Here is a 40886-nt window from a genome sequence, read left to right as displayed (position 1 = left end):
GTTTAGGCTGCTCTCCGCTTATTGGTGCTGTTGATAGAAAGGAGATGATGCAAAATGGCTGAAATTCACGTACCGCAGGAAGTCATTGACGCACTGGCAACCGAAGAAGCAAAGGCCCTTATGGAAGGCTTGCAAGACCCAGAGCTTCGGGCTAATCCGGCTTTCCTCGCTAAAGTGCGTCAGTTCTTAAAAGACAACAATTTCCTCACGACACCAGAGACCAAGGGTGTCAAGGAAATCAAGCGTGATGTCTCCCATATTCCCACCTTCATGGAGTTAGTCGATGAAGCGTAAGGAATGGAGCCAGAGCGACATCAAGAACGCCTACGAGAACTTCTGGGCGTTCGTCTATATTGTCTGGCATGAGATTGGTCTTCCGGCCCCTACGCCGGTACAGCTGGACATCGCAAATTATTTGCAGCACCCCCCGACAGACCGCATCATCATTGAGGGCTTCCGTGGGGTGGCAAAGTCCTTCCTGACTTGTGCTTTTGTTGTCTGGACACTTTGGAAGCAACGACAGGATAAGGTCTTGATTGTCTCCGCTTCCGGCGATCGTGCCGACGCAAATGCTCGCTTCATCAAGCGTATTATCCAGACCATAGATTTCCTGGCTGAAATGAAAGCCAGTAAGAATCAGTTAGACACCCAGAACATCTTCGACGTTGGGGGAGCCGTGCCGGATATTTCCCCCAGCGTGAAGTCTATTGGTATCACCGGCCAGATTACGGGGACTCGTGCTGACTTACTGATTGCTGACGACGTGGAGATACCCAAGAACTCCGCAACGCAGGCACAACGGGATAAGCTATCCGAAGCCGTTAAAGAGTTTGATGCTATCTTAAAGCCCGGTGGCCAGATTATTTATCTAGGAACGCCGCAGACAGAAAGCTCCCTGTACAACACCTTGCAGGATAGAGGGTACAAGGCTCGTGTCTGGCCTGTTCGTTACCCCCCATTAGAGGAATGCGAAGACCATTACCAAGACACCCTAGCTCCCTTCATCTATGACAAGCTCAAGGCGAATCCTGCGCTTGCCGGACAGCCGACAGACCCCCAGCGGTTTGACGAGCTGGAAATCACGAAGCGAGAGTTGTCATACGGTAAGGCAGGCTTTGCCCTGCAATTCATGCTCAATACTCGCTTGTCTGATGCTGAGAAATATCCGCTCAAAGTGGCTGACTTGATCGTTACACCCCTTGACCTGTATGAAACCAGCGTCAAATGGGCGTGGGCGAATGGCCGTGACCAGCTCATCAAAGACATCCCTTGTACGGCCCTGACTGGTGACTTCTTCTATGCGGAGTTGTCTCGGAGTGCAGAGACGCTGCCGTATGACTACACTATCATGGCGATTGACCCGTCAGGCCGAGGGAAGGATGAGACCTCCTATGCCGTACTAAAGTATCTGAATGGCTACTTGTTCCTGATGGATGTCGGGGGATTCAAGGAAGGGTACAGCGATATTGTTCTGACCCAGCTTGCCAACCGTGCAAAGTTCTGGAATGTCGATTTGATTGTCCCCGAAGACAACTATGGTGACGGCATGTTCACGAAGCTCATGACTCCTGTGTTTACGAAAATACATCCCTGCGGCATTGAGCCGGTCAAGAACAGGGGACAGAAGGAGCTGCGTATCATTGACACGTTAGAGCCGGTTATGATGCGGCATAAGCTGATTGTCAATCGCCCTGTCATCGAAGCAGACTATAAGGTATTCCAACAGGACTACAACTACTCGCTGATTTACCAGATGACACGGCTATGCCGGGATAAGGGGGCCTTGGCCCATGATGACCGGCTGGAAGCGGTAGCCATCGGTGTCGCTCATTTCTTGGAGAACATGGATATAAACGAGTCTGAGAAGATTACGGAAATCTCCGAGGAAGAACTGGACAGATGGATGAATGTGAGTGTAATTGATAAATATGCAAAAGATGATACTAGATATGCAAGATTGGAGAGCCTGAAAAGGTAGGAGAAATTTAATTGTCACATGAATATGACAAATTCTAATTGTCACATGATATGAAGAAAGCCGAGTAAAACTATATAAGAGTATATAAGGAAGGCTAAGACGGTTGTATACATATATAATTATTCCTTGACTGTCCCCGAAGGGGAGTACAAGGATAGTTATAATATGATAGCCTTTCCTTGACATACCCTTACGGTCTTACTCCTGATTACTTCTCCTTACTTATTACTCCTGATTCTTCTTCTCTCCCAATATAAAACAAATAACCAGTAACCAAAGAGAACCAGTAACTACTGACTGATGACTGATTGTTAGTAGCTGCTGGTTCTTTTCTTATTACTGGTTCCTTATTACTACTGATTATTTTAATTAACGAAAGGAATGACTACTCATGGCAAGAAGACCAAAACGTAATCCCTATTCTCCTGTTTCTTTAGACCCTAAGACCTTCCTCGACACCTCTAGTAACCGATGGTCTGACCGTATCATGTTTTCCCCCAGAGAAGTGTCCGAGCTGACTGGAATACCTCTCACGGGTGTCTATGAATTGTGCCGTGACGGACACCTGCAAGCCTTCCAGATTGGCAAGCGGTGGCGCATTCATCGTGATGGTCTGTACAAGTACCTCAAGCATCAGCTTGACACGGCCATTATACTATAAGCACTAATAAGCACCTAAAACCGTAAAAACGGCGTATTTTAGAAGTATCAAGGAAATGAACCGGATCTATAAAGTAATATGGAGTAAAGTAAAGCATCAGTACGTCGTCGTGTCCGAGCTGGCTCATCGGGATGGAAAACGGAGCAGCGCGGCGAGCAAGAGTATGCGCAGCCGGATTGCGGCGCTAGCGGTTTGCGGAGCGATAGCTGTATTCGGAGTATTGCCAATACAACAAGTTTTTGCTGCAGCAGACTCCACGAATCCGAGTCAATATATAGCAATTAAAGTTCCAAGTGATAAAAAACAGTATGACAGTATGGTTGTTAGAGAGAAAAATGATAAATATTATTATTTATACGGCAATAGTGGGTTTAACGCTCCTGCATATGTTAAGCAAAAGTTAACATATATGGAAAATGGTAAAGAGGTGACAGCAGAATTTTTCGTGCGTGATGGATATACTGTTGAGGCGAAGTATGGTGAACGCCATGACAATACCAGTAATAATTTACAAATAAGCGCATATAAAAACTCGGATGCTCCCTTTAATGCAGATGATGGGTTATTAACGTCTACTCAAATATTAGGTACTTCCAGTGAGTATAAAACTTTAGTGGGGCAAAGCCTAATAGATACTAGTGCAGGTAAATTCGGTGGGGCAGTTAATTCTCCAAGCGCAGGGGTAACAAGTGGGGCTGAGTTTTTTACAAAAGATAAGAAATTGTCCTATTCGCAGAATTTTAAAACAGTAGAATGGAACGACGCTAAAAATTTGTATCAATATAAAGGTAGAGACGTTGCTCTGCAAAATGTGTATGTAATTGACGGTAAAGCCGGTGTATTTGTTGTTGAGAATGATGAAGTTTATACAGGCACAGTTTTTGGCAAAAACAATGAATTATTAACAACAGCTACAGACAAGAATGGTACTTACTATAGTACATGGTCGGCAGAAATAGAAGATCTCAATACGCCACTCACATTGACAAAAGCTAATTTTGACCAAGCTATGAAAAATGTGGGAGATAGTATAAAATTAGCTGCCGGTAACGACATTGAAAAAGTAGTATCTACTGCCGCTCAAAATGGCAATGGCGGTTCCATTGATTTATTGAGACAAGGTAAATATGATACGGAATCAGGAACATATTCCAAAGACAAACCAAAAGTAAAGGGTACACTTTCAATTATTAGTACCGGCGGTACAGACGGAGAGGATGTAGCCGTTCAATTCCAAGCTAATGGTAGTCAACCGTTTACCGTAAACGCTGGCTCAAAAGTCGAAGCCAATAAAAAGGAGGTTACCTCTCCTACGACTTCCCTTGAAACATTAACTATCAACGGCAATACTTATAATATCCCTGCTGGGAAGACGTATTCGGCGAGCGATGGCATTGCGATTTCAGATAAAAACGCTATTTCCGTGAATGCCGGAAGCGGCCTCGAATTTGCGAAAACTGCAGATGTAGACGGCACTAAGAAATTACAGGTAAAAGCAGGACAAGGCATTGTCGTAGACGATAGTGGCGTATCGGTTGACATCGTACAAAACGGCAACTTGTATTTCACGGATGATGGTAAGTTGAACAGCAAGGATTACCGTCTAATCCAAGGAACGGATGTCATCGGTGGTACGGAAGAACAGCCGGTATATGGCTATAAAGTCAATGAAGACGGTACGGTAGAACTGGCTGTTCAAGATGGGACGGACGCAAATAGCAAGTATGCCGTAACCATTGCCGATGTAGCTAGCAAGAGTGCACTGGATGACATGGGCAAGACGCTGGAAGGCGCAGTCATGTACGACAAGGATGGCGAATCGTACAACTATGGTTCTATTACCCTTGGAAAAAAAGATAACAAGTACGTCTATGATTTGGAAACGCAAACGGCGAGTGGCGGCGTAACACTGACGAACGTAGCGTATGCTGTAACGAACAGGGCAGATAAAGAACACTATATTGGCAGTGCGGCAGTTAACGTTGATTTGCTGAATGATACGGTAAGCACTATTAAACAAAGCGTGGCCGACAGCGATATGCACTTGGTCAACGGTAAAGACGTCATTGGTGGGACGGAAGAACAGCCAGAACTTGGTTACAAAGTTACAGATAATAAGGTTAATTTGAAAGTAGAAGGAAAAAATGAGTCTGGAGAAACTGTAAGTGAAACCGTAACCATCGCTAATATGGCCGAAGCGTCGGATCTTGGCGACGTTGGCAGGTTTGAAAATACTGATTTGAAGAATACAGATGGTACGCCTACGACTGTTGTAGATGCCGTTCTCAATATGAATGATAAAGTCGGAGACGCCAATTTCGAAGGAGCGACACATATCAAAGATACTACAACTAACCTCACGGGTGCAGTGAGGGATTTGGATGCGGCAATTACCGAGGCAACTCAGGCAGCGACAGATGCAGGGAAGAACCATACGACGGTTACAAATGGCAATGGCATTGTCGTTACCGATAATGGTGTAAAAGACGACGAGGGGAATATTGCTAAGCATGAATATGAAGTGTCATTGGCAGATGACTTTAAATTAGGCGGTAAAGATGGACAGGCTGGCAGTATTGAATTTAAGGGCAGTGAAGGCACGCTCTCCGCAAGCGGCAATATCGGCGCAGGTTCTTTCAGCACAACTGGCGGCATCACCATGGGTAAGAATGAAGCAGGAACCAATGTTGTCTCTGGTCTTGGCAATCTTACTTGGGATGCGACGAACGACTACAGCCAGTCTGACATTGCGGCAACAGAAGCGCAGCTCCAGAAAGCTACGGAAGCAGCTGTCCAATACGATTACAATGAAGATGGTACTACGGTTAATAAGGGAAGTATTTCTCTCGGCTACAAAGATGCTGAAGGCAACCAGCAGTACACGCAGATTCACAATGTAGCAGATGGCAAAGCACCTAATGATGCTGTTAATGTTCGACAGCTCAGTGCCGTAAACGATTTGGCAGTGAATAACTACCAGAACATTCAAGTATTGAACGGCTCGATTAACAAGCTGGATAACCGCATCGACCGCGTTGGCGCTGGTGCAGCGGCTTTAGCGGCCTTGCATCCCCTTGATTTCGACCCGGATGCGAAGTGGGACTTTGCCGCAGGCTACGGCAATTACCGCGGCGCGAACGCTGTGGCAGTCGGCGCGTACTATCGTCCCAATGAAGACGTCATGTTCAGCGTTGGCGGTTCCATGGGCGGCGGTGAAAACATGGTCAACGCCGGCGTATCCTTGAAGATCGGCGCAGGCTCCAGTAATGTTACGACGTCCCGCGTCGCTATGGCTAAGGAAATCAAGTCCATGCGCGATATCGTAGCCAAGCAGGACGCCCAGATCCAGAAATTGACGGCCATGGTCAACGCATTAGTCGGCGTACAGACCGAAACGGATTCGTCTATGTTCCCGGACGTGCCGGAAAACCACTGGGCTTATGAAGCTGTGGAAGCCATGGCAAAGAGCGGCCTCGTCAAGGGCTATCCTGACGGCGAATTCAAGGGCGACCGCACGATGACCCGCTATGAATTTGCCCAGATCGTCTACAACGCCATTCAGGCCGGCGCAGAAGTAGACGCTCGTCTGGTAGAAGAATTTAAGCCGGAATTACAGTTCTTCCACATCGCGACGGTGGCGAAGGACAAAGACGGCAACCCGACGATTGAACGGGTACGGGCTAACTAATTTCATACAGAGGGGAACTTTGCGTATAGCTGCCGTGCAGCTGACGCAAGGAAGAAAAACGAGTCGGGGGAAACCTCGGCTCGTTTTTTACTATCATTTTATTCATTTAAAGGAGGAACTTCCCATGAATCAAACCGTGTGCCAATGGATAGAACGCGCTCAGAAAGGCGAGGAAGAGGCGGTATTGCTGATATTGCAGCAGTTCCGGCCCTTGATTTGCAAATATGCCCGGCGGCACCGATATTGCTACGATTCGCTGGACGAGGCCGTGTCGGTGGCCCAGCTGGCAATTTTGGAATGCGTCCATGCCTTCGACGTAACTTGCGGCGACGAAGCTCACAAGGCCTTTCGTAGGGCTGTAGACCGGGTGTTTAAAAGAGAAAGCCGGCGGTTTAAGGCATATATGGAATCGGTAGAGACGGCCCTTCATATAGACGAGAGCGCCGAAGCCTTAGGCTTGACGGGCGGCGACGAGCAGGACCCGCACCGGCAGGCCGTGTTGTCCGAAGTACGGGAGCTGGTGCGCAAATGCCTGAACAGCCTGACGGAAGAAGAACAACGATTTCTCCGCCTGCGCTGCCAGCAAGACCTGACCTATCACGACGTAGCCAAACGCTGCGGACTGTCCCTGTCGCAGGCTCATAAGCTGACAAAAGCGGCTATGGTCAAGTTTCATGAGGGCATATACGGCTGCGATGTGGAATAGGGTGGTGCATGTGTTAATTTTTTATTTCAGATGTTGCACTTAGATTGTACATTCATTTACGAAAAAATCGCTCACATCGTGAGCGATTTCGTCAAACCTACATCTTGATATTTTCGATTGCATCATCCATAGGGGATTACCTCTCAATACATCTGCAACGTAATTTATGAGCTCCGCTGTAGGTCATAATCACTTTAAGCTGCCGGATGATCGTTCACGACGGCAATTGATGATTATTTCTTTTGTATTCTTTTTTCAATCCAATCTTTTAATTCATCGCTAGACATGCGATTATCAGCGACAGCGATAATCATTTCTTCAAGTTCAAGCTGGGTATACTCTAATTCTATCTCATTGATGTACAGAAAGACCAACATACTGTGAACCGCAGAACGTTTGTTGCCGTCGCGGAAAGGATGATTTTTCGCCAGACCATAACAAAGACGGGCTGCTTTATCTAGAAGAGAGGGATATAATTCCTGACCGCCGAATGTTTGAAACGGCGTGCTGACAGCAGATTCTAATAGTCCCATGTCATGAATGCCTTTATCCATGACAAAGTTTTTTTCCATTTGTTTATGAAAAGCCAATACATCGTCTAGAATGATTGCGATTGTATCTTTTTCAGTACTCATTTGTTTTCCAAATCCTTATATGCTTGGTAATTCCGCTGCATCATCAGTTCAGATGCCTTGCGGATTTTTTCTTTAATTTCCTGGCTGGTCTGGCTAGTAAGTATTTTCTTTTCTTGTTTAGTTTGTTGTACATTCATCATAATGCTCCTCGTTTTACTGTACTTTCACTGATTTCGAATAGTTTATTAAATTCAGAACGCTCCATTGAAACCTTCTTTTAGCATATTATAATGTCATATTACAATAAATTTGTACATAATGGAAGAGAATAATGAAGAAGATAACTTGCATATCATGGGTAATTAGCGGTTGACGTCGTGGTATCTTATAGATAAGAAACCTTGTGTATTATGCAAGAAAAAGAAGCGAGAATTTGGAAAAATGATGGTTGAAAGAGGAATATTCAAGAACAAAATGCTGACGCTGATGGCTGGTTCCATAGATTTTGTCATGGCGTTCCCCTAAGGGTATGGTATAATATCAAGTAATATAGGCCTAGTTGCGATAATGGTATGTGTATGGCGAAGGAACGGGGAGATGAGAGACATGAAAGCCTTATCGCTGCATCCGTATTATGCGACACTGATTGCTGCAGGCGAAAAGCATATTGAATATCGGTCATGGAGTACACCTTACAGAGGGCTGCTGTTAATTTGTGCTTCGCAATATAATGACGGGCCTCAATTTCCCAGAGGGTATGCCTTATGCATTGTCAATTTAGTACATATTACGGGCGGAAATCGAAAGTATGCGTGGCATTTTGATCCAGAGGTCGTGCCGATCGCTCCGTTTCCTGTAAAGGGAAAAATCCATTTATTTGACGTACCGGATGAGAAAATCACCGTGTTGTATGAAACGGGGACAGACCATTTTATTGATTTTGATACGGCCTATTCTCTTTGGATAGATGAGGGGATATGCCGCGATGTGGAATAAAAGCTGGAAGGATAGTTTATATGAAACTGACAGTGGAACAACGGGATAGATACGCCCGCAATATGGCTTTGGCCGGTATCGGCGAAGAAGGACAACGGAAATTATGGGAAAGCAAGGTATTGCTCATCGGCGCCGGCGGGCTGGGGTCGCCTATTGCCTTGTATTTGGCGGCGGCCGGTGTGGGGACGTTGGGGATTGTCGACGGCGACGTCGTCGATGTGTCTAATTTGCAGCGGCAGATTCTCCATTCAGAACAGGCTGTCGGCACGGAGAAAGCCTTGTCAGCGCAGCGGCGGCTGCAGGAGCTGAACGGCGGCGTGACAGTCGTGCCGTACTGCGAAGAGGCGACGCGGAGCAATATTGCCGACATTATCAACGATAAGGATTACGATTTCATCATCGACGGGACGGATAATTTCTCGGCTAAGTTCCTCATCAACGACGCCTGCGTCCTGCTGCAGAAGCCCTTTTCCCACGCCGGCGTCGTGGCGTATCACGGGCAGGTCCTAACCTACGTGCCGGGCCAGGGGCCGTGCTATCGCTGCATCTTCGAGGAAGAGCCGGCTCCCGGCGACGTGCCGACGGCGAAGGACGTCGGTATATTGGGCGCTGCGGCCGGCACGATCGGGACGATACAGGCGACGGAAGCGATTAAGTATATTACCGGCGTCGGCGAATTGCTGACGGGGACGCTCCTGACCTACGACGCCCTGACCATGACCTTCCGCAAGGTGCCTTTTCCGCAGAATCCAGACTGCGCCGTCTGTGGGGATCATCCGACGATTACGGCGCTGTAGCGGCTGATGTTGCGAAGAAAATTTCCTTTTCACAGGAGTGATAGGCGAAGACATGGAATTTCTGCCGTTGGCAGCCGTTGGGAAGGGAAGACGCAAGGGCTGCGCTGTTCTGGATTCTATTCTTGCGTCATCAGGTCAAATGTGCTATTCTATTAGGCAATGATTAGAGTACGCATCAAGGGAGATCGTGGCGATGAAAAAAATCGTATCTTGGCTTGCCGGCCTGGCGCTGACCGGGGCCGTCCTGGTAGCAGGCATAGGGTTGTTTTGGTTTTTCGGCTCGACAAATTATTTGCTGACCGGCGTTCCTGTTTTGAATTATCATCAGGTAAACGACAAATTTCAAACGGTGCTGACGATGACGCCGGCAGATTTTGAAGAACAGATGAAGTACCTTCACGACCACGATTATCATGCGATTACGCAGGACCAGTTTGCCGCCTATATGCGCGGCGAGGGCAGCCTGCCCGACCGTCCGGTCATGATTACCTTTGACGACGGGTATGTCGACAACTATGAGCATGCCTATCCTATCATGAAGAAATACGGCCTTACGGGGACGGTTTTTCTCATCGTCGATTTGATGGAGACGCCGGGATATCTGACGTGGGCCCAGGTACAGGAAATGGGGCGGAACGGCATGGAATTCGGCTCCCATACGATGAGTCACAAGCCCTTGACCAGCTTTGACCGCCAGGGCGTGCGGACGGAGCTGCGGGAATCCAAGGCGGCCATAGAATCCCATTTGCAGAAGCCCTGCAAGTATATCGCCTTTCCCGAAGGGGAGTTTGACGACATGGTCATGGAAGAGACGCGGGCGGCCGGGTATGAGTACGGCTTTACTGTAGAAACGGGGCGGGATTTTCCCTGGGACGACCACTTCGATTTGGCCCGGGTTCCCTTTTTTGAAGGGCCCGACAGCTTCGGCCATTTCTATTTCCGCCTGAATTTCAGTACATTGAGCTCGTGGCTGTGGCGCCTGCATAAAGGGCTGGAAGCCAGGGAAGCGACGAGGTCCTTGGCGGTCTTTGTTCCCGAGCCGTAGCAAAGGAGAGACGGGAAGACGATGACGGAAAAAGAGAAGATGCTCCGCCGGATGCTGTATGACGCCAATTATGACGAAGAACTGCTGGCAGAACGGATGAGGGCAAAGGACTTATGCTATACCTTTAACCAGCTGCGTCCGTCGGAAGCGGCGGAGCAGAAACGCATCCTGCGGTCCTTATTGGGAAAGACTGGGGCTTCCTTTTCGATATTGCCGCCCTTTTGGTGCGACTACGGGTATAATATCGAAATCGGCGACCATTTTTTTGCCAACCACAACTGCGTGATCCTGGACGCCAATAAGGTCGTATTCGGCGATAATGTCTTTATCGCGCCGAACTGCGGCTTTTATACGGCCGGCCATCCCATCGACGCAGGGCTGCGGAATCAAGGGCTGGAATACGCCTATCCCATTACGGTAGGACACGACGTGTGGATCGGGGCAGGCGTGCAGGTCATGCCTGGCGTGACGATCGGCAGCAACGTCGTCATCGGCGGCGGCAGCGTCGTCGTTCACGATATTCCCGACAATGTCGTCGCTGTCGGCAATCCCTGCCGGCCTGTTCGTCCGATTACCGCGGCCGACGCCGCCTTGTACGGCGCTGGAGGCATCTGACAAATATATACGGAAATATAAAAACACCTGATATCGGTCTGTTAGGCCATGTCAGGTGTTTTTGCCTGTTGCTGGAGGAATCTTTTTATAAATTTTAGAAATATTTAAAGAATGTAGAGTATAATATAAAATGAAAACGTATCGATACATGGGGAGGGATGATTTTGCTGAAGATACGGGATATTTCGCTGCGGAAACGGATGATGCTGACGAATTTCCTCATGGTATTCATTCCCGTCGTGTGGCTGACGATTTTAGGGGGAGTTATCTTTGCCGGGCTGCAGTTTACCGGCACGGTGCGGCAGAGCGAGCTGGCCCTGCTGTGGCCGGAAAAGGGATCGTCCATGTCGATTTCCTATGCCGTGAGCTCCCTGCGCATGAAGGTAGAGAGCGAAGAGTCGCTGAAGCTGGAAGACGTGTTTGAAGAATGCCTGATTTTGGAAAAGCACGGCATACAGACCGTCATCGTCGCCGACGGCCGCCTGCTGTATATCACTGACGGGGCTGATGAAGACGATATACGGTATTTGGTCCAGAAGCAGTGCGGAAACGCCGCCTCGGCCATGTCGTGGAATAACGAGGACTTTGCCTTTATTTATTCTTCGCCCCGCCGCGACACGGTCATATGGGCGGCCGGACAGATGCCCTTCGTCACGTCGTACGATGCCGACGACGCCTTGGAGGATGTGCTGGAAATTGTATTGTTTGCAGTCCTCATCCTCTCCATCATCGTCATCATCTGGCTGGGACTGTACCTGTCGCGCCTCCTGTCGCGGCAGATTATCGAGCCGCTGGCAGAACTGCGGAGGGCAGCGGCGGAAATTCAAAAAGGGAACCTCGAATATCCCCTCGTCGTGCCGGCGCAGGATGAATTGGGCCAGGCGTGCCGCGATTTTGACGACATGCGCAAGGAGCTGCGGAAGGTGCGGGAAGAGCGGCAAAAGTATGAGCAGAACCGCAAGGAACTTATCGCCGGTATTTCGCATGATTTGGCGACGCCTCTTACGCTGCTGAAGGGCTATGCCAGCGGTATTCGCGAGGGCATTGCCCGGACGCCGGAAAAGCAGCGCCAGTATATTGATAAAATTTATGACACGGCCTGCGCCATGGAGCGGCTCGTAGACAGCCTGTTCCTGTTTTCCAAGCTGGACCTGGGACGGATTCCCTTTTCGCTGGAAGTCGTGCCGATATACCGGTATTTTGAAGACGTCATCGGCGAGACGGCTATGACGCTGGCCGAACAGGGCGTGACGCTGACGCTCCGGGGACATCAGAGCACGGCGGCCGTGGCCATAGACAGGAACCAATTCCGGCGGGTCGTGGAAAACCTGCTGACGAACTGCGTAAAATATAAGACGACGCCCCAGGCCGACGTAGACATCGTCATTGCCGAGGAAGGTGAGTACGTCGTCGTTTCCTTTGTCGACCACGGCGTCGGCGTGCCTGCTGAAAGCTTGCCGAAATTGTTCGACAGCTTTTACCGCACCGACGCGGCCCGTACGGACGTAAAGAAGGGCAGCGGCCTGGGACTAGCGATTGCCAAGCAGATTATCGAATCGCTGCACGGCTCGATTTGGGCAGAGGAAACGAAAGGCGGCGGCCTGACGATTTCCATGCGCCTGCCCATTGCAAAGGAGGAGTAACATGAAGCGCATTTTGATCATTGAAGACAATAAGGAAATTACGGAGTTAGAGCGGGATTACTTGGAAGCGAACGATTTTGAAGTCGATATAGCCGAAGACGGCGTAACCGGCCTAGAAAAAGCGTTGGCCGATGAATATAATTTAATTTTATTGGATATCATGCTGCCGCGCATGGACGGCTTTCAGGTCTGCCGGGAAATACGGGCGCAGAAGGACGTGCCCATTCTCCTGGTGTCGGCCAAACGGGAAGATATCGACAAGATCCGGGGCCTGGGGCTGGGAGCTGACGACTATATCAGCAAGCCTTTCAGCCCCAGCGAACTGGTAGCCCGGGTCAAGGCCCATATCAGCCGCTATGAACGGCTGACGAGCCGCGCCGGCGCCGCGCCGAAGGACGAAGACGTCCTCAAGGTCGGCGAGCTGGAAATCCATTTAAAAAAGCACCGCGTCTTTTCCCAGGGCAAGGAAGCCTTTTTGACCAACAGGGAATTCGAGCTGCTGGCCTTTTTAGCTAAGCATCCGGGCATCGTGTTCAGCCGCGAGCGGATTTTTGACCGGGTTTGGGGGCTGGATGCGGCCGGCGATACGGCGACGGTCATGGTTCATATCAACCGCATCCGTGAAAAGATAGAGCCTGATCCGACGCAGCCCATCTACATTGAAACCGTATGGGGCGCAGGCTACCGCTTTGCCGAAGGATAAGAGCTACTGCACGGGCTTTTTGACATACGACGTGCTGCCTGTTTCTTCAATGAGGCCGTACAGCTGCAGCTTCAGCAACAGGGGACTCAGTTGGGACGGCGGCAGCTTCGTTTTGACGACCAGCTCGTCCTGGGACATGGGCTGGTCGCAGGACAGGGCTTCCAATACAGCTTCTTCCAACAGCGTGAGGGCAAATGGCAGGGCGCTTTGTTCCCCTTCTTCTGCGTACCAGCCATACTCGGACAGGATGTCTTCAATACCCGTCAGGGCGATGGCTCCCTTGCGCAGGAGGGCGTTCGTCCCCTTGCTCATTTCTGAATAAATGCTGCCGGGGACGGCGAAGACGTCCCGCCCTTCTTCGAGGGCAAAATCAGCCGTAATGAGGGAGCCGCTGCGCAAGGCCGCCTCGGTCACGACGACGCAGCGGCACAGGCCGGCGATGATGCGGTTGCGGGCCGGGAAATTCATCGCCAAAGGGCGGACTCCGAAGGCGTATTCGCTGACGACGGAGCCGCCTTTTTCTATGATATCCGCAAATAAGGCCTTGTTCTCCGGCGGATAGGCCATGTCCAGGCCGTTGGCGACGACGGCGCAGGTAATCCCTTTGCCGGCTAAGGCCCCTAGATGGGCTTTGGTATCAATGCCGCGAGCCCCGCCGCTGACAACGGCGATGCCGCTGCGGGCCATTTGTTCCGCCAGGGTCTGGGCGGCGTTCCTGCCGTACGGCGTGGCCTTGCGGGCGCCGACGATGGCGGCGGCTTTGGGAAACTGCGGCAGCGCTCCCTGATAGTACAGTATAGGCGGCGGATTATACGTTTCGCGGAGAAGCTGGGGATAGTCGTCTTCCCACAAGGCGATGAGCTTCGTATGATATCGGGACAGCAGGCGGAGCTGCTCGTCCCAGTCGTAGCGGGACCGAGCTTCCGTCAGCGCCGTACCGACGGTTTCCGGTATGCCCGCGTCTTGCCAGTCGGCGGCCGAAGCGTCCCAGGCGGCTGCGGCAGAGCCGAACCGGCCGATCAGGGCTCCGATGCGGCGGGAGCCCAGCCCGGGCAGGGAGGCGAGGGCTGCCGTATAGAGCCGTTCCTTTTCTATGTCCTGTATTGTCATGGCGTCACACCCTTTGTAATGTATTGCGGTAGCTCACTGCTTCGGCAACGTGTTCACTTCGTATGTGTTCGTCCCCGTTTAAGTCGGCAATCGTCCGGGCTGCTTTGACGATGCGGTCGCAGCTGCGGGCGCTCAGCTTCATCGTGTCGAACACGGTCTGCAGCAGGTCCTGGGCGCTGCTTGATAGACGGCACGTTTCTTTGATTTCCCGATGGCCCATGTGGGCGTTGCAGGACAGGCCGTACGGTTGGAGCCGCCGTTCCTGCCTTTCTCGGGCGGCCAGGACGCGGCTGCGGATCGCTTCGGACGACTCCTGAGGTATCGTAGTAATCAATTCCTGGTATTTGGGGCGGTCTACGGCGACGTGCAGGTCGATGCGGTCCAGGAGAGGGCCCGATATTTTGCGGACGTATCGGCGGATTTCGCCGGTCGTGCAGGTACAGGAATTCGACTCGGAGCTGCCGAAAAAGCCGCAGGGACAGGGATTCATGGCGGCGATGAGGATGAAGCGGGCCGGATAGGACAGGGAGGCATTGACCCGGGAAATGTGGACGACGAAATCCTCCAAGGGCTGACGCAGCACTTCCAATACGGAACGGGGAAACTCGGGCAGCTCGTCGAGAAACAGGACGCCGTTGTGGCTTAGGGTCACTTCGCCGGGCTTGGGAATCGTGCCGCCGCCGATGAGTCCTGCCGTGGAAATCGTGTGGTGAGGACTGCGGAAGGGCCGCTGTGCCAGCATTTTCGACTGCTGAAACAGGCCAGCTACGCTGTATATCTTCGTCACCTCCAGCGATTCGCGCAGGCTCATGGGCGGCAGAATCGTAGGAATCCTCTTGGCCAGCATGGTCTTGCCGGAACCGGGCGGGCCGATGAGCAGGACGTTGTGGCCGCCGGCCGCGGCGATTTCCAGGGCCCGCTTGGCCGTAAACTGTCCTTGGACCTCTGAAAAATCGACGCGGTAATCCGGCCGGTCTGTAAACACGTCTCCGGCCACGGCCGGAGAGAGGCGGACAAGGCCCAGCAAATGGGAAATAATGTCCGACAAGGACTCGACGGCATAGACCGTCATGGCGCGGCACAGCAGCGCTTCGGCGGCGTTTTTCTTGCTGACGAAGCAGGTGTGAAAGCCTTCTTCAGCGCCCTGCAGCACCATGGACAGGATGCCTGCGACGGGGCGGATCGTCCCGTCTAAGGCCAATTCGCCGATGAACAGGGTTTGGCGGCACAGCTCGGCCGGAATTTGGCCGCTCGACACCATGATGCCGGCGGCGATGGCCGCGTCGAGGCCGGCGCTGTCTTTTTTCAAATCGGCCGGCGCTAAATTAACCGTAATGCGCCGCATGGGAAATTCATAGCCGCTGTTCTTGATAGCCGAGCGGACCCGCTCCTTCGATTCTTTGACGGACGTCGCCGCCAGTCCTACGATTTCAAAAGCCGGAAGGCCGTTGGAAATGTCCGTCTCGACCGTTATGATATTGCCGTGAAGCCCGAATACGGTGGCTCCGTACGTACGTGAAAACATGGGCGTCTCCTATGCCTGGCTCAAAAAGGCGTGGCGTATATGATGAAGGTGAAATCCCTGTGGCGAAGGGACGACTTCGACGACGTCGAAGCGGCAGGGCATGTGCCAGCACTGACGCCGCGTCATATAGGACAGGGCGACAAGGGACAGCTTTCGCTGCTTGCGGTTTTCTACGGCTTCGGCCGGCCTGCCGCACTGCTGCGACCGGCGCGTTTTTACTTCGACGAAGACGAGGGTGTCGCCGTCTTGGGCGATAATGTCTATTTCTCCCAGGCGGTTGCGGTAATTTTGGTTGAGGACCGTATAGCCCAGCGTATGGCGGAGGTATTTGGCGGCGGCTTCTTCGCCGGCCTTTCCCAACGAGGCGTCTGACATGATATCCACTCCTTTGACGAGGTATCTATCGGCAGTATACGAAAGGAACATTAGAACAAATGGAGAATTACATGAAAATTAGATGAAAAAAACGCAAAAATCAAGTTAGTTCATTAAATTTTCATTAAAATTCAGGCCGATGGATGAGGCCGCTTTGCTGTAAAAAAAGGGGAAAGCAAAGATTAACACTATTTTTTTGCTTTCTTAAGCGATTGTTTAGATTTATTGTCTATACTGTATATGTAATCAGCAATGCATATAATTCGGTATACTACGATAGATATATGAGGAGGAACATGACATGGAACAAAAGGGATATACGAACTGGCTGAAACGGATATTTACGCCGCGCCGTCTGAAACTCGGCGCAGTTTTAGTAGTGGTCTGCGTAATAGTCGCAGGCGGCGGCGCGTGGTATTACCACCAGCAGAAGGCGGAACGGAAGGCCCAGATCCAGCAGGCCCAGACGCGCATGGTAGAATATCAGGCGGCGCAGCGCAACGTGCAGCTCATCGGCGTCGAGGACATCAAGGCGATCGCCGCCCAGGCTGTTGGCAAGGATGTAGGGGATTTGCGGTTCCGGGAAATTTCTCTGGAAAATAAATGGGACGACGGCAACTATCGGAACGCGCGCCGCGACCGCCAGCCGCGCGACGTAAGACCGGCTGCAGCAGCTCCTGCCCAAGGAAACGGACAGGGACAGGCTGCGCAGACGACGCCGGGACAGCACGACGGCTGGACGCGGCAGGAAGAATTTTTCCTGCCTATCTATGAAATCGAGTGCAACGGCGACGACTTAGGATATGAATTGGAAATCAACGCCATTACGGGCGAAGTCTTGGAAAGCGAAGTTGAATCCTATTCTATTTTTGACGAATTGTAATAAAAACAAAAAAATCTATCGCTGCGGCGTCATGTCCGCGGCGATAGATTTTTTTGCGATATGATGTTTAAAAGAACCGGCCGATGAAGGGCATCTTTGCGGCATCCTCTCTTGTTACGCCTCCGGTCAGGGCCATGAGGCCGATGTAAATTGCCGAGCCTAGCAGGCAGGTCAGGAACAGGCTGAGGAACAGGCCGATGTGCAGATAGAGGAAATCGTAGACGAAATACATGATGACGCCCATAATCGCGGCAGAAACGACGTTTTTCACGATGATATTGGCGTGAATGATATAGCCCGTATGGCGGTAGATGAAAAAAAGGTTCAGGGCGGCGGCGACGCCGATGTCGGCTACAGTCGCATAGGAGGCGCCGGTAATGCCGAAGGCCGGAATGGCGACTAAGAACCAGTTGCAGGCCACCTTGGCCACGCAGGCTACGGCCATGTTGATGACCGGAATCTTAGGCTTCTTTAAGCCCTGCAGGATGGCCGTGGTGATTTGGTGCAGGCCGAGGAAGCAAATGGCGATGGCAACGGCTCTCGTCGCATCCGTCGCAGCCGGCGCGTTGTAAATAAAGGTGACGACGGGCTCGGCCATGACGTAAAGCATGACGCTGAAGGGAATCGTCACGAGAAAGGAGATGCGCATGGCGCTGGCCGTGCGCTCGTATATTTCGTCGAAATTTTTCAGCGTAAAGCTGTGGCTGATGGCCGGCACGAGGCTCATGGCCATGGCCGCCGTCAAAATTGTCGCCAAGTTGATGAGGGGCACGGACATGCCCGTCAGATAGCCGAACAATTCCGTCGCCTGGGCCGTAGCGTATCCTGCGACTTCCAGACGGCGGGGAACGATGAGCAAATCCAGGTTCGACACGACGGGAAGCATGATGCTCGATAAGGAGATGGGCACGGCCAGGACGACGAGGCGCTTTAAAATATGCCGGATGTCTTCCTTCGGATATACAGGGCCGTCCGAGGGCAGGGAGCGCTTCAGCTTATAATAGTAATAAATTAAGACGAGCCAGGCTGCCAGACCGCCTGCGCCCGCGCCCAAGCTGGCGCCGCCTGCGGCGTAGTCGAGGCCGTAAGGCAGGAGCAGGGCCGCAAAGCCGAGCATGACGACGACGCGGACCAGCTGCTCTACGATTTGGGATAGGGCTGTCGGAGTCATTTGCTGCCAGCCCTGCAAATACCCGCGGTATCCGGCAATGACCGTCGTGAAGAAGATAGCCGGCGCTAAGGCGATGAGCGAATAATAGGCACGGCTTTCACGGATGATCTGTTCGTCGATGAGGAACTCCGCGCCGAAGAACATGAGGATGCTGAGAAATAAAGCCGTCGTGCACAGCATGGACAAGGACACGCGGAAGATGCGCTGTGCCCCGAGATAGTCCTGCTTCGCTACCTTTTCCGCCGTAATGATGGAAATGGCGATAGGGAGGCCGGCGCTGGATACGTCCAGTGCCAGCAGATAAATAGGGAAGGCCATTTGGTAAATGCCAATGCCTTCGCCGCCGAGAATACGGGATAAGATAATCCAGTTGATGCTGCCGATGGCTTTGACGACAAAGCCGGAAAGCGTCAGAATCAAGGTCCCCGATACGAACTTATTAGCCATGATAACCCTCTTGTTTCATAATTTTTACATGATATAACAAACAACTAATTTTATCATATTTAGCCTGTTGTTGCTAGAGATACAGGCTTATCCATGTAAAATTTCCGGCGATTGTCTGTTCGCTTCTAGCCACGGCAGTGCTTTTATGATATAGTAGCGTAGACAGTGAATGCAGTATAACATACACTGCCTAATGTGCTGCTATAATCAAAGCAGCATGAGCATTTTTACGATACAGAGGTGAGCATATGCGCATAGTAGTTGTAGGCGCCGGCAAGCTGGGATACAGCATTGCCGAGCTGTTGTCAAACGAGCAGTTCGACGTCGTCGTCGTAGACCACGATGAGGAGCGGCTGGAAGTCGTCAAAAATACCTTAGACGTCCTGACTGTCCATGCCAACGGCGCCAGCCCGATTACGATGAACAATCCCGACATACAAGGCTCGGACGTCCTCGTCGCGGCGACGGCTATCGACGAAGTCAATATGGTAGCTTGTATTCTGGCGAAGAAGCACGGCATTGCCTATACAGCGGCCCGTATCCGGGATATGCAGTTTTTATCGGAAGCAAAAGATTATTTAAAAGAAAACTTTGATATCGATTTGATGCTGAATCCGGAGCTGATTACAGCTCAGGAAATCAACCGCATCATCATGACGCCGGCGGCGCTGAACGTAGAGGATTTTGCCAACGGCAAGGTGCGCTTGTTTGAAACCAAAGTGCGGCGCCGTTCTCCCTTGGTCAATATTCCCTTCAAGGATCTGGAAATTCCGCCGTCTATACTGGTCGGCATGATTTTCCGGGACCACCGCATGATTATCCCTCACGGCGATGACCAGCTTCTGCCTCATGACAACGCGTATTTTATCGGCGACCCCAAGGCGATCGAGAAATTCAGCGTGAATTTTGTGCAGAGCGACACGAAGCGGGTAGAGCGGGCCATCATCATCGGCGCTGGCCGGACAGGACGCTTTCTCGCTCCTATGCTGGACAAGCAGGGCGTGCAGGTCAAGCTTTTCGATAAAAACAGGGAGCGGTGCCTGCTGGCCGCTGAGAAAATGGACAACGGTATTGCTATCTGCGGCGACGGCACGGATTTAAACCTGCTGGAACAGGAAGGGATTGCCGAAGCAGACGTCGTCGTATGCATTACAGATGACGACCGCCTGAACCTCATGCTGGCCCTGATTGCCAAGCATTTCGGCGCAAAAAAGACAATTGTCCGCGTATCGCGGGCTGAATATACGGATTTGATGGAAAAGGTCGGCGTCGACATCGTATTGTCTACGCGCCTTTTGTCGGCCAGCGAAGTATTGGCTTTTGTCCGCCGCGGCGGCGTCGTGTCTGTTTCCCTCTTGGAGGGGGCTAAAGCCGAAGCTGTCGAAGTCATCGTTCAGGACGGCGCTCCTGTAGCCGGCAAACGCCTTATGGACGTCCGGCTGCCCAGGGAATGCCTGGTATGTGCTTACGTGCGCGGAGAAGACGCCTTTATTCCAAACGGCCAATCGGCGCTGATGGCCGGCGACCGGGTTATTTTGTTCATACAAACGACACATTCGAAGGAAGTTATGAAATATTTCAAAGGCAGGGATTGAGATGCACATGTATTTGTTTTTCTTCCTCTTGGGAAGGATGGCAATCCTGAACGGCCTGGCCTTTTTCATTCCTCTGCTGTGTTCCTTTTCCTGGGGAGAGCCGGCCTACTTGTATTTCGGTCCTTCCCTGGCGATTACGCTGGCCTTAGGCGGGCTGATGATGGGAATCGGACGCTGCCACAGCAAGCAGCTGGGCGTTGCTGGAGGCGCTTGGTACATGGTTCTCGTATGGATCATGCTGGGAGCTGTCGGTATGCTGCCGTATTTGTTTTCCGGTACTCTGTCCGTAGCCGATGCGTTTTTTGAAAGCATTTCGGCATATACGACTGTCGGCTTGTCCTGTGTTGCCGGGCTGGCCGGCAATGTACCTCGTTCTCTGGTCTTGTGGCACGGTCTGATGGAATGGCTGGGAGGCTTAAACTTTATCCTGCTGATGGTGACGATTATTCCGCAGGTCAGCGGCTGCTTCGGCCTGACCTTGTCGGTACATCAGAGCATCAGCTTCAGCCCCATGCTGGGGCGTATGGATATTGCGGCCCGCCAGGTAGGGAAGATATACGCGGCCATTACGGTCCTGTCTGTCCTAGCCTATTTACTGGCCGGTCTGTCTTTGTTCGACGCCTGCACAAGCGCTTTTCGCAGCATATCGACGAGCGGCGACGCGCCATTTTCCTTCATGTCCGGCGGCAATCCTGCCCTGGAATGGGCCTGCGCCTTTTCCATGCTGTTGGCCTGCGGCAATTTCCTGCTGTATTGGAAAAGCTTTGAACGGCGGGATTTGAAATCGGCTTTTCGGGACACAGAGCTCCGCGTCTTTCTGGGCATCTTGCTGGGGACGGCGCTGCTCGTGTCCTTTCACTTGTGGAAGATGGGCGTGTACGACGGGGCAGACAGCCTGCGACTGGGATTTTTCCACGTCCTTTCCTTTTATAGTACGAGCGGTTTTATTACGGCCGACGTTTCGGCCTGGCCTGATTTTGATAAATTTATCTTATTGCTCATCGTCTTCGTCGGCGGCTGTATCGGCTCGGCGACGGGCGGCCTGCGGGTCATGCGGTTTATCGTGCTGTTTAAGATTGCGGCGCAGGAAATGCGCCATCTCCTTCATCCGCGTATGGTTATCAGTTTAAAAGTCAGCGGCGTTCCCGTCGATATGAAGATTATCAGCCGGGTTCTCAGCTATTTTTTCTTATTCATGGCTGTATTTTTCGTATCGACAATTATCATTTCCTTGTCGGGCATGACGCCCCTGCAGTCCATGGGGGTAGCGGCGGGCTGCCTGACCAGTGCCGGCGCGACGGCCCACTTATTCGGCATCGTCGAATTTTCTGCGGAACCGGCATGGCTGAAAGCTTACTGCGCCTTTTTGATGATTTTAGGAAGATTAGAAATCTTTTCATTCCTCATCGTGCTGCAGACGGCGGCCCAGGCCTTTAAGCGCCGTTGGTAGGAGGCATCGCGTCAAATGGATTTGAAAATAGTATGGTATGTATTAGGCCGGCTGTCCTGGGCCTACGGCTGCGGCATGGTCCTTCCCCTGGCCGTGTCCCTGTGGTATAGTGAAAACAGCGTATTCGCCTTTGCCGTTGCCATCGGCGTGTGCCTGGCCTTGGGCAAGGGCCTGACACTGTACGGAAAGGCTCCTGCCGGGGAGGTTACGAACCGCGAGGGCATTGCGATTACGGCCTTAGGATGGATTATGGTCATGTTTTTGGGCATGGTGCCCTATGCTGCCGGCGGCTATTTGTCTGTGCTGGACGGCGTATTCGAGTGCATTTCCGGCTTGTCCGGCACGGGGGCCACGGTCATTCCCGATCTGGAAATCATGCCGCAGGGCATTTTGCTGTGGCGGTCCCTGACCCATTGGTTCGGCGGCCTCGGCATCATCGTCATTTTTATTGCCTTATTTCCTCAATTGGGGCGAGGTACAGTCCACATGTTCAATGCGGAAAGCACGGGACCGACATCGGACCGGAATGTGCCGCGTGTAAAGGAAATGGCCAAAGCTCTGTTTTGTGTATACGTCGTGATTACGACAGCCGCTATGCTGGCCTGTATGGCCTGCGGCATGTCGTTCCTCATAGCGCTGAACCATGCCTGCTCGACGATTGCGACGGGCGGCTTTTCCCCGTATAACACCAGCGTGGCCTATTTCGACAGCCCGCTGATCGAAGGGGTGCTGGCCTTTTTCATGATGATTTCCAGCGCCAACTTCGGCATGTATGTGGCTGCGTGGAAGCGGGGACCCAAGGTCATCCTGCACGATACGGAATTTCGCACCTATGTCGGCCTCGTCGCCGCGGCGACGGTGCTGATGGCGGCCAATTTGGCGTCGGCTCAGGGCTGGGCGTGGAGCGAAGCGTTCCGCCAGTCCTTTTTCCAGGCTGCGTCCTTGTCGTCGTCGACGGGATTTATTTCCAATGACTTTGATAAATGGCCGGCCTTTTCCCAGTTTATATTGGTATTTCTCATCTTTGTCGGCGGCTGCGCCGGCTCGACGGCCGGCGGGCTGAAGGTGACGCGCCTCATGCTGCTGGCCAAGACGATCGTCCTGCGCATACGGCAGAAGATGCACCCGCACCTCGTCCTGCATGTCCGCTCCAACGGGGAGGACTTTTCCGAAGACGTACTGTACGGCGTAGCCCGGTTTTTCTTCGTATATGTCATGCTGGACATATTGTGGACCGTGCTGCTGGTCTTCGACGGCATTCCCATTTTTGACGCCCTGGGCGTAGCTATCACGACGATGGGCAGCTGCGGGCCGAGCTTCGGCCTGTTTGGAGCGACGTGCACCTATGCGGATATGCCCTCGTTCAGCAAGGCCGTCGTGTGCCTGTCCATGCTCATGGGAAGGCTGGAAATTTTTCCCGTCCTGGCCCTGTTGATGCCGTCGTTTTGGAAGCGCCGCGTCTGGTAGGTTTGCCGCCGTGCGGCCAGCAGAGAATTTCAACGAAAGGATGCCTATGGATTTACATGTCGTATGCCGGTTTTTAGGAAAAATTTCATTTATCCAGGGACTGACTATGCTCATCCCGCTGGGCATCGCTTTCTGGTGCGGCGAAGAGAGCGCCGTGCCCTTTATCCTGACGATCGGCGCGGCTGTGGCCGTGTCCTTTCTGTGCCAGCGCCGGGGACACGTCCGGACGAAGGCCCTGACGATACGCGAAGGCATTGCCATTACCGGCCTGGGCTGGCTGCTGGCGACGGGCCTGGGCATGCTGCCCTATGTATTGGGCGGGTACTTGGGAATCCTCGACGGGCTCTTTGAAAGTATTTCCGGGTTTACCGGCACGGGGGCGACGGTCATTGAAGACCTGGAGGTGCTGCCGAACAGCATCCTCTTTTGGCGCAGCATGACCCATTGGCTCGGCGGGCTGGGCATCGTCGTCATCTTTATCGCCCTGCTGCCTGAAGCGGGACAGTCGACTATGTCCATGTACAACGCCGAGGTGGCCGGGCCGACGCGGGAGCGCGTGCTGCCCCGCCTTCACGATATGACGAATGTCTTATTCCGCATGTATTCCGGCTTTACCCTCATCGCCCTGGTTATTTTCCTCCTGTGCGGCATGGATTTTATCAATGCCCTGAACCACGCCTTGTCGACTATTTCGGCCGGCGGGTTTTCAACCTTTAATGCCAGCGTGGCCCATTTCGACGATTCTGTTGTAGAAGGGTGGATTACCTTTTTCATGATATTGGCCGGCGGAAACTTCGGCCTGTACTATCAGGTGTATCAAAAGGGGCCCGGTGTCTTGCGGCGCAATACGGAATTTAAGGCCTATTTGCTTATCTTAGGCGTCGTGACGCTCCTCATCATGATGAATTTGGCCTATGCCTTCGGCGGCGAGTGGATGACGGCCTTCCGCTACGCCTCATTCCAGGTCGCGTCCATTGCGACGACGGGCTTCGTATCGGCAGATTATGATACGTGGCCGGCCTTTTCCAAGCTGCTGCTGCTCTTTCTCATGATCTGCGGCGGCTGCGCCGGTTCGACGGCGGCGGGCCTCAAGGTGTCCCGCGTGGTCATCTTGGTCAAGGCTCTGTGGATTACGGCCTTTCAAAAGGTTCATCCCAACATGGTACGCCGCGTAGAAATCAACGGCCATTACGTCGGCGACGATACGGTCGTCCGCGTGAGCCACTTTTTCTTCTTGTACATGGCGTTCATCGCCTTGTGGGCGCTGCTGCTTACGTGGGACGGCGTGAATATTTTCGACGCCGTCGGCATCAGCGTCAGCACCATGGGCTGCATCGGCCCGGCCTTTGGGATTACCGGCGCGACGTGCACGTACGCCAATTTGTCTGATTTTGCAAAAAGCATTCTGTGCTTGTCCATGCTGCTGGGGCGCTTGGAAATCCTGACCTTGCTGGTCATGTGCCGGCGCAGCTTCTGGAAATCCAAGGGCATGTGGTAACAATATAAAAATAAACACCTTCTCGGTGCTGAGTTCAGCAGGAGAAGGTGTTTTTTATTATGCATATATTATTATTCTTCTTCGTCGTCGAGGGCCAGCTCGTCCGGCGTCGTGCAGAACGTAATGTCCGGATTGCGCTCGCAAATCCAGTTGGTCTGCCATTCGTTGGCGATGAGCAGTACCAATCGCTGCTTGTGGTCCTTGACCAGCATGGCGCTGTCGACGTTTTTCAGTTCCCTGTATTCGTGGCCGTTCAGCTGGAGCCAGCGGGCGACCGTAAAGGGCAGCATGTTCATTTCCAAGTCTACGCCGTATTCGTGCTTGAGTCGGTATTCCAGCACTTCAAATTGCAGCTTCCCGACGGCGCCGACGATGTAGCTTTCCATGGAGCCGAGATTTTCATAAATCTGGACGGCCCCTTCCTGAGCCAACTGGGTCATGCCCTTAAGGAATTGCTTGCGCTTCATCGAGTCCTTAGCACGGATGCGGGCGAACAGCTCCGGCGGGAAGGTCGGGAAATCCTTGAAGGTGACCTTTTGCTTTCCGGCATAGAGGGTATCGCCGACGCCCATAGTGCCGTTGTCGAATACGCCGATGATATCGCCGGGGTAAGCGTCGTCGATAATCGTCCTCTCCGTCGCCAGGAACTGCTGAGGCTGCATGAGACGCAGCGTCTTGCCTGACTGGCGGTGCGTGACGGACATGCCTTTTTCAAATTTGCCCGAGCAGATGCGCATGAATACGACCCGGTCGTGGTGCTGGGGATTCATGTTGGCCTGGATCTTGAAGACGAAGGACGTAAACTGCTCCGATTCGGGGTCGATTACGCCTTCCAGGCACTTGCGGGGCTGGGGCTTAGGCGCCATTTCCAGGAATTTTTCCAGGAAGGGCTTGACGCCGAAATTGGTCATGGCCGAGCCGAAGAACATAGGCGTCAGCTGGCCATTTTTTACTTTTTCCATGTCGAAGCTGTCGCCGGCTGCGTCGAGAAGCTCAATATCGTCTATCAGAGCTTGATGAATTTCTTCATCCAGAAGTTCTTTGAAAATAGGGTCGTCAGCGGCGCCTTTGGTTGAAGCTAGCTTGCGCTGGCCGTGAGACGTATCCTTTTCAAACAGCTCGATGGAGGCCGACTCCCGGTCATAAATGCCTTCGTAGTTGCCGTTGATGCCGATTGGCCAGTTCATGGGGTATGCATGGATGCCGAGAATAGTTTCGATTTCGTCCATCAGATCAAAGGGATTGCGTCCGAAATGGTCAATTTTATTGACAAAGGTAAAAATAGGAATGCCTCTGTCTTTACAAACGCGGAACAGCTTTTTCGTCTGAGCTTCGACGCCCTTAGCCACGTCGATGAGCATGACGGCGCTGTCGGCTGCCATAAGGGTGCGGTACGTGTCTTCGCTGAAGTCCTGATGGCCCGGCGTGTCGAGTATGTTGATGTGATGGCCTTCGTAGTCAAACTGCAGGACCGAACTGGTGACGGAAATGCCGCGCTGCTTTTCGATTTCCATCCAGTCGGACACGGCGTGCTTAGCCGTCTTTCTCGCTTTGACCGATCCGGCTAAATGGATTGCGCCTCCGTACAGCAACAATTTTTCCGTAAGCGTCGTCTTGCCAGCATCAGGATGGGAGATGATGGCAAAGGTACGGCGATTATTTACTTCGTCAACTAAAGACATATTCCACCTCATTTATACAATAAACCTAAAATACAACTGGTAATAATTATATAAGGTTTTTATCGGCCGTGCAAGAGGCGGCTTTCGTTTGCGGCCGCCGGCTGATACGGGAGGGGGAGGCATATGAAACAGGCGCTAAAAGGGCAATTATTTTGTAAAAAAATGATGAAAAATAATGAAGAATTTAGTATAATAGTAACTATATAAAGTACTATTGGAGTGGATTGTAAGGGAAGAAGGCGAATCTGCGCTGTACTAAAACAGGTAAACCGTAAGACAAGAATTACATCAAAGTAAAAGGGGATTCAACGTGATCATTACAAGAGAAACTGATTATGCTGTAAGAATTTTACGTTCTTTAATTAACCTGCGGCTGAAAAACATCCGGGAAATCAGCGATGAACAGCTCATACCGCGGCAGTTTGCATATAAAATTTCCAAGAAAATGGAACGGGCCGGATACATCGAAATTATCCGCGGAGCTCAGGGCGGCTGCCGGCTGGTAAAGAATCTGCATGATATTACGTTGATGGATTTGATTCAGGTCATGGACAGGGAAAATATGCTCAGCAACTGTCTGGACGAAGGGTTTGTGTGCCCGTACCGCGAACGCAACGGCGGCGACTGCGGCCTTCATACGTCTTTCGGGCAGCTGCAGGAACAGCTGACGGCGTATTTTTCCGGCGTCAATTTGTACGACCTCGTCAGCGGTACGTGTCAGAATCAGAAATTGAAATAAACCGGCAATCGTCGGTTTATTTTCCCCGATTTAATTCGATTAATATAATCCAATACGAGGCTTTCGCGGCGGCGTATATGGATTTTACATAGGAGGAGCAGGTTTTCGCCTTGCTCTTTTTTGCGTTTTTAGTGTAATATAATATATACAGTATAATATATTAGTAATACCTAGACATTGAAATGGAGAGTGTACTATGAAATTAAAGAAAATTGCTGTCGTATGTTTGGCCGGACTGGTCATTGCCGCGGCCGCGCCTGTCGTTTCGACGCCGGTCTTTGCCGCCCGCGGCGGCGTGCGCGTGTCGGCTCCCAAAGCCTTGCCGTCGGGATCGAAGGGGACCGTCCGAAACAACACGACGAACAGAGCGACGAATAATCAGACCAATCAGCAGGCCCGCCAAAACGCGCAGCAGGCCAATGCCCGCACGAATACGCAGACCCGGACGAACCAATCGTCGGGCTGGGGCAGCGCCATGCGCAATATCGGCCTCTTGGCCGGCGGCATGTTTTTAGGCAGTATGCTGAGCGGCCTGTTCGGCTGGGGGAACATGGGCTTTATGGCCGACATCCTCGGCGTCATGTTCAATATCATCCTGCTGCTGGTTATCGTATCCCTTATTTCTCACTTGTGGCGCAAGTTTAGAGGCAAAAAGAATACCTCCGATGACGACGCCTACCGCCGCGGCTATGAAGCGGCCATGCGGGAAGAACGATTCCGCCATAAGGGCATGACCATCGACGTAAAGCCCATTGATGATGACAAGGAGGACCGCCGCCGGTAAGTGGGACTGCCAGGCATGGATTTCTGCTTGCCCTTTTTGTACTTTTATGCTATGATAATTGGCATGAAGTACGGCGATGCAGGAGAGGAAGTAAGCACGATGCCAGCGAGATAAGGACGGTGTGAGCTTATCGTTTGGTGCTGAAGGCGCTCCGAAGGCCGCGGCAGGAAGTCACCGCCAGGTGATGCGTATGGCCGGCAAATGAAGCGGGTCTTTCGACCAACCAGGGTGGAACCGCGGGTAATGGATACTCGTCCCTGTAACATTTCACGATGTTACAGGGACTTTTTGTATTATTAGGAGGGAAAACGAATGAATTTTCAGGATATGATTTCTGCTTTGAAAGAATTTTGGTCCTCCCAAGGCTGCATCATTTATGAACCCTATGATGTAGAAAAAGGGGCAGGCACCATGAATCCGGCTACGTTTCTGCGGACGCTCGGTCCCGAACCGTGGCACGTCGCCTACGTAGAACCGTCCCGCCGTCCTGCCGACGGCCGCTACGGCGACAACCCGAACCGCTTGTACCAGCACCATCAGTTCCAGGTCATCTGCAAGCCTTCGCCGGATAACATTCAGGAGCTGTATTTAAAGAGCTTGGAAACCTTGGGTATCAACCCGAAGGAACACGATATCCGCTTCGTTGAAGACAACTGGGAATCGCCGACGCTGGGCGCCTGGGGGCTCGGCTGGGAAGTCTGGCTCGACGGCATGGAAATCACGCAGTTTACGTACTTCCAGCAGGTAGGCGGCATCGACGTCGCTCCCGTCTCGTCGGAAATTACATACGGCATGGAACGCCTGGCCATGTACATTCAGGGCGTAGAAAACGTCTACGATTTGAAGTGGAATGACGACGTAACGTACGGCGATATTTTCCATCAGAACGAAGTGGAACAGTCGACGTATTCCTTTGAACTGAGCGACTCTGATTTGCTGTTCCATCTTTTTGACCAGTATGAAAAAGAAGCCATGCGGGTCATCAAGGCCGGTTTCGTCATTCCGGCCTACGACTACGTGCTGAAATGTTCCCATACGTTTAACCTGCTCGACGCCCGCGGCGCCATCAGCGTCAGCGAACGGGCCGCCTTTATCGGCCGGGTCCGCAACATGGCCCGCGCCTGCGCTAAGGCCTATTTGGAACAGCGGGAAAAACTGGGCTTCCCCATGTTGAAAAAGGAGGAAAACTAAATGAGCAAAGACGTATTACTTGAAATCGGCACCGAAGAAATCCCGGCTCATTATATGCCGAACGTCCTCTCGCAGGTACAGCAGCTGGCTGCTGACAAATTAAATAAAGCGAACATCGCCTATGAAGATATCCGCGCCGTCGGAACGCCGCGCCGCGTAGCCCTCCTCGTAAAGGGCGTTGCGGAAAAGCAGGCCGATATTTCGTCTAAAAACAAAGGACCCTCTGTCAAAATCGCTTACGACAGCGACGGCAATCCGACGAAGGCCGCTATGGGCTTTGCCCGCGGCCAGAAAATCGCCGTAGAAGACTTGGTCGTAGAAGACGGCTACGTTTATGCCAATGTTACCAGCATCGGTGCGGAAACAGCAGGTCTCTTGCCTGACATTTTGACAGACATTATTACGGGATTGGGCTTCCCCAAGAGCATGCACTGGGGCTCTTTGGATTTCCATTTCGTCCGTCCGATCCGCTGGATTGTGGCCCTCTTCGGCGACGACGTCGTTCCCTTTGAATTAGCCGGCGTCAAATCCGGCAGGATAAGCCGCGGCCATCGCTTCCTCGGCACAGGCGATTTCGAAATTCCTTCCATGGCGGCGTATGAACGCACGGCGAAGGAACATTTCATCATCGTCGACCCGGAAGAACGAAAGGAACTCATTTTAGCGGGACTGCAGAAGCTGGCTGATGAAAAAGGCGGCACGATCATCATGGACGACGATTTGCTGGAAGAAGTCATTTTCCTCGTCGAATACCCGACGGCCTTGTGCGGCGAATTTGACGAAGATTACCTGAAGCTGCCCGAAGCGGCGATTATCACGCCGATGAAGGATCATCAGCGGTATTTCCCCATGCGCGACAAGGACGGCAAGCTCATGAACCTGTTCCTGACAGTCCGCAACGGCGACGACTACCATCTGGAAACGGTGCAGCACGGCAACGAACGGGTGCTCCGGGCCCGTCTCGACGACGCCAAGTTCTTCTTTGAAGAAGACAAGAAGCATAAGCTCGTTGATTACGTAGAAAAATTGAAGAAAATCGTCTTCCAGGACGGTCTCGGCACGCTGTACGATAAGGCCCTGCGCCTGGAACAGATTACGGTGTTCCTCAATCAGAAATTAGATCTCGGCTTGTCCGACGAAGCCTTGAAACGGGCGTCCCTGCTGGCCAAGGCCGACCTGGCTACGCAGATGGTCATGGAATTTACGGAACTGCAGGGCGTCATGGGCAAGGAATACGCCATGATCGACGGCGAAGGGGAGGACGTCGCCGAAGCTCTTACGGAACAGTACCAGCCGCGTTTTGCTGGTGACGAACTGCCGCAGACCGATATGGGCAAGGTTCTCGGCCTGGCCGATAAATTCGACACTATTACAGGTATGTTCAGCCGAGGCTTCATCCCGACGGGCTCCCAGGACCCCTTCGCGCTGCGCCGTCAGACCATCGGCGTCCTGAACATCCTCATGGATGCCGGCTGGAACCTGAACTGCCATGAAGTATTCGCCTTCGTCCTCGACCTTCTCCAGGTGGATAAGGACAAGCAGATGGAAGTCATGGGCCAGCTCAACGATTACTTCGTCCTGCGCCTGAAAAACATCTTCCAGGACAAGGGCATGGATTACCATATCATCGACTGCGTTCTCAGCGACGATACGCTCAACGCCGCCAAGGCAGCCCGCCGCGCCCAGGCCCTTATCGACGCCGACCTCATGGGCAAGACGGAACTGCTCCAGGCCTTTACCCGCGTAGGCAATATGATCAAGGATGCAGAAGACACGACAGTCGACGCCGCCTTGTTTGAAACGGACGAAGAAAAAGCTCTGTACGCCGCCTGCCAGGCTATGGAATCGGGATTGGCCCAGGCGTACGCCGTTTACGATTACGCCGCCGCAGCCGATATCCTGTCTGAAGGCATCGGCGCCATCAACGATTTCCTCGACAACGTCCTCGTCATGCATGAAAATGCGGCCGTAAAGGAAAACCGCATCCACCTGCTGACCTTGACGTACAGCCTCATCAGCCCCATCGGCGACATCAAGAAGCTGTCGTAAGGCTATTGTCACAGCTTCTTTACAATTAGGCATGGACGAGCGTCCTTCCTTGTGTTTTAAAATTTATATGTGATATAATACATAGCAGGTGCGGTCTATTCCCGCATCTGCTATTGCCTTATGAAAATAAGCTTGGCGTAAAGGAGTGACTGCTTATGAATATGAAAAAAATCGCCTTAGTACTGGCGGGTATCGCATGCGTGGCCGGTTCGACGTCGTTTGCCGCCGACACCATGACGATTAAGAGCTCAAATAGAGACAGCTATGCGGAAGTATTAGTATATAAAGCCAAAGACGGCGACTACTATCAATATTACAACAGCATGTACGGCTACGTCGTCGATATCCCGAAATCGGCTACCCAGGCCGATATGAACGAAGGCGGCGACGGCTGCTATTTCCAGGATCCGAAGGACGACGCCTTGTTTATGACTTACGCGGCGAAAAATGCCCTGAATTTCTCCATCGACGAATTATGCAACATGGATATCGGCGTCAACGGCTCGCCTGAGCTGACCATGAACGTGCGCACGAAAAACAGCTATGCCATCGCCTGGACGGACGGCGCGAAATCGTATTATCATGAATTGTTCTTAAACGAAAAGAATCAGACCTACACGGCCTTTTCCGTCGTATATCCGACAGAAAAGAAAGATAAATACGACAAGATCATTTCCCACATGACGCGCAGCTTTGTGCCGAACGGCGTAAAGATGTAACAGGGCGCGGAAGCGCGTAAACGGGCATGCCTGAAACAGAAGAGGGCGTGCCCTTTTTTGTGCGCCTGCACTTTTTTGCGCGCCTGCAAGGGAAGAAGAGAGGAGACTGGACGTGGCACATTCTGCGACAAAAGGCCATATAGCGGCGTTGCTGACCGTATTTATTTGGGGGACTACCTTCATATCGACGAAGGTCCTGCTGGCTGATTTTCAGCCTGTAGAAATTTTATTCTTCCGCTTTGTCATGGCCTATACCGTGCTGTGGTGCTGCTATCCCCGGTGGTTTCACATGTCGGGATGGCGGGAAGAGGCGACCTTTGCCGCTGCGGGATTTACGGGAATTTGTTTGTATTATTTGTTGGAAAACATCGCCCTGACCTATACGATGGCGTCGAACGTCGGCGTCATTTGTTCCGTATCGCCCTTTTTTACGGCCATGCTGGCGGCCGTATTCATCAAATCGGAGAAGCCCCTGACGCCGCAGTTTTTCATCGGATTTTTTCTGGCTATCGCCGGCATCTGCCTGATCAGCTTCAACGGCTCGGCGATGGAGCTCAACCCGCTGGGCGACATGCTGGCCGTGCTGGCGGCTGTCGTATGGGCCTGTTATTCCGTTTTAATTAAGAAGATCAGCCGCTTTGACTATCCCGTCCTCCTGACGACGCGGCGAACCTTTTTTTACGGTATTCTGTGGATGATTCCGGCCTTATATCTCTTTGACTTTCAATGGGCGCCGGCCCGCTTTGCCGACGGGATCGTCATATTCAACCTCCTGTTTCTGGGGCTGGGGGCGTCGGCCTTGTGCTTCGTTACTTGGAGCAGTGCTGTGGCGATCCTGGGGGCTGTGAAGACCAGCGTCTACATTTATTTGCTGCCCGTCGTCACGGTGGCTACGTCGGCTGTCGTCCTCCAGGAACCGGTTACGACGATGACCGTCGCCGGCACGGCCCTGACCTTGCTGGGGCTGGCCTTGTCGGAGGGGAAATTAGGCCGGGCAGCCCATGATAAAATAGAACATGTACATGCAAAATCAGAATAATAGAAAATAGAAGGCTTTTCTTGAAATGGCCTGCGCAACATGCTATAATTGTTTTCGTTAATTTAGGCAGTCCTCTGTTCGTTTTACGATTGTCGTGTGTTGGGCGGCAACGGGGAACACGAATGTCTTATAGGAGGAAAAAAAGATGAATATTATCAGCGTACTTGAACAAGAACAGCTTCGCAGCGACATTCCTGCATTCCGCCCTGGCGACACCGTCAAGGTTCATGTAAAGGTTGTCGAAGGTAACCGCGAACGTATCCAGATTTTTGAAGGCGTCGTCATCGGCCGTCAGAACGGCGGTGTCCGCGAAACCTTCACCGTTCGCCGTATTTCCTATGGTGTAGGCGTAGAACGTACTTTCCTGGTACATTCCCCGCGTCTGGCTAAAATCGAAGTCGTTCGCCGCGGTATCGTTCGCCGTGCAAAACTGAACTACCTCCGCGGTCTGACAGGCAAAGCTGCCCGTATTCGCGAACGTCGGTAATTCCCAAGCAAGAACACATAAAACAAGGATTGGATATATTCCAGTCCTTGTTTTTTTACTAGATACCGCGTCCGGCATATGATATAATATATTGAGTGCCAATCTAATGAAAGTCATAATTATGAATGAGGTGATGTATTGTGGCAAAACAGATTTTTGTTACAGGACATAAAAATCCGGATACGGATTCGATTTGTTCTTCCATTGCATTTGCAAAATTACAGCAATTAAAAGGCGTCGACGCAGTCGCTGTCCGCGCCGGTGACATCAATAAAGAAACGGCTTACGCCCTGGATTACTTCCACGTAGAAGCGCAGCCCCTGGTCAAAGATTTTTACGTAAAGGTCGGCGAAGCGGTCCGCAAGGACGTCGAAGCTCTGCCGTACAGCGCCAGCCTGAAGGACGCGGCGAAATGGTTTGCCGATCACGACAGCGACGTAGCGCCTGTTGCGGAAAACGGCAATTTTGTCGGCGTATTGTATAAGTCCAGCTTAGCCGGCGAATTCGTCAAGACTGTATTGGGCGAAGAACTGGGCACGGTAAAGAGCCTGGTGCAGGACGCCGCTACGATATTCAGCACGTCGGACAACGGCCATGACGTTCCGGCTGAAGGCCGCTACGTCGTCGTCGACGACGGCAAGTACGTCGGCATGGTCTGCGCAGACTGCGTAGCCGCCGTAGAAAAGAGAAAAGTCATGCTCGTCGACCACAACGAAAAGAAGCAGATCATCGACGGCATCGACGAAGCTGAAATCATCAGCGTTGTAGACCATCACCGCATCGGCGGCACCTTGGCGACGGAAGGCCCGATTTTCATTTTGTTCCAGCCCGTCGGCTGCACGGCTACGATCGTAACGTCCCTGTACGAACAGGCAAACATCGCCATTCCGAAGGAAATCGCCGGCCTGCTCCTGTCGGCGGTTATTTCCGACACCGTATTGTTCCGCTCGCCGACCTGCACCCAGCAGGATCGGGAAACGGCTGAAAAGCTGGCCGCCATTGCCGGCGTAGACCTGCAGGCTTACGGCATGGACATGCTGAAAGCCGGCGCCAACGTATCCGATTTGACGCCGGATCAAATTGCCCAGAACGACATGAAGGAATTCTCCGACGGCAGCGTAACCTTTACGATTTCCCAGGTACAGGTCATGGACACGACGGATTTGCTCGAACAGAAGCAGGTCCTTCTCAACGCGTTGGAAAAAATGCGTTCGGCTAAAAACTACGCCGCTTCGTTCCTCATGATTACGAGCATTATCGACGAATCGACGAACCTCATTTTCGCCGGCAACATGGACGCCGTCGTAGGCAAGGCCTTTGCCAAGGACGTCCTCGACAAGGAAGTATACCTGCCCGGCGTTATGAGCCGTAAGAAGCAGATCGTCCCGCAGATTTTGGCAGCCTTGAAATAAGCGGTTACCGTATATGAACCAAAGCCTCATCTTCCCGGTGAGGCTTTTTTACTGATTATGGCAAGGAGTTTGTATGAATCCTATTTTAGATACATTGAACGACCGGCAGCGCGAGGCGGTGCAGCTGACTGAAGGGCCGCTGCTCATCATGGCCGGCGCCGGGTCGGGGAAGACGAAGGTACTGACCTGCCGCATTGCCTACCTGCTGGAGAAGGGCGTGTCGCCCTATGCCATCCTGGCGATTACCTTTACCAACAAGGCGGCTAAGGAAATGCGGGAACGAGTGGAAAAGCTGGTCGGCCCGCGGGCGGAAAGCATGTGGATCAGCACCTTCCATTCGTTCTGCGCTAAATTGCTGCGCTTTGAAATCGACGGCCGCTTCGGCTATACCCGCAATTTTACGATTTACGATACGACGGACCAGATGACGCTCATTAAGGACTGCCTGAAGCAGGTCAATCTGGACGACAAGCAGTTTCCGCCCCGGTCCGTCCTGGGGACGATTTCGTCGGCGAAGAACGCCCTGATGGACGCCTATGAATTTACCGGCCGGGCCGATGATTTCTACGCCCAGAAAGTCGCCGAGGTATATACGCTGTATGAAAAGAAGCTGAAGGAAAACAACGCCATGGATTTCGACGACCTGCTGCGCCTGGCCGTGCGCCTGCTGCAGGAATGCGAAGACGTGCGGGAAAAATACCAGAACCGCTTTCAGTATATCCTCGTCGACGAATACCAGGATACGAACCACGCCCAGTACACGCTGACGAAGCTGCTGGCCCAGAAATGGCGCAACATCTGCGTCGTCGGCGACGCGGACCAAAGCATTTACGCCTGGCGCGGCGCAGACATCCGCAATATCATCGACTTTACGCGGGACTATCCCGACGCGGCGTCTATCAAGCTGGAACAGAACTACCGCTCGACGAAGACCATTTTGAACGCCGCCAACGCCGTCATCGACAACAACGAAAGCCGGCCGAAAAAGGTGCTGTGGACGGAAAATCCGGCAGGCAATAAAATCATCCATTACCATGCCCAGACGGAGCATGACGAAGCCGATTACGTCGCCGGCGTCATTTACAACCGCCACGAAATCGGAAATGAGCCCTACGGCGACATGGCGATTTTATTCCGTACCAACTCCCAGTCCCGCGTGCTGGAAGAAAAGCTCATGCGCTACGCCATTCCTTATACGATGGTCGGCGGGACGAAGTTCTACGACCGCAAGGAAATCAAGGACGTCATCGCCTACCTGCGCCTGCTGTACAACCCTGAAGACAGCTTGAGCCTCATGCGGGTTATCAACGTGCCGAAGCGAAACATCGGCGCGACGACGATAGAGCATTTGGCCGACTACGCCGAGCAGAATGGTATTTCCCTCTTTGAAGCCTTGTCGTCGACAGACAATATTCCGGCCATTACGAAACGGGCCAGAACGTCGCTGGAAGAGTTTTCCGTCATGATCTTCGAGCTGCTCAACCATGTCGACGAATGGGACGTACAGACCCTTATCGAAGAGACTATCAAGCAGTCCGGCTACGGGGCTATGCTCGATAAAGACGCCGAGCACGACGTGCAGGGCGAAAGCCGCAGGGAAAATGTTGGCGAGTTCCTTTCCGTTGCCAAGGATTACATGGACTCCAATCCTCAGGGGAATTTGCAGGATTTTCTGGAAAATATCGCCCTGGTCAGCGACGTCGACGAATTTGAGGGCAGCGATTCCAAGGTGACGCTTATGACGCTGCACGCCGCGAAAGGGTTGGAATTTCCCGTCGTCTTCCTCGTCGGCCTCGACGAAGGCTTGTTCCCACACAGCCGCACCCTCATGGATTCGTCTCAGATAGAAGAAGAACGCCGCCTGGCCTACGTCGGCATTACGCGGGCCGAGCGGCAGCTGTACGTGACCAACGCTTCGACGCGGACGATGTACGGACGCATATCGGCGTATTTGCCGAGCCGTTTCTTAAACGAAATCCCAGCGGAGCTCATAGAAGAATTCCGCCGCAAGACGGCTATGCCTCAGCAGCCGGCGTCCGTGCCGGGGCGGCAGCGCGTATCGATTCTGTCCAAGCCCGTGGCGACGACGCTGCCGAAAAAGCATGCCGTCGACACGTCCTTTGCCGCCGGAGATAAGGTTCGCCATAAGATTTGGGGCATAGGCACCGTCCTGGAGGTCATCGGCGAAGGGCAGAACATGCAGATGAAGATACAATTTCCGACGAAAGGCGTCCGGCAGGTCGTCGTCAAGTACGCACCGCTGGAAAAGGCTTAGCAGGAAGCGAGGAGACAGACTATGACCAAGGGCTTGGAAACGGCCATGTCGTCTATCGACATTTGTTCGGCCAGACAAGCTACGATTAAGGATAAAATGGAAATGGTGCTGGATATCGGCCAGCTGCTCATGGAGAGCGGCGGCGATTCGAAGAGCATCGTCAGGGATATGCTGCGGGCGGCGGCCTATTTAGGGCTGCATTGGAAGCATTTGAACTTCCACATGACCTATACGACGATTATGGCCAATTACGACAGCGAGAAGAAATCCTATACAGTGTTTCGGAAATGCCGCATTCACGGCATCAACATGACGACGATTGCCGACGTCAGCCAGCTGTCCTGGCGAGCCTTGGAACAGAAATATGAAACGGGAACCTTCAAGGCCGACTTGGAAGCCATGAAGGAAAAAAGTACGCGCCGCCATTATCCCCAGTGGGCGACGTCGCTGGCAGCGGGCATTGCCTGCGGCGGGTTCTGCAAATTATTCGGCTGCGACTGGGTTGCCTTTGTCTATACGGCGCTGGCTGCCTGCATCGGCTTCTGGGTGCGCCACGGCTGCAACCGCTTCGGCGTCAACCCCTACATCAGCATTGCCGCGTCGGCGTGCATCGCGACGGCTGCGGCCTATTGGACGCAGGTACTGCCGGGATCGGCAACGCCATGGTTTCCCATGATCGCCTGCATGCTGTTTCTCGTGCCGGGCGTGCCGCTCATCAACTCCTTTGACGACCTCATGAACAACTACATCGTATCAGGCATGACCCGGGCCATGAACACGATGCTCGTCGTCCTGGCTATGACCTTCGGTATCGTCGGGGCCATCAGCCTGTGCCAGATTCCGGCCTATTCGACGTACGACATCGTGCCTGACAGCATCTACGGTTCTCAGGCCATCGCCGCAGCACTGGCGGCCATGGGGTTTTCCGTCATCTTCAATATCCCGCCGCGCCTGCTGCCCGTCGCCGGCATCGGCGCCGTCATGGCCGTCGGCACGCGGAATATCCTGGCAATCGGCTTTGATGTTCCTATGGCCTGGGCCTCCTTTTGGGGGGCGGCCCTTGTCAGCGTCGTCGGCTTTAAGCTTGCCGGCCGCCTTCGCGCTCCCCGGTCCGTCGTAACCGTCCCTGCCGTCATTCCCATGATTCCAGGCGTCCTCATGTACCGCCTGCTCATCGGCATTTTTTATATTCCCTCCCTGGATCCGCAGGGGCTGCTCACGGCCATACAAAGCGGCGTTCAGGCCTTTATGATTATCCTGGCTATCGCCTTGGGCGCGACGATTCCCGACATGATCGCCCACCAGTTTATCGAGCGGTCGAAGCACCAGCGTCTCTGCCATCTGCTGGCCGTTGCCCGTTCCGGCGAGGACAGCGCCTTTGAAATCGAAACGGATATAGACCAGGCCAGCAACTTGAAATAGCTGCGCATATTTTTACAGGAGGCACGTATGGATGATGTAAAGCAAAAAGCACGTCTCTTAGAGCTGCGTTACATAATTGATGAACTGAGCTATCAGTATTATACACTGGACAAACCGACCGTAACGGACTACGAGTACGACATGATGTACCGCGAATTGGAAACGATTGAAAAGGCCCATCCCGAATGGGTGACGCCCGATTCGCCGACACAGCGCGTCGGATCGAAGATTTCCGGCGGCTTTGAAAAATACACGCATGACCAGCCCATGCTCAGCTTAGGCGACGTGTTCAACGACGCCGAGCTCATGGAATTCGACCAGCGCGTCCGCAATGACTTAGGCGGCGAAGCGCTGGAATACGTCGTCGAGCTGAAAATCGACGGGCTGGCAGTCAACCTCATTTACGAGCACGGCCAGTTTGTCCGCGGCGTTACCCGCGGCGACGGACGGGTCGGCGAAGATATTACGAACAATGTCCGTACCATCCGGACGATTCCGCTGCGCATCGACAACGATTCGCCCCATATTGAAATCCGCGGCGAAGTGTACATGCCCATCGAGTCCTTCGCCCAGCTCAATGCCCAGCGCCGCGACGACGAGCTGGAGCCCTTTGCCAATCCCCGCAACGCTGCGGCCGGCTCGCTGCGCCAGCTCGATCCGCGCATTACGGCTCAGCGCAAGCTGGCGTTCTTCGCCTATGCCCTGGGAGGCAACGTCGGCGTGGAAATCCACAGCCAGGAAGAGCTGCTTGCAGACCTAAAGGCCTTCCGCTTCCAGGTCAATCCGGAATACTGCAAATGCAAAACCATGGAAGAAGTCATCGCCTATATTCACAGCTGGGATGAAAAGCGCGATACCTTGCCTTACGCGACGGACGGCATGGTCGTCAAGGTCAACTCCTTTGCCCAGCAGGAGCGGCTGGGCAACACCGTCAAGATTCCTCGCTGGGCCATCGCCTATAAATTCCCGCCGGAACAGGCGAAGACCAAGGTGCTGGGAATTTCCGTTTCCCTCGGCCGGACGGGCGTCCTGACGCCGGCGGCAGATCTTAAGCCCGTTCATTTAGCCGGCACGACGGTCAAGAGGGCGACGCTGCATAACGAAGACTATATTAAGGAAAAGGACATCCGCATCGGCGATACGGTCATTATCCAGAAGGCCGGCGAAATCATTCCCGAAGTCGTACGGGCCGTCGTATCGGAACGGGACGGCTCCGAACGGGAATTCGTCATGCCCAGCACCTGTCCGAGCTGCGGCGGTCCCGTCGTGCGCAAGGAGGGGGAAGCGGCGACGCGCTGCATCAATCCCGATTGCCCGGCTGTCGTCGGTGAGAAAATCGCCCACTTCGTGTCGCGCAACGCCATGAACATCGACGGCTTGGGCGACGCCATCGTGCAGCAGCTGCTGCAGAACCACTTGATTCACGACGTGTCCGACATCTACACGCTGAAAAAAGAAGACCTCGTCGAGCTCGAAGGCTTCGGTGAAAAATCTGCAGACAACCTGCTTAAAGCCATTGAAGCCAGCAAATCCGTCGGCTTGGCCCGCGTCCTCTTCGCCCTAGGCATCCGCTTCGTCGGCGCCAAAGCCGGCCGTATTCTGGCCGAATGCTTCGGCTCTATCGAGGCCCTCATGGCCGCGTCGGCAGACGACTTGACGGCTATCGATGAAATCGGCCCGCGCATTGCCGAAAGCGTCGTCGCTTATTTTGGTGATGAAAAGAACCGCAGCCTCGTAGGCAAGCTTGCGTCGTACGGCGTTGACATGACCGCGGAAAAACGCCAGCTCATCAACACATCCTTCGACGGAGAAATCGTCGTCCTGACCGGCAAGCTCCAGACCATGACCCGGAAGGAAGCGGAACAAGCCGTAGAATCCCGCGGCGGCAAATGTACCTCGTCGGTTACGAAAAAGACGACCCTCGTCGTCATCGGCGCCGATCCCGGCAGCAAATACGAAAAAGCCCGTCAATTAGGAACTCATATTATCACAGAAGAAGAATTCCAGGACTGGCTGTCCAGAGAATAGAATATACCGGTAAAAGAACGCAGCTCCTATAGTATGGGGGCTGTTTTCTTTGTGCGCTGTGAAATGTTAAGTAGTTTATGGTTTAGTAAATCGTGATTGACTAAAATATAACTAATGGTATATTAATCATA

The 40886-nt window shown here is 52.9% G+C and carries 33 protein-coding genes; 26 read left to right on the top strand and 7 right to left on the bottom strand.

All coding sequences use genetic code 11. The features are described 5' to 3' along the window. The first annotated feature begins 54 nt into the window (after positions 1-54). From E0L13_RS09375 to E0L13_RS09355, 4 genes are all read left to right on the top strand, one after another. A complete protein-coding gene (locus tag E0L13_RS09375) occupies positions 55-294 on the top strand; it encodes a hypothetical protein (protein ID WP_168062007.1) in 240 nt (79 codons plus the stop codon). Next, positions 284-1978: a phage terminase large subunit gene (gene terL, locus E0L13_RS09370; protein WP_168062005.1), complete on the top strand. Its 1695-nt coding sequence runs from the start codon at positions 284-286 to the stop codon at positions 1976-1978. The genes E0L13_RS09375 and terL overlap by 11 nt, the downstream gene beginning before the upstream one ends. 716 nt (positions 1979-2694) lie before the next feature. After that, positions 2695-6327, top strand: a complete 3633-nt coding sequence (locus E0L13_RS11890; RefSeq protein WP_240924713.1) for an ESPR-type extended signal peptide-containing protein — start codon at positions 2695-2697, stop codon at positions 6325-6327. A 124-nt stretch (positions 6328-6451) separates the two neighbouring features. Beyond that, positions 6452-7033, top strand: coding sequence for a sigma-70 family RNA polymerase sigma factor (locus E0L13_RS09355; protein ID WP_168062001.1), 582 nt, complete (start codon positions 6452-6454; stop codon positions 7031-7033). A gap of 233 nt (positions 7034-7266) precedes the next feature. Here the strand turns inward: E0L13_RS09355 and E0L13_RS09350 are convergent, their stop codons facing one another. Then, positions 7267-7668 (bottom strand): type II toxin-antitoxin system death-on-curing family toxin, encoded by a 402-nt coding sequence (locus E0L13_RS09350; RefSeq protein WP_095628666.1) that lies wholly within the window; start codon positions 7666-7668, stop codon positions 7267-7269. Further along, positions 7665-7808, bottom strand: coding sequence for a hypothetical protein (locus tag E0L13_RS09345; protein ID WP_162860319.1), 144 nt, complete (start codon positions 7806-7808; stop codon positions 7665-7667). The genes E0L13_RS09350 and E0L13_RS09345 overlap by 4 nt, the downstream gene beginning before the upstream one ends. Before the next feature lie 406 nt (positions 7809-8214). Between E0L13_RS09345 and E0L13_RS09340 the strand changes: the two genes are divergently transcribed. From E0L13_RS09340 to E0L13_RS09315, 6 genes are all read left to right on the top strand, one after another. Further along, on the top strand, positions 8215-8604 hold the full coding sequence (locus E0L13_RS09340; RefSeq protein ID WP_087478466.1) for an ASCH domain-containing protein: 390 nt from the start codon (positions 8215-8217) through the stop codon (positions 8602-8604). 20 nt (positions 8605-8624) lie between these two features. Further along, a complete protein-coding gene (locus E0L13_RS09335) occupies positions 8625-9401 on the top strand; it encodes a HesA/MoeB/ThiF family protein (RefSeq protein ID WP_087478467.1) in 777 nt (258 codons plus the stop codon). Positions 9402-9594: 193 nt separating this feature from the next. Next, positions 9595-10446, top strand: coding sequence for a polysaccharide deacetylase family protein (locus tag E0L13_RS09330; RefSeq protein WP_168061999.1), 852 nt, complete (start codon positions 9595-9597; stop codon positions 10444-10446). 21 nt (positions 10447-10467) lie between these two features. Next, positions 10468-11061, top strand: a complete 594-nt coding sequence (locus E0L13_RS09325; protein WP_168061997.1) for a sugar O-acetyltransferase — start codon at positions 10468-10470, stop codon at positions 11059-11061. A gap of 158 nt (positions 11062-11219) precedes the next feature. Beyond that, positions 11220-12704, top strand: coding sequence for a HAMP domain-containing sensor histidine kinase (locus tag E0L13_RS09320; protein WP_240924712.1), 1485 nt, complete (start codon positions 11220-11222; stop codon positions 12702-12704). Position 12705: 1 nt separating this feature from the next. Beyond that, the gene (locus tag E0L13_RS09315; protein ID WP_168061993.1) at positions 12706-13407 is read left to right on the top strand and encodes a response regulator transcription factor; all 702 of its coding nucleotides are present in this window, start codon (positions 12706-12708) and stop codon (positions 13405-13407) included. Between the two features lie 3 nt (positions 13408-13410). Here E0L13_RS09315 and dprA read toward each other — a convergent pair whose 3' ends face one another. From dprA to E0L13_RS09300, 3 genes are read right to left on the bottom strand one after another with little or no spacing between them, the layout of a single operon-like run. Beyond that, the gene (gene dprA, locus E0L13_RS09310; protein WP_206081609.1) at positions 13411-14517 is read right to left on the bottom strand and encodes a DNA-processing protein DprA; all 1107 of its coding nucleotides are present in this window, start codon (positions 14515-14517) and stop codon (positions 13411-13413) included. 4 nt (positions 14518-14521) lie between these two features. After that, positions 14522-16042, bottom strand: coding sequence for a YifB family Mg chelatase-like AAA ATPase (locus E0L13_RS09305; RefSeq protein WP_168061991.1), 1521 nt, complete (start codon positions 16040-16042; stop codon positions 14522-14524). Between the two features lie 9 nt (positions 16043-16051). Then, on the bottom strand, positions 16052-16417 hold the full coding sequence (locus E0L13_RS09300; protein WP_168061989.1) for a YraN family protein: 366 nt from the start codon (positions 16415-16417) through the stop codon (positions 16052-16054). Positions 16418-16718: 301 nt separating this feature from the next. On the opposite strand from E0L13_RS09300, the gene E0L13_RS09295 reads away from it, so the two are divergent. Then, the gene (locus tag E0L13_RS09295; RefSeq protein WP_168061987.1) at positions 16719-17300 is read left to right on the top strand and encodes a PepSY domain-containing protein; all 582 of its coding nucleotides are present in this window, start codon (positions 16719-16721) and stop codon (positions 17298-17300) included. Positions 17301-17367: 67 nt separating this feature from the next. On the opposite strand, the gene E0L13_RS09290 is transcribed toward E0L13_RS09295, so the two are convergent. Next, the gene (locus E0L13_RS09290; RefSeq protein WP_087477024.1) at positions 17368-18918 is read right to left on the bottom strand and encodes a polysaccharide biosynthesis protein; all 1551 of its coding nucleotides are present in this window, start codon (positions 18916-18918) and stop codon (positions 17368-17370) included. Positions 18919-19166: 248 nt separating this feature from the next. On the opposite strand from E0L13_RS09290, the gene trkA reads away from it, so the two are divergent. Genes trkA through E0L13_RS09270 form a run of 4 tightly spaced genes read left to right on the top strand, consistent with a single transcriptional unit; the run spans position 19167 to position 24928 of the window. Next, positions 19167-20513 carry a Trk system potassium transporter TrkA gene (trkA, locus tag E0L13_RS09285; protein ID WP_168061985.1) on the top strand — a complete coding sequence of 449 codons (1347 nt, stop codon included), beginning with the start codon at positions 19167-19169 and terminating at the stop codon, positions 20511-20513. Between the two features lies 1 nt (position 20514). Beyond that, on the top strand, positions 20515-21963 hold the full coding sequence (locus tag E0L13_RS09280) for a potassium transporter TrkG (protein ID WP_168061983.1): 1449 nt from the start codon (positions 20515-20517) through the stop codon (positions 21961-21963). Positions 21964-21978: 15 nt separating this feature from the next. Next, a complete protein-coding gene (locus E0L13_RS09275; protein WP_168061981.1) occupies positions 21979-23430 on the top strand; it encodes a TrkH family potassium uptake protein in 1452 nt (483 codons plus the stop codon). A gap of 46 nt (positions 23431-23476) precedes the next feature. Beyond that, positions 23477-24928: a TrkH family potassium uptake protein gene (locus E0L13_RS09270; RefSeq protein WP_168061979.1), complete on the top strand. Its 1452-nt coding sequence runs from the start codon at positions 23477-23479 to the stop codon at positions 24926-24928. A gap of 71 nt (positions 24929-24999) precedes the next feature. On the opposite strand, the gene E0L13_RS09265 is transcribed toward E0L13_RS09270, so the two are convergent. Then, a complete protein-coding gene (locus E0L13_RS09265; protein WP_168061977.1) occupies positions 25000-26610 on the bottom strand; it encodes a peptide chain release factor 3 in 1611 nt (536 codons plus the stop codon). A gap of 310 nt (positions 26611-26920) precedes the next feature. Between E0L13_RS09265 and E0L13_RS09260 the strand changes: the two genes are divergently transcribed. From E0L13_RS09260 to ligA, 11 genes are all read left to right on the top strand, one after another. Next, complete coding sequence (locus E0L13_RS09260) at positions 26921-27349, top strand: Rrf2 family transcriptional regulator (RefSeq protein ID WP_087477018.1); 429 nt, start codon at positions 26921-26923, stop codon at positions 27347-27349. Between the two features lie 196 nt (positions 27350-27545). Beyond that, positions 27546-28133, top strand: coding sequence for a hypothetical protein (locus tag E0L13_RS09255; RefSeq protein WP_168061975.1), 588 nt, complete (start codon positions 27546-27548; stop codon positions 28131-28133). A gap of 312 nt (positions 28134-28445) precedes the next feature. Next, complete coding sequence (gene glyQ, locus E0L13_RS09250; RefSeq protein WP_087477016.1) at positions 28446-29324, top strand: glycine--tRNA ligase subunit alpha; 879 nt, start codon at positions 28446-28448, stop codon at positions 29322-29324. Then, positions 29325-31373: a glycine--tRNA ligase subunit beta gene (gene glyS / locus E0L13_RS09245; protein WP_168061973.1), complete on the top strand. Its 2049-nt coding sequence runs from the start codon at positions 29325-29327 to the stop codon at positions 31371-31373. It begins immediately after the preceding gene. Positions 31374-31528: 155 nt separating this feature from the next. After that, positions 31529-32092, top strand: a complete 564-nt coding sequence (locus E0L13_RS09240; protein ID WP_095628928.1) for a hypothetical protein — start codon at positions 31529-31531, stop codon at positions 32090-32092. Between the two features lie 112 nt (positions 32093-32204). Then, entirely contained in the window at positions 32205-33131 is a 927-nt protein-coding gene (locus tag E0L13_RS09235) for a DMT family transporter (RefSeq protein ID WP_168061971.1), read from the top strand. 145 nt (positions 33132-33276) lie between these two features. After that, entirely contained in the window at positions 33277-33618 is a 342-nt protein-coding gene (rplS, locus tag E0L13_RS09230) for a 50S ribosomal protein L19 (RefSeq protein ID WP_087477012.1), read from the top strand. Between the two features lie 140 nt (positions 33619-33758). After that, a complete protein-coding gene (locus E0L13_RS09225; protein WP_168061969.1) occupies positions 33759-35030 on the top strand; it encodes a manganese-dependent inorganic pyrophosphatase in 1272 nt (423 codons plus the stop codon). A 73-nt stretch (positions 35031-35103) separates the two neighbouring features. Next, positions 35104-37305, top strand: coding sequence for a DNA helicase PcrA (gene pcrA / locus E0L13_RS09220; RefSeq protein WP_168061967.1), 2202 nt, complete (start codon positions 35104-35106; stop codon positions 37303-37305). A 21-nt stretch (positions 37306-37326) separates the two neighbouring features. Next, a complete protein-coding gene (locus E0L13_RS09215; protein ID WP_168061965.1) occupies positions 37327-38727 on the top strand; it encodes a threonine/serine exporter family protein in 1401 nt (466 codons plus the stop codon). Positions 38728-38754: 27 nt separating this feature from the next. Continuing rightward, on the top strand, positions 38755-40755 hold the full coding sequence (ligA, locus tag E0L13_RS09210; RefSeq protein ID WP_168061963.1) for an NAD-dependent DNA ligase LigA: 2001 nt from the start codon (positions 38755-38757) through the stop codon (positions 40753-40755). The last annotated feature ends 131 nt before the right edge of the window (positions 40756-40886 follow it).

This window comes from Megasphaera sp. SW808 (genome assembly GCF_012027795.1).
Taxonomy (GTDB): Bacteria; Bacillota; Negativicutes; order Veillonellales; family Megasphaeraceae; genus Megasphaera; species Megasphaera stantonii.
Note: the sequence above shows the minus strand (reverse complement) of the source record. Positions and strands in the feature narration are given on the sequence as shown.

What these genes read in the sequence shown, in the direction of transcription:
- E0L13_RS09375 (WP_168062007.1), top strand. Translation starts at nt 55, where the DNA reads ATGGCTGAAATTCACGTACCGCAGGAAGTCATTGACGCACTGGCAACC.
- terL (WP_168062005.1), top strand. Translation starts at nt 284, where the DNA reads ATGAAGCGTAAGGAATGGAGCCAGAGCGACATCAAGAACGCCTACGAG.
- E0L13_RS11890 (WP_240924713.1), top strand. Translation starts at nt 2,695, where the DNA reads ATGAACCGGATCTATAAAGTAATATGGAGTAAAGTAAAGCATCAGTAC.
- E0L13_RS09355 (WP_168062001.1), top strand. Translation starts at nt 6,452, where the DNA reads ATGAATCAAACCGTGTGCCAATGGATAGAACGCGCTCAGAAAGGCGAG.
- E0L13_RS09350 (WP_095628666.1), bottom strand. Translation starts at nt 7,668, where the DNA reads ATGAGTACTGAAAAAGATACAATCGCAATCATTCTAGACGATGTATTG.
- E0L13_RS09345 (WP_162860319.1), bottom strand. Translation starts at nt 7,808, where the DNA reads ATGATGAATGTACAACAAACTAAACAAGAAAAGAAAATACTTACTAGC.
- E0L13_RS09340 (WP_087478466.1), top strand. Translation starts at nt 8,215, where the DNA reads ATGAAAGCCTTATCGCTGCATCCGTATTATGCGACACTGATTGCTGCA.
- E0L13_RS09335 (WP_087478467.1), top strand. Translation starts at nt 8,625, where the DNA reads ATGAAACTGACAGTGGAACAACGGGATAGATACGCCCGCAATATGGCT.
- E0L13_RS09330 (WP_168061999.1), top strand. Translation starts at nt 9,595, where the DNA reads ATGAAAAAAATCGTATCTTGGCTTGCCGGCCTGGCGCTGACCGGGGCC.
- E0L13_RS09325 (WP_168061997.1), top strand. Translation starts at nt 10,468, where the DNA reads ATGACGGAAAAAGAGAAGATGCTCCGCCGGATGCTGTATGACGCCAAT.
- E0L13_RS09320 (WP_240924712.1), top strand. Translation starts at nt 11,220, where the DNA reads ATGATTTTGCTGAAGATACGGGATATTTCGCTGCGGAAACGGATGATG.
- E0L13_RS09315 (WP_168061993.1), top strand. Translation starts at nt 12,706, where the DNA reads ATGAAGCGCATTTTGATCATTGAAGACAATAAGGAAATTACGGAGTTA.
- dprA (WP_206081609.1), bottom strand. Translation starts at nt 14,517, where the DNA reads ATGACAATACAGGACATAGAAAAGGAACGGCTCTATACGGCAGCCCTC.
- E0L13_RS09305 (WP_168061991.1), bottom strand. Translation starts at nt 16,042, where the DNA reads ATGTTTTCACGTACGTACGGAGCCACCGTATTCGGGCTTCACGGCAAT.
- E0L13_RS09300 (WP_168061989.1), bottom strand. Translation starts at nt 16,417, where the DNA reads ATGTCAGACGCCTCGTTGGGAAAGGCCGGCGAAGAAGCCGCCGCCAAA.
- E0L13_RS09295 (WP_168061987.1), top strand. Translation starts at nt 16,719, where the DNA reads ATGGAACAAAAGGGATATACGAACTGGCTGAAACGGATATTTACGCCG.
- E0L13_RS09290 (WP_087477024.1), bottom strand. Translation starts at nt 18,918, where the DNA reads ATGGCTAATAAGTTCGTATCGGGGACCTTGATTCTGACGCTTTCCGGC.
- trkA (WP_168061985.1), top strand. Translation starts at nt 19,167, where the DNA reads ATGCGCATAGTAGTTGTAGGCGCCGGCAAGCTGGGATACAGCATTGCC.
- E0L13_RS09280 (WP_168061983.1), top strand. Translation starts at nt 20,515, where the DNA reads ATGCACATGTATTTGTTTTTCTTCCTCTTGGGAAGGATGGCAATCCTG.
- E0L13_RS09275 (WP_168061981.1), top strand. Translation starts at nt 21,979, where the DNA reads ATGGATTTGAAAATAGTATGGTATGTATTAGGCCGGCTGTCCTGGGCC.
- E0L13_RS09270 (WP_168061979.1), top strand. Translation starts at nt 23,477, where the DNA reads ATGGATTTACATGTCGTATGCCGGTTTTTAGGAAAAATTTCATTTATC.
- E0L13_RS09265 (WP_168061977.1), bottom strand. Translation starts at nt 26,610, where the DNA reads ATGTCTTTAGTTGACGAAGTAAATAATCGCCGTACCTTTGCCATCATC.
- E0L13_RS09255 (WP_168061975.1), top strand. Translation starts at nt 27,546, where the DNA reads ATGAAATTAAAGAAAATTGCTGTCGTATGTTTGGCCGGACTGGTCATT.
- glyQ (WP_087477016.1), top strand. Translation starts at nt 28,446, where the DNA reads ATGAATTTTCAGGATATGATTTCTGCTTTGAAAGAATTTTGGTCCTCC.
- glyS (WP_168061973.1), top strand. Translation starts at nt 29,325, where the DNA reads ATGAGCAAAGACGTATTACTTGAAATCGGCACCGAAGAAATCCCGGCT.
- E0L13_RS09240 (WP_095628928.1), top strand. Translation starts at nt 31,529, where the DNA reads ATGAATATGAAAAAAATCGCCTTAGTACTGGCGGGTATCGCATGCGTG.
- rplS (WP_087477012.1), top strand. Translation starts at nt 33,277, where the DNA reads ATGAATATTATCAGCGTACTTGAACAAGAACAGCTTCGCAGCGACATT.
- pcrA (WP_168061967.1), top strand. Translation starts at nt 35,104, where the DNA reads ATGAATCCTATTTTAGATACATTGAACGACCGGCAGCGCGAGGCGGTG.
- E0L13_RS09215 (WP_168061965.1), top strand. Translation starts at nt 37,327, where the DNA reads ATGACCAAGGGCTTGGAAACGGCCATGTCGTCTATCGACATTTGTTCG.
- ligA (WP_168061963.1), top strand. Translation starts at nt 38,755, where the DNA reads ATGGATGATGTAAAGCAAAAAGCACGTCTCTTAGAGCTGCGTTACATA.